Genomic DNA, 57,671 nt, shown 5'->3' with positions numbered 1-57,671 from the left:
AGCTCGTGGCCGAGCTCATTGGCCGGAAGGTCACTGGGTGGAGTATGCCTCGTGGCGAGAAGCCGCGGACTTACCCCCACCATGCTCCCCGTGGTCCAGTGATTATCCTGGCAGACGAATTTGCCGGATCAGATGGCGACATCATCACCCAAGTGTCCAAACTGAGGGGCATTGGCCCTGTCATCGGGGTACGGACATGGGGCGGCGTGGTGGGCATTGACAACCGCTTTGCGCTGGCCGACGGTACCGGGGTGACGCAGCCCCGCTACGCCACGTGGTTTGGCGGTGGGATCGGCTGGGATGTTGAAAACCGTGGGGTGGAGCCGGACATCGAAGTGCTCTTCCCGCCGCACGCCTATGCAGCAGGCAGCGATCCGCAACTCGAGTATGGCATTGGTGCCCTCAAGGAGATGATCCAGGAGCTACCTACTGACCGCCCGCCGTTGCGTGAAGGCTACCGCCAGGTGCGGCCAGCGCCGTTGCCCGCCCGTCCGCACGAGGACTAGCAGCGCTACGACATCCGCTTCGCTCTGTTGTAAGCAGACAATCAGCAAGGCCCCGCGGCTTTCCCTGAAGGGGAGGCCGCGGGGCCTTTGCTGATTGTCGCGTGAAGTTGTGGCCGACGCTATGAGGCGAGAGTCGCGTCCAGCGTGATGTCAATGCTGGCCAGCGCGCCGGAAACGGGGCAACCGGTCTTTGCTTCTTCGGAGATGCGACGGAAGTCCTCTTCGGAGATGCCCGGGATCCTGGCGCTCATCGTCAGGTGGCTGCCGGTGATTCCGGTGCCCGGGACGAAGGTTACGTCGGCTTTGGTCTGGATTTCCTCAGCGGTAAATCCTGCCTGCGCAAGGGTGTTGCTGAAAGCCATGGAGAAACATGCAGAGTGGGCTGCCGCGATCAGTTCCTCCGGGCTGGTCTTGCCACCGGACTGTTCGGTGCGTGCCTTCCAGGTGACATCGAACGTGCCCAGGCCTGAGCTATCCAGCGTCGTGTTTCCGGCGCCCTCGATCAGGTTGCCGTTCCAAACCGTGTGTGCGGTGCGTGTTGCTGCCATGTCCACTCCTTGGGGTCGTTTGTGTGTAGGCAACCAGCCATCGCCGGATGCCACCGGGATCAATCCTATGGACTTGCCGGCTGCGCTGCACTGTCATTCCGCTGTCAGTGGATTGTGACCCTTGGCCGGCCTTGGACAAAGCAGCCGACCCGCCCGGCGAGGGCGGATCGGCTACTTCGCCTGTGCGTTCAGTTCCAGATCGTTGCGATGGCGATGTTCACCAGAGCGAGTCCGCCAACGCCGTGAGCCAAGCCGGTGGAGACGGGTTCGCCGTTCTTGACCTTGCGGGAGCCGATCACGGCCAGAACGGCAACAGCCACACCGATGGCGAACTTGATGCCGAGCTTGAAGTAGTTGGGATCGGCATCCGGCATCAGTGGCAGGAGGCCCATCATGGCAATGCCCGTGAGCAGCTGCAGGAATGCGCCGTCCCGTTGGCGGGGGTGGACGGTGGGCGTCTTGATGGTGGCGATCCAGTAGCCCACAATCATGGCTGCGCCGACGATGTGCAAGAACACCAGGATGCTGAAGAGAATACTCATGGGCCCAGCTTATCCAGTTGTTTCTACGTCCCGTAGCAAAGCCACGCTTAGGTAGGCAAACAGCGCGGCGGACAAAACGGTGTGGGGACAACGAAGCGGGGCAGGCTACCGGGTTTCCCCGGAGCCTGCCCCGCCTGGTTGACCAGAGCGCCCTCCGTGAGGGGGTCTCTGCTAACGCTTGGGCTTAGAGACCAAGATCTGCTTCGAAGGCACCTTCCTCAAGGCGGGCCTTGAGGGTCTGGAGGAAGCGGCCGGCGTCCGCGCCGTCCACCAAACGGTGGTCGTACGTGAGGGACAGGTACATCATGGAGCGGATGGCAATCGAGTCGTCGCCGTTTTCGTCGGCCACCACCACCGCGCGCTTGACGATTGCTCCCGTACCCAGGATGCCTACCTGCGGCTGGTTGATGATCGGGGTGTCGAACAGGGCGCCAACAGAACCGATGTTGGTGATGCTGAACGTACCGCCGGACAGCTCATCCGGGCCGATCTTGCCATCGCGGGTGCGTCCTGCGACGTCGGCAATCTTACCGGCCAGGCCTGCGAGGTTAAGGTTGCCGGCGTCGGAGATGACCGGCACCAGCAGGCCCTTGTCGGTGTCTACCGCAATGGCCAGGTGTTCGGCGTTGTGGTAGGTGATTTCCTGCTTGGACTCGTCGTAGGCAGCGTTCAGCTTGGGGTGCTGCTTCAATGCTTCTGCCACAGCCTTGGCGATGAACGGGAGGAACGTCAACTTCACGCCGTTCTGGGCCTGGAACGAGTTCTTGGCCTTGAGGCGGAGCTTGGCGATCTTGGTCATGTCGACCTCGTGCACCTGGGTCAGCTGCGTGGAGACTTCCAGCGACTCGCGCATGCGGCGTGCGATGACCTGACGGATACGCGGAGCCTTTTCGGTGGTGCCGCGCAGGGAGGAGGCGACAACAGGTGCCGCAGCCTTGGCGGCAGGAGCTGCAGCAGGAGCCGCGGCCGGCGCTGCTGCGGCGGCTTGCTTGGCTTCGGCAGCGGCAAGGACATCCTGCTTGCGGATGCGGCCACCGACGCCGGTGCCGGACACGGATGCGATGTCCACGCCCTGCTGGTTTGCCAGCTTGCGCACCAGGGGAGTGACGTAGCCCGACTCGGAGGACGAGCCGGCTTCTGCCGGTGCAGCAGCGGGAGCCGGTGCGGCAGCAGGTGCCGGTGCGGCAGCAGGTGCCGGTGCGGCGGCGGGAGCCGGTGCGGCAGCAGCCGGAGCCGCAGCGGGAGCGGGTGCGGCAGCAGGTGCCGGAGCGGCAGCGGGAGCGGGTGCAGCAGCCGGAGCCGCGGGTGCCGGAGCCGCCGCGGGGGCGGCCGCGCCGGAGCCGATGACAGCCAGAACCGATCCAACTTCGGCGGTTTCGTCTTCGTTGACGCGGATTTCCTGCAGGGTGCCTGCAACCGGGGAAGGAATCTCCGTATCGACCTTGTCAGTGGAAACCTCAAGAAGCGGCTCATCCATCTCTACGGTGTCGCCAATAGCCTTGAGCCAGCGGGTGACGGTGCCTTCGGTAACACTCTCGCCCAAGGCGGGGAGGGTTACTTCGTGGCCTTCGCCACCGGAGGCGGCAGGTGCTTCAGCCTGGGTTTCCTCAGCAGCTGGAGCAGCGGGAGCTTGTTCGGCGGGAGCAGCCTGCTCGGCAGCAGCGGGTGCTTCCTGAGAGGCGGGTGCTTCCTCAGCAGCCGGTGCGGCGGAGCCGGAGCCGTCGCCGATGCGTACCAGGGGGGCGCCAACCTCTGCAGTCTCGTCTTCGGCGACGAGGATTTCTTCGATGACGCCTGCGATCGGAGAAGGGATTTCGGTGTCTACTTTGTCGGTGGAAACCTCGAGCAACGGCTCGTCGATCTCTACCCGGTCACCAACCTGCTTGAGCCAGCGGGTGACGGTTCCTTCGGTGACACTCTCACCGAGGGCGGGCAAGTTAACGGATTCAGACATGTCGTCCCCGTTCTCCTTATTGATCTTTTGTGCGGATGAATTCTGCTGGTCCGGACAGGGTGCATGCGGCAGATTCCGCCGCATGCACCCTGTCCGTTTGTCTTGGGTAAAGACTTAGCCGTGGAGCGGCTTGCCCGCGAGGGCGAGGTGGGCTTCGCCCAGGCTTTCGTTCTGGGTGGGGTGGGCGTGCACCAGCTGGGCCACGTCCTCGGGGTAGGCTTCCCAGTTCACGATGAGCTGGGCTTCACCGATCTGCTCACCCATGCGGGAGCCGATCATGTGGATGCCGACGACGGGGCCATCCTTTTGGCGAACGAGCTTGACGAGGCCACCGGTACCGAGGATGGAACTCTTGCCGTTGCCGGCGAGGTTGTATTCCTGGGTCTGCACTTGGTCGTCGCCGAACTTCTCCTTGGCGGCCTTTTCGGTGTAGCCGACCGTTGCGATTTCAGGCTCGCAGTAGGTGACCTTGGGGATGTTGATGTCTTCGACGATCGCGGGGTTCAGGCCGGCGATTTCCTCGGCAACGAAAATGCCCTGCTGGTAGCCACGGTGTGCGAGCTGGACGCCGGGTACGATGTCGCCGACTGCGTAGATGTTGCCTACGCCCGTGTGGAGGCGTTCGTTGGTAATGACAAAGCCGCGGTCGATGGTCAGACCTGCTTCTTCGTAACCAAGGTTGGCGGTGACGGGACCACGGCCGACTGCAACGAGCAGGAGTTCGGCTTCGAACGTCTGGCCGTCCACAAGGGTGACCTTGACGCCGTCGTCGTTCTGTTCCACGCCCTGGAAGAAGATGCCGGTGGTGAACTTGATGCCGCGCTTCTTGAAGGCGCGTTCCAGGTTCTTGACGATGGAGGCGTCCTCGTTGGGAACCAGGGAGGGCAGGCCTTCGATGATGGTGACGTCCACGCCGAAGGACTTCCAAACGGAAGCGAATTCGACGCCGATGACTCCGCCGCCCAGGACGATTGCACTCTTGGGAATGTAGTCCATGGTGAGGGCCTGGTCAGACGTAATGACCCTGCCGCCGATTTCCAGGCCCGGGAGGGAGCGCGAGTACGAACCGGTTGCCAGGACAATATTCTTGCCCGTGTACGAGGTGCCGTTCACGACGATGGTGTTGTTGCCCTGGAGCTTGCCTTCACCCTCGATGACGGTGATGCCCTTGGACTTGATGAGTCCCTGGAGGCCCTTGAACTTGCCGGCAATAATGCCGTCCTTGTACGCGTTGACGGCCGACATGTCGATGCCGTCGAGCGTGACGTTCACGCCGTACTTGGCGGAATCGCGTGCGTGATCGGCCAGTTCAGCCGAGTGCAGGAGTGCCTTGGTGGGGATACAGCCGTTGTGCAGGCAGGTTCCGCCGAGTTTTGCCTTTTCCACAAGGCCAACGGTGAACCCAAGCTGTACGGCCCGCAAAGCCGTGGCGTAGCCGCCGCTGCCGCCACCGAGTACCAGGATGTCGAATTCTTGCGCAGTTGCCTGATCGGCCACTAAAACGCTCCCTCGCGTGAATGATGACACGGGACTGCGTGCCATCGGGTCTTTGGAACTTGTTCTGCCGTGATTATGCCAGCACCTAAGTTCTCTTGCATTTGTGACTATCGAGTTCACCTTAGCGAACCACCTAACCATGCTCCACCCTCCACGGGCGTTTGTGGAGCGCTTGTGTCCAGACTCACGTTCACTTGTGACACAGCGCTACACGCCGCATAATTCCGGGGTTGTGCGGGCAGCACGGAACCATCCGCCCTACCCGCACTGCCCGTTTTAACCGCAGTGGAGTGGGTTGCTTACGCGGAGGCTGCCAGCAGATCCTCTGCGTAGGCCACCAAGGTGCGGACTGTGCATCCGGTTCCTTGCTTCGGTGTGTACCCGTAGGGGCTGCCGTTGTTGAACGATGGACCGGCAATGTCGACGTGGGCCCAGGGGATTTGCTGGCCGTCGCCGTTCTTGCCCACGAATTCACGCAGGAAGACGGCGGCTGTCATCATTCCGCCGTTACGCTCGCCGATGTTGGCAAGGTCGGCAACCTGGGAGTCCAAGCTGGGGCGCAGTTCCTCGGGCAGTGGCATCGGCCAGACAAGCTCGCCTGCCCTGTCAGCGGCGGACTTCAATGCTGCTGTCACCGAATCGGAACCCATCACTCCTGCCGTGCGCAATCCGAGCGCGATGAGCTGGGCACCTGTGAGTGTTGCGACGTCGATGATTGCGTCCGGCTTTTCCAAGCTCGCGGCCACCAGGCCATCGGCCATGACCAGACGGCCCTCGGCATCGGTGTTCAGGACTTCGACTGTCTTTCCGCCATAGACAGTAAGGACGTCAGCGGGCCGCTGGGCGGCGCCGGACGGCATGTTCTCTGCAATGCAAAGCCAAGCGGTCGCCTTGATGGGCAGGCCGAGCGAGGCGATGGCGAGGACTGTATTAAGAACGACGGCGGCGCCCGCCATATCGCTCTTCATGTCACCCATGCCGAGGGCGGGCTTAATGGAGATACCGCCGGTGTCGAAGGTAATGCCCTTGCCAACGAGCGCGATCTTCCGGGTGGCCTTCGCCGGAGCGTATTCGACCTTGACCAGGCGTGGCTGACGGGTTGAACCCTTGCCGACGCCGAGGATGCCGCCAAAGCCCTCCTTTTCCAGGCGCTTTTCGTCCCAGACCGTCACCTTTACGGGAAGACCCTTTGCGAGTTCCTTTGCAGATTCGGCGAATGACTCGGGGTACAAGTGGCTGGGCGGCTGGTTCACGAGCGTACGCGTTGCGTTGACGGCCCTGCCCAGTACTGTTGCCCGGTCAAGTGCAGGTTGGGCAGCTTTGGCGTCAACGCCGGTGAAGATCAGAACCTTGGCAACCGGGTCCTTGAGCCCGTCCTTGCTGGAACGGTGTTCGGTGTAGGAATAGGCGCCCATGGCGGCACCTTCGGCGACTGCGGCGACGTCGGTGACGGACGCCGTCGGGAACGCCAAGGTCACGGAGGGGACTCCGGCAAGTTGCCTGACCGCGGAACCGGCCGCCCGGCGCAGCGCTTCTTCAGGGATGGTGCCGTCCTCGGACAATTTGCCCACGCCTGCCAGGACCAGGATCCCTGAGCCGGTCTCCGGCAAACCCGGAAGGCGGTGCGCTTGGTCGGGGGCACCCGAGATTCCAAGGAGCTTCAGTGATCCCTCCACGGATTCGGCGGCCTTGGCACTCAACGGGTTCTCCAGCAGCACTGGTCCGTCCGAGCCCTGGGCAACTCCGATCACCAGTGCGTCGCTGGGTGACTTTTTCAGGTCCTTGGCGATCACGCCGAGGATGATGTCAGTAGTCTTGACCACGAGGATGTTTCCTCACTTCTCTCTGCATTGCATGGCGGGGCCGCATGTTTGGCGGGCCTGCCCCCGGTACGCGCCCGACGTCCTGTTCCGACGACGGCCTTGGTCTTCAGGTCCAGCGTCGCAAAAGGACGTCGGCCCGTTTCGATCGTAGTCTCTCGCAGGCTGCTGACAGCAATTAAATGAGAGCTGCGGCACACCAAGGGCAGGAATGCCGACTGGACGTGCAGCGTTGTACAAAGAGACACAGAGTCCCCACACCACATTCATGGAGTCAGCGACGCCATGAACAGTGGTGCGTGGGGGCACCGAACTTTGCCACTGCGAAAGGAACATGCCGTGTTTGAACGGATATCCGGCTCCCTCCTGGACCCCGAGGCGCTCTATGCGAGCAACATCGAGATTTTCCACAGCCCGGAACTCCGGGGGCTGAATATGGTCATGGGTTTCACGGGCTTTGCCGATGCCGGTCATGTGGTCAGGCAGATCAACGCGGAACTCCTGGACCAACTCGACGCTGAGGTCGTAGCCATGTTCGACGCCGACCAGCTCATCGACTACCGCTCGCGGCGTCCCCACATCAGCTTCGTCGAAGACCATTTGCAGGACTACCAGGCACCCAAGCTGGCGCTCTACAAGCTCACGGACGGCCTGGGCCAGCCGTTCCTGCTGCTCGCCGGCTTCGAACCCGACTTGCAGTGGGAGCGATTCTCCCGTGCCGTCGTAGGAATCGTGGAGAAGCTCGACGTCAACCTGGTGACGTGGATTCACTCCATTCCCATGCCCGTACCGCATACGCGGCCAGTGGGAGTGACCGTTCACGGCAACCGGCCCGAACTCATCGAAGGCATCTCGAGTTGGAAGCCAACGGTCGAAGTTCCCGCCGCCATTGGCCATATCCTTGAACTCCGGCTCACCGAGGCCGAACGCCATGTGGCTGGCTATGTCATTCATGTGCCCCACTATCTGGCCGAGGCCGAATATCCCCCAGCGGCGGTGGCAGGGCTGGAGTACCTCGGAGCGGCCACATCCCTGATGCTTCCTACCGACCGGCTCCGGGAAGCCGGCCGGGAAGTAGGCCGGCAGATTGCCGAACAGATCGAAGCCTCGGAGGAAGTGCAGGCAGTAGTCGCCAACCTGGAGGCCCGGTACGACGAGAAATCCGAGGGCATCGTCCGGCGTTCGTTGCTCGCCGATGAGAACGACGAACTGCCCAACGCCGAGGACATCGGAGCGGCAGTGGAGGCATACCTGGCGCGTAAAGACTCGCCTCAATAAATCTGCTTTGAACCCTTGGCGGGCATAATTGAGGAGTGACTGCTCCCCGCGCCTGGCTCATCTGGACGATCGGCGTCTTTGCCTACCTGGTGGCCGTAGCACAGCGAACCTCATTTGGTGTCGCGGGTTTGGAAGCAACAGAACGCTTCCATGCCAGTGCTTCGGCCATCTCCTTTTTCACCGTATTGCAGTTGCTCGTCTACGCCGCCTTACAAATTCCGGTGGGCGTCCTGGTGGACAGGTTTGGATCGCGGGTAATGATTGCCGGCGGTGCAGTCCTGATGGGACTGGGGCAGTTGCAGCTCGCCTTCGCCGATAGCATCCCTGGAGGGGTTTTGGGGCGTGTCCTGGTGGGGGCCGGTGACGCCATGACATTCATCTCCGTCATCCGGCTCGTTCCATTGTGGTTCAGCCCGGCCAGGGTCCCCGCGGTTACCCAGCTGACCGGGATGTGCGGGCAGTTGGGCCAGCTCTTCAGCGTGGTGCCTTTCGCTTTGCTTCTTCACTCTGCCGGCTGGACGCCCGCGTTCATGTCACTCGCGGCGATGTCCGTGCTGGCTGTCATCCTGGTCCTCGTGCTGTTGCGGGACCAGCCTCCCGGGCATCCGCCGCGGGAAACCGGGCAGGGCCTTCGGGCAACCGGAGTCTCCCTGTCACGCGCTTGGAAGCAGCCAGGCACCCGACTTGGCTTGTGGAGCCATTTCACCGTCCAGTTCAGTGGCAACCTCTTTGCGATGACATGGGGTTATCCGTTCCTCCTCTCTGCCCAGGGACTTGATGCGGGGACAGTCTCAGCTTTGATGGCCTTGTTCGTGGCAACCGCCATCGTCTCGGGGCCTGGATTTGGGCGGTTCGTCTCCAAACACCCAATGCGCCGCTCAGCCATGGTCCTGCTGATCACTGCGTCCACTGCGCTGGCTTGGGCAGCGGTGCTCGTCCTTCCTGGCCGGGCGCCACTGTGGCTCCTCGTGATCCTGGTGGTGGTGTTGGCAGTTGGCGGCCCGGGCTCCATGATTGGCTTCGACTTCGCGCGGACGTTCAATCCTTCCCACCGTATTGGTACCGCGACAGGGATCGTCAACGTGGGCGGGTTCATCGCTGCTTTGGTGGCGATCTATCTCATTGGCCTGGTCCTGGACGTCCTGAACGCGAGCGGATTCTCAGGCGGGGATTTGTACGGCCTTGATCCGTTCCGGGTAGCCCTCAGCGTCCAGTTTGTCCTGCTGGGCATCGGGACGGTCCTTATTATGCTGACCCGGCGGAAGGTGCGGTTGCAGATGGCCGAGCAGGGCGTCCACGTGCCTCCGTTGGCTGCAACCTTGGCACGGCAGCGCCGCGAAAGGATCGAGCGCCGGCGTTCGGCACGTGCACCGTCGGATGAACGGAACAAGGGATAACTGCAAGCACCATCCTCCGGGAAGGGCAGCTTCGGTGGTTTGCCCATATGGGGCCACCTTTATCCACATAAGCGTGATGGTCCCTGTTTTCAACCATTGGCGTTGCCCAAGCTTGAAGCATGACCACCAAAGAGACGCTGAGCATTCATCAACCAGAAGACATCCTGGGTTATATCCCGCATTTGTTGGGCTATTGGCCCGAGGACAGCCTTGTGGCCATCACGATGCAGGGGAAATTGCTTGGAGCCGCTCTCCGCGTCGACCTGCCTTCCCGGGCTTGGGGCCGCGCGCTTGCTGATTTTGCGGAGCATGTACGTCATTACTTGGCGGCGGACACCCTTGCCGACGGCGTGGTGCTTGCCCTTTACACCGACGACGGTTGGGACGACGGCATGGTAGTCACCACAACACTCCCACTGCTCGCTGAACTTCAAGAAACACTTGGCCACGCTGATTTGCCCATCCGGGATGCATGGTTGGTTGGTCCTGAGTATTGGCGCGGCGCGTTCTGCGCCGATCAGGAGTGCTGCCCGGCGCCGGGCCTGCCGATAGAACAAATCCGGAACAGCCGGCTCAGCGCGGAGATGGTCTATCGAGGCAGCACCATCGGAGCTTCTCCAAGGAGCAAGCAAAATCCACCCGTTCCTGGACGTCCTGGTACCCTCGATCCCGCAGTGTCGGAGGCCGAATCAGATTTTGCAAAGAGGATGCGAACGTCATGGCGCAGTGGAAGGTGCCTTGATGCCGTCCTGGAGGTGTGGCGGCAGGTGCTGGACGACGCCCGGATCCGTCCCGACAGTGAAACGGTAGATTTGCTAACCCCGCAACTCGCGGGTTTCCTCAGGTCGACCCTCTGTGTCCCTGGATGGCGGGACGCTGTCATGATCATGGCAGCTGCTGGAACCGGTTCCGCGAAGGCAGGGGCAGCAGCGTTCGGATTGTGCAGTAGCGATGACTCCGAGCCACTTCCCTTCGACGCCGGAGAACTGGCATTGCCGCCGAGTAATACCCATAAAGGGGCCGGGAAGGCCCTGGAAGCAAACGGGATGCTGAGCATCTTTGCCTACGCCGACGTCCTCCTAGGCACTGAACCAGCTATTCCTGACTGGGGGCAGCTTGATGCCCTGCAGCGCGTCCTGTCGTACCTGTGCGTCCAAGGAGAAATGGGGGAAGTTGCTGCTGCTGCATTGACCTTGCAAGGCTGGATTGCCTGGTGCAAGGGGAGTGGGTCCTCTGCACACGCCTGCCTTATGCGCGCCAATTCGGCCAGCCCCGGCTACAGGCTCGCCGAATTGCTGGACGAGATACTGGGACAGGGAAGCATCTGCGCCTGGGCAAGTCGTCCCGAGTCCGCATGGGGAACCTACAAAGGATCCCTTCGGTAGCCATTAGTAGCCATTACGCTTCATCAAGCGTGGGATTCGTAAAACCGTGAGACAATGGATGCCGAGACCCGGTTGGGTCCGCGTTTGAATGCCCGCAATGAGCCCGGAATCCGGGAACATTACGGTGTCGTTGGCAGTTGTACATAGTGACTCTGCAGACGGCGATCGCATTTGAAATTGATCGCGGACTTGACAGGGTCATAGTGGTGTTGCCCGCATGGTGATTCCACAGACCGCCGCTAGAAAGGTTTTCTGTGACCCCGTCTTCCGTCGAGAAGGAACCCGCCGCCCAGGCCGAACTGTCCGCTGAGGAAATCAAGGCGGCCACTTCGGCAAAGCGTGCGGCGACACGTGTTGCCACCAAGGCCTCAGAGGACACCTCTGACAAGCCGGCACCAAAGAAGCGTGGACCCAAGCCCGGCGCCAAGGCCGCGGCCGAAGCCGCGAACAAGTCTTCGGACTCCGAGGCCGACACCGAAGAAGTGGCTGTCGAGGACGAAGATTTCGATCCCGCAGCAGCTGAGGAAGTTGAAGTCGGAGACGACGATGTCGAGGACGGCGCCGTAACAGGCAAAGACAAGGCAGCGCCCTCCGGGTCCGGATTCGTCTACTCGGACGCCGATGACGACGACGCCCCTGTCCAGCAGGTCATGTCGGCCGGTGCTACGGCTGACCCCGTGAAGGACTACCTGAAGCAAATCGGTAAGGTCGCCCTGCTGAACGCTGAACAGGAAGTCGATCTGGCGCTTCGCATCGAAGCCGGCCTGTTTGCTGAAGAAAAGATCAACGCCGACGACGGTTCCATGGACCCGAAGCTCAAGCGTGAACTTGAATTCGTTATCCACGATGGCAAGCGGGCCAAGAACCACCTGCTCGAAGCCAACCTTCGCCTCGTTGTTTCCTTGGCCAAGCGCTACACCGGCCGTGGCATGCTCTTCCTGGACCTCATCCAGGAAGGCAACCTGGGCCTCATCCGCGCCGTGGAGAAGTTCGACTACACCAAGGGCTTCAAATTCTCCACGTATGCAACGTGGTGGATCCGCCAGGCCATTACCCGCGCCATGGCTGACCAGGCCCGCACCATCCGCATCCCGGTGCACATGGTGGAAGTCATCAACAAGCTCGCCCGTGTCCAGCGGCAGATGCTTCAGGACCTGGGCCGTGAACCCACGCCTGAAGAATTGGCGCTGGAACTGGACATGACGCCTGAGAAGGTCGTGGAGGTCCAGAAGTACGGCCGTGAACCGATTTCGCTCCACACGCCGCTGGGTGAAGATGGGGACTCCGAGTTCGGTGACCTCATCGAGGATTCTGAAGCTGTTGTTCCGGCTGATGCCGTGAGCTTTACGCTCCTCCAGGAGCAACTGCACTCGGTTCTGGACACGCTGTCCGAGCGCGAGGCCGGAGTCGTAGCAATGCGCTTTGGCTTGACCGATGGCCAGCCTAAGACTTTAGACGAAATCGGCAAGGTCTACGGCGTTACGCGTGAGCGCATCCGCCAGATCGAATCCAAGACCATGTCCAAGCTGCGGCACCCGTCCCGCTCGCAGGTTCTGCGGGACTACCTGGACTAAAAGGTCCACTGTCAAACCGTAACGGCCCGGTCGGAGTATCCGATCGGGCCGTTCCGTTTGGTGCATCCGTGCTTTTGCCGCGATCCCCGATTCAACAAACGGGATCCTGGCTTCAACTAAACAGGGCCCCTCCCGGATGGGAGGAGCCCTGTTCTTGCTCGAACTGATGTAGCAGGAGAGTGTCCAGCCTTACCGCCAGTCCTGTCTAATCGACCGGAACGGGTGCCTTCTCGTTGAGGCGCTCGGTCTCATCGTGCCAGTCGGAGGTCAGGGGCCGAAGCGTGGCCTCAACTGCGCGTGCGTGGTGGCCGCAAAACAGCAGCTCACCGCCGGAGGACTCGAGTACAACGCGGACATATGCTTGAGCCCCGCAACGATCGCATCGGTCAGCTGCGTTCAGTGTGCGGTCTGCAACTGCTGTTGTCATGTCGGCCTCCTTAGTAGTTCTGTACATCCATATAACCAGTATTCGGAGCAGAACCATGGCAAGGATGGATCACTTTCGCTGTCCGCGTATCACATGTGCGTAACGTAACGAAGTAGAATGCCGGTTTCCGGGAGTGGCAACCGGTGCCGATGGGGGACCGCGACTAGCCTAAGATGGGCAGTGTTTGCCTTGAGATATACCCCGAAGGAGCACACCGCGAGTGGCACCGAGTTCTGAATACAACGCCCGGCATCTATCTGTCCTGGAGGGCCTGGAAGCCGTTCGCAAGCGCCCGGGCATGTACATCGGTTCCACCGACTCCCGTGGCCTTATGCACTGCCTGTGGGAGATCATCGACAACGCTGTTGATGAGGCCCTTGCTGGCTTCGGGCATGACATCAAGGTCATCCTGCATGCAGACAATTCGGTCGAAATCCATGACGACGGCAGGGGCATCCCTGTAGACGTCGAACCGAAGACGGGACTTTCCGGCGTCGAGGTTGTCTTTACGAAGCTGCACGCAGGCGGCAAGTTCGGCGGCGGTTCTTACACGGCCTCCGGTGGCCTCCATGGCGTTGGCGCTTCCGTGGTCAACGCTTTGTCGAGCCGGCTGGATGTTCAGGTCGATCGTGGCAGCAAGACCTACCAGATGTCCTTCCGCCGTGGTGAGCCGGGACGTTTCATTGATGCCGGCGCCAAGCCCGGCCCCAACGCTCCCTTTGAGCCCTTCGTTGAAGACTCTGTATTGGACGTGGTTGGCAAGGCCAAACGCGGGGTCACGGGTACCAGGGTGCGGTACTGGGCCGACCGCCAGATCTTCACTCCCGATGCCAAGTTCTCTTACGATGACCTCGCCTCGCGTGCACGCCAGACGTCGTTCCTGGTCCCCGGGTTGAAGATCACTGTCCGCGACGAACGCAAGCTTGCGGGCACCCCTGGTGAGAACGGCGTGCACGAGGAAGTCTTCCACCACGACGGCGGCATTTCGGAATTTGTGGAGTTCCTCGCGGCCGACTCCGGAGTGACTGACGTGTGGCGTCTCCACGGTTCGGGGAAGTTCAAGGAAACGGTCCCTGTCCTTGACGAAAACGGGCACAGCAAGATCGCCGAAGTTGAACGCGATTGCGAAGTCGATATTGCCTTGCGTTGGGGGATCGGTTACGAGACCACGATGCGCAGCTTCGTCAACATCATCGCAACCCCCAAGGGTGGCACGCACCAGGCGGGCTTCGAGGCAGCCCTGCTGAAAACCTTCCGTAAGGCCGTGGAAACGAACGCCAGGAAGCTGAAGGCGGGCAACGACAAAATCGAGAAGGACGACGTCCTGGCCGGCCTCACCGCTGTTCTCACCGTCCGCTTGGCCGAGCCACAGTTTGAAGGCCAGACGAAGGAAATCCTTGGCACGTCCGCTGTTCGCGCCATCGTCGCCAAGGTGGTGGAGCAGGAAATTTCGAGCAGGTTGTCCTCTGCCAACCGCAATGACAAAGCACAGTCCGCGCTGTTGCTGGAAAAGATCGTTGCGGAGATGAAGTCGCGCATTTCGGCCAGGGTGCACAAGGAGACCCAGCGCCGAAAGAACGCACTGGAAACCTCCTCGATGCCCACCAAGCTTGCCGACTGCCGCACTGATGACGTGGCGCGATCCGAACTCTTCATCGTTGAGGGTGACTCCGCGCTCGGTACCGCCAAGCTTGCCCGGTCTTCGGATTTCCAGGCCCTGCTTCCTATTCGAGGCAAGATCCTTAATGTCCAGAAGGCTTCTGTAGGGGACATGCTCTCCAACGCAGAATGTGCTGCACTCATCCAGGTTGTCGGCGCAGGCTCAGGCCGGAGTTTCGACCTCGATGCAGCGCGGTACGGCAAGGTCATCCTGATGACAGATGCCGACGTCGACGGCGCGCACATCCGCACGCTGCTGCTGACGCTCTTCTTCCGCTACATGCGGCCCATGGTCGAGGCGGGCCGGGTGTTCGCCGCAGTTCCGCCCCTGCACCGCGTGGAGGTCATCAACCCGGGCCAGAAGGCCAACGAGATGATCTATACGTACTCCGAGGCAGAACTGCATGTTCTCCTGGCCAACCTGGCCAAGGAGGGCAAGCGCTACAAGGAGCCCATCCAGCGTTACAAGGGCCTGGGCGAAATGGACGCGCAACAGCTCGCCGAGACCACCATGGACCCGCGTCACCGGACCCTTCGGAAGGTGGGCATTGACAGCGCCCAGCGTGCGGAAGAGGTTTTCGATCTCCTCATGGGTTCTGACGTCGCGCCCCGCAAGGAATTCATCATCGCAGGGGCAGCGACTCTGGACCGGGAACGCATCGACGCCTAGGTTCAGACCCGCGGGTTCCGGCGCGTTTTCGCAACGGAGCCGGAAGCCGCGGAAGCTGGTGCCGCAAGGGCCGCTGCTCCTACGGCCAGAGCCAGGGCACCCATGCCCCAAGGGAGACCCGCCGCTACGGCAACCCCGCCCACCAACAAGGGACCGCCGGCGTCGCCAAGCTCCCGGCCAAGTTCGGCCGAACCCATGGTGCGGCCGAGGCGTTCAGCGGGAGTCGCATCCGCCAAGTGCGCGAAGGCCAGCGGGGTGGCAATGCCAATTCCCAGGCCGATAAGAACGGCAGCACAGTAGATCGGCACGGCGCGGTACATGGAAAGGGCACCGTCCATGGCCACTGCTCCGGGAAGAAGGCCCGCGATGAGTACGCCGAGGGCTATGGCGAGCAAACCGGCCACCATGCCTGACCGATCGGCGAGGACTCCCCGATCACGCAATCGTCCGATCCTTGGCTGAACCAGGGATGACGCCAAGGCCAATACCGTGACGACAGCGACACTGCCGGGGGTGCCGAGCCCCTCCCTTGCCGCCAACGCCGGGAGGAAGCCTACTGCTGCCCCCAAGGCGCCAGTCGAGGCCGCCAGGACCACGGTAGGTCCAAGGAATGATCGCTCGGTACTTTGCTTCCAGACATCAATGATGGTGTATCTGGGTCGGGGCAGGGGAGCCAGGCGCGGCACCGAGATGGCCGCCCAGAGGGCTACTGCCAAGCCCAATAAGGAGAGGATGAGGAAGAGCAGACTGAACCCGCCTGCGATGATCGCGACAGCGCCCAACAGGGGACCGATCGCATAGCCAAGACCCTTCCATGAACCGTAACGGCCAAAGTATCGTCCCGTGTGTTTGCCCGCCAGCCTGGCAACGCTGGCAGAAGATGCCGGTGAGAATGCCGAAGCAGCCATGCCTTGGCCAAGACGCGCTGCGGCCAGCATGACGGGTTCATCGGCCCGCAGTCCGATCAGGGACGCGGCGGAGAAGGCCAGGAGCCCTCCGATGATCACGGGTTTTGGCCCGATGCGGTCGCTGACGGCCCCAAAGACCGGCTTGAGGAAGACTTCCGCGATGTCGTACAGGGCCAACAGGACGCCCAGGCCAAGCAGGCTCAAACCGATGTCCGCGCTTTCGGCGCCAAGTCCGGCGGCCACGGCGTGGGCTCCAAAAGCGGTGGTGAAGCCAGCTGCATAGAGGGGCCATCGGCGGCTGGGGGAGATGTCTGCACTCGAGCGTGACTTATCGTCGTTCACGCCTCTCAATGTAACAGCTGCTACATTCAAGCTTGTGACTCATAGCGAAATGGGATGGTTGCTGATCCTTGTCCAAGTGCCATCGCAACCCTCCAAGCACCGTGTTGCCGTGTGGCGGGAGCTTCGGCGGACCGGGGCGGTTCCCTTGTCCCCCGGAACATGGCTGGTTCCGGCCCACCCCGCTTTTGACGCCGGGCTGGCCAAGGCCCGTTCCCTTGTTGCCAAAAGCGAGGGCAAGTGGACGTTGATAGATGCTTCGCCTCGTGATGGCGCCGACACCTTCCGGGCGGCATTCGAAACCGCCCGCGCTGAGGAGTGGGCGGAATTCATGGCGGATTGCGCAAAGTTTGAGCAGGAGATAGCCAAGGAGATTTCGCGGAAGAAGTTCACGTTCGCAGAGTTGGAGGAGGAAGAGCAGAGCCTGGAGCGCTTGCGACGTTGGTATCGCGGGTTGAAATCCAGGGATGTACTACGACTCCCACAAGCCAGTGAAGCTTCCGCGCGTCTGGCTCGCTGCGTGACCGCTTTGGAGGGGTACGCGTCGTTGGTCTATGATGCCACTCTTCCCTAAGGATGCAGCGCCATGCCCCTGCTCAACTTTCTTCCTTAACCTAGTAATCCCGGGACGAAAAGGAGTCCCGTGGGTACGGCGAGGAGCAAGGCTGAGGTGGCCAATACCAGGGCGCGAAGAGTCGTGGCGAGTGGAGGCTGCGGTGAGAGAAGGCGGCTGACGCGTGACGCCGTCGTGCGCGGTGAATCTGCCCCGCCGGTGGCGCTGATGCTGCCACCCTCGACGACGGCGCCCCCGCCGCTGAGTGCCTGAGGGCTGAATGCCTGGCCGCCCAGCCCTGGCGCTAAGGACCCGCTGGAGACTATGGCAATGGCTTTGATCAATGTGCCCTTGCTTTCGGTCCTGAGCGCGACGTCATCCGCCAGCATTTCGATCAGGGAGTTCACGGCTGTCTGGGCAAGCCGTGTGGTGGGGAACCAGGGGAGAGCCTGCCGCCATGCTGCGAACGCCCAGAGCAGGAGATCGTGACGCTGGGAAAGGTGGGCGTTTTCATGGATGAGCACAGCCCGCAACTCTGCAGGTTCCAAGGCAGCCATGAGGCCGTCGGACAAGACTGTCACCGAACGTGCGCCGCCGGGCAAGCAGTAAGCCACGGGGGAGTCGTGGTTGATCACTACCGTGCCCGGGCCGTCGTCCGAGGGTGATGCCAGAAGCGTGAGTAATTCGCGGTGCCGCCTGCGTTGGCGTTCAATCTTGTAGTAAGTCAAGAGCAGAGTGAACACCAAGTGCGCCGTTAAGAGTGCGGCCGCAGACAGGGCGAAGAGGTGCCAGAAGCCCAGCGCTGTGGTTGGCTCGTTGTTCAAAACCATGCCGGCCAGGCTCCTGAGCCCCGCGATGAGGTTATCGCCGATTGGTTCCAGTCCGTAGACCAGCATTGCGCCGATCATGGACAGGCCACCTGCGAGGGCGATTGCCTGCCAGAGGACCATTGCGGTGAATGGGGAGCGGGCAGGCCATTGCGCGCGAGAAAGCAAAACGGGTACCGGCCACGCCAGTATCAATGCCAGGACCGCCAGGAAGTATGAGGTCCAGAACATACTGGCTAATTGTAGCCGAGCAGTTTGCGCAGGGTAGCGGCTTCACTTTCGGAGACAGAGCCAATGAATCGGGCAAGGACCGCTTCGCGGTCGGGAGCCGAGCCAAGGACTTCGTGCATGAGTTCCGCGGTGTGGTCAGCGCGGCTCGAAACGGCCTGGTAGCGGTGTGGCCGGGTCCCGCGTTCGCGTTCCACCAGGCCCTTCTTCTCCAGCCTGGAGAGCACGGTAAGGACTGTGGTCACTGCCAGGTCTTTGCCCTGGTGTCCTGCTGTGCCGTCGCCGGCTTCGGAGTCCTGCGCGAGAAGATCACGCAGAGTGTTGGCAGTTGCAGCCTCTTGGCCCGCCCAGAGCAGGTCCATCACTGCCCGTTCCAGTTCCCCAAGACTCGCCATCAATACTTCCCTACCTTCCGCGTCCCGGTGGCAAAAGCCGCAACCCGGGAGCGATGATCCAACATTCCACCATAAATCTACCGCTTTTCAGCCCTTCATTCTACGTGAGGTAGAACTATCGGCGCGCCGCGGACGTCGATTCACCCTTGCGGGTGCGTAACGCCACTTGAAGAATGGGCATGTGGTCCGGCTATTTGTTCTACACTGTGTAGAAGAATAGTTTTCTACACAACGTAGAACTAAGTACACCGCACTTCGGGCCGCCGGACAAAGGACAGCCATGGACGCCTTGGAAATCGCACGCTGGCAATTCGGGATCACCACCGTCTACCACTTCATGATGGTGCCCCTTACTATCGGCCTTGGCCTGGTGGTGGCCGTCATTCAGACCCTGTGGTACCGCACGGGAAAGCCCGAGTATCTCCGAATGACCAAGTTCTGGGGCAAGCTCTTCCTCATCAACTTCATCATGGGTGTGGCAACCGGCATCGTCCAGGAATTCCAGTTCGGCATGGCCTGGAGCGAATACAGCCGGTTCGTTGGTGATGTCTTTGGCGCACCCCTGGCCCTCGAAGCCCTTCTCGCGTTCTTCGTCGAGTCCACCTTCCTTGGACTCTGGATCTTTGGCTGGAAGCAACTTAAACGCGGTGTCCACCTGGCATGCCTTTGGATTGCCGTGATCGGTTCCGTCTTCTCCGCCTACTTCATCATCGTGGCCAATTCATGGATGCAGCACCCTGTGGGCGTTGAGATGGTGGATGGCCGGCCTGTCATGACGGACGCCTGGGCGGTGTTTACCAACAACACTGCTCTCGTTGCCGTACCGCACACTCTTTTCGGTGCCCTTGGTGTTGCCGGTGCCTTCCTGCTGGGCATCGCCTGGTACCACTTGTGGCGCCGCCGCCATGACGGCATTGACGTGGTTGGTGCGGATGGCCGGCTGGTTGTCGGAGAAGCTGACATCCCGGGCCGCGACAAGGGCGACTACACCGTATGGATGCGTTCCCTCCGGATCGGCGCCGTGGTGGCGATGATCTCCTTCGCCGGCACCGCCCTCACGGGAGACCTGCAAGGCAAGCTCATGTTCGAGCAGCAGCCCATGAAAATGGCTGCCGCGGAGGCAGCATGCCACGACGGCACCGGCTTTTCCGTACTGAGCGTCGGCAACCTGGGTGCCAAGAACTGTGACGACATTGTGGCTGTCATCGAAGTGCCCGGGATCCTTTCCTTCCTCGCCAAGGGCGACTTCACCACCGAAGTGAAGGGTGTGAACAGCCTGCTTGGGGAGTACAAGGAGAAGTACGGCACGCACTTGCCGGACAACCCGCTGTATGGCGACCGGGCCGGTCAGGAAATCCAGTACGTGCCCGTCATGGAAGTCACCTACTGGGGCTTCCGGATGATGATCGGCTTCGGGGGCGTCGCCGCACTGGCAGCGCTGGTAGCCCTATGGGTTACCCGCAAGGGCGTCGTCCCTGGGTCAAAGTGGCTCATGCGCCTTGCCGTCTTCGGAATCCTGGCACCGTTCGGGGCCAACGCCGCCGGCTGGATCTTCACGGAAATGGGCCGGCAGCCCTTCGTCGTAGCCCCAAATCCTGACATGAACGGTATAGACCAGGTCTTCATGTTCACCGCCGCTGCCGTTTCACCCGGTGTCAGTGCCGGCGAGCTCATGACCTCCCTGGTTGTCCTCACCGCCATCTACGCCGTCCTGCTGGTGGTGGAAGTCAAGCTCCTGGTCAAGTACGTCCGTGGCGGCGTCGCCTCAGCCATGCCCGAACTCGCCCACGCCAAGGGCGAGCATCGCGTCAGGGATGAAGCAAGTGACAATGACGACGACGGCGCACCCGGCCCCGACAAAGCCGACGACGTCCTGGCGTTCGCGTACTAGAAACAGAGGAATAGACCATGGAATTGTTGCCAACCATCTGGTTCGTGGCCATCGCAGTACTGTGGACCGGCTATCTCTTCCTCGAGGGCTTTGATCTCGGGGTAGGCATGCTCATGAAGCTGTTTGCGCGCAACAACACGGACAGGCGCGTACTGCTCAATACCATCGGCCCCGTCTGGGACGGCAACGAGGTTTGGCTTCTCACTGCAGCCGGAGCCACCTTCGCAGCGTTCCCCCTCTGGTACGCGTCCTTGTTCTCGGCGCTCTATCTTCCGCTCCTCTGCGTCCTGGTGGCGTTGATCTTCCGGGCGGTCGCCTTCGAATACCGGGGCAAGGTGGACACTGAACGCTGGCGCACCACTTGGGATTGGGCAATCGCCGTTGGATCCTTTCTGGCCGCCTTCGGTATCGGAGCAGCCCTGGCGCTTACCACCACGGGGTTGCCGCTGGATGCCAACGGGGACCGCAGCGGTGGACCGTTCGCCTGGTTCAGCGGCTACGCACTTCTGGGCGGCTTCGGTGTTGTCGCCTTCGCCTTGGTTCACGCCTTGGCCTTCCTGGCGTTGAAGACCGACGGCGAGGTGCGGCTGCGTGCCCGCCGCTGGTTTGTGCGGCTCGTGCCGGTTGCCGTCCTGCCCATGCTCGCCTGGATGGTTGCGGTGCAGTTCCTGAGCGGCAAGGCCTGGACCTGGGCCATCGTGGTGGCTGGAGTCGTGTCCGTGGTTTTGGCCTGGCAGTGGGCCCGCAACGGATCCGAGGGCCGGGCGTTCGCCGCGATCGGAGCTTTCGTGGTGTGCGCCACGGCATCGATCTTCGGCGCCGCATTCCCGGTGGTCATCCCCTCAACCATGGATCCCGCGTTCAGCCTGACTATTTCCAATGCTTCCTCCTCGGACTACACGCTGGGCCTGATGAGCATCGTGGCTGCGGTGGGGCTTCCCTTGGTTATTGCCTACCAGGCCTGGACATACTGGGTGTTCCGGCGCCGTGTCAGCGCAGCCCACATTCCCGAAGCCCACGGTTTCCTTCCGGCCATCGCCGCCAAGGTGTTGGTTGCCAAGGAAAACACCAACCCTTCCAACCCGGGAGCCTAGCCGCGTCATGAAGCCCGTGTTCCCGTCCGGCCCGGCCACTCGATCCGCGCTCTACGGAATAGGCCTGCTCTCAGCCCTCAAGGCACTTTCGCTGGTACTCATGGCACAGGCGGTGGCCGGTGCACTGGCCGGTCTGGCCGGAAGTCCGTCCGATTGGACCGACGGGCTGGTGTGGGGGGCCGTCGGAGCGGTGCTACGGTCCCTGACCGTCTGGGGCCAGGGCGTTGCGTCGCGCCGTGCCGCGCTGGGGGTCAAAGAGGAACTGCGGTCGCAGCTTCTCAAGCGCTCGCTGGCGGAGGGCGGAACTACTGCCGTTGAGGGCACCAACGACGGCGGACTGGCGATCCTCGCCACGCGCGGCCTGGACGCACTGGATGACTACTACACCCAGTACCTGCCGGCCCTGGTGAACTGCGCCACCGTTCCACTGCTCATCGGCGCGCGGATACTGTTTGCTGACTGGGTGAGCGCCGTAGTCATTGTATTGACCGTTCCCTTGGTGCCGCTGTTCATGATCCTGATAGGCCGCCACACGGAAGACAGCGTCAGGGACGCCCAAACTACACTGCGCAGACTGTCCGGGCACATCCTTGAACTGGCCAAAGGCCTGCCTGTGCTGGTGGGTTTGGGACGGGCCAGCGAGCAACGTGCCGCACTCGAAGACATTTCCGAGCAGTACCGCAGCCGGACCATGGTCACGCTCCGCACGGCGTTCCTCTCGGCACTTGCCCTGGAACTCATAGCAACCATCTCAGTCGCTGTCGTAGCGGTCTTCATCGGCGTGCGGCTGGTTGCCGGAGACATGGCCCTGGAAGCCGGGCTTTTGGCACTGATCCTCGCTCCCGACTGCTACTTGCCCCTGCGTGAGCTCGGTACCGCCCACCATGCCAGTGATGACGGCAGGGCGGCCTTGGAAACTGCCAACACCGTGCTGAAGGCACCCACGCACCAGCGTCTTACTGATAACCAGCCACTTACCGACACCCAGACATCCCGCGCGGGGCTGGCTGACATTGTGGTCACAGGCCTCACCGTGACCTACACCGGACGGTCCACACCCGCCGTCGAGCGTTTGGACTTTACCGCCCCCGCAGGCTCGGTCACGGCGCTGGACGGAGACAGCGGCGCCGGAAAAAGCACAGTCCTGGGTGTCCTGGCAGGCCTTATCGGGACGGGCCCCGGCGCATCCGTGACCGGCACGCTAACCGGCGTGGCAACGGGCACCGTGGCCTGGGTACCGCAACACCCCGTGATGGTGGCCGACACCGTGCGGGAGGAAATGGAGCTGTACCTTGGCGGGCAGCACACTGCAGATACCGCACAGGCTGTGGCAAGCATCCTGCGGAGGGTCTCTGCTGACCACCTGGCCGCCAAGCACCCAGCCGAACTCAGCCCGGGGGAGTTGCGCCGCGTGGCACTTGCCCGCGGTCTGGCCCGCCTCGATTCCGGTGCTGCCGTGCTGCTTCTGGACGAGCCCACCGCGCATCTGGACCACTACTCAGCCAGCGTTGTCCGCTCTGCCATCACGTCCCTTCGGGGCTCTGCCACCGTAATCCTGGTAGCACACGACTCCGGCACCAGGGCGCTCGCCGACCACGTAGTCCGGGTGGAGCACTTAACCGCGGCGAAGCGGCCCACCGGCGTGCCGGAACGAAGTGCTCCTCATACCGCCGCCGTCGTTTCAACCACCGCGTATCAGTCCTCCCTGGCTGTCAAAGCCGGGGCGGACCCAGCCAGTCTGAAAGCACAGAACGGGGCCCTCCACACGGCCTTCAACCAGGGATGGCTTTCCAACCTCCAACGGCTCGCGCTGGTCCTCCGGCCGGTTCAGGCCAAGTTCGCCGCGGCGGGCCTGGTAGGAGTCCTCGCCGCACTTTTCGCAGTCGCCCTGTCCGGCCTGTCAGGGTGGCTCATCATCCGGGCCAGCGAACAGCCACCCATTCTCTACCTCCTCGGAGCGATCGTTGGTGTGCGTTTCTTCGGCATCGGCAGGGCCGTCCTTCGCTACTGCGAGCGGCTCCTGACCCACGACGCCGTCTTTGCTGCGATGACGCGACTGCGTGGGGCCCTCTGGGCCACCCTGAGCCGCCGTGCACTGTCACTTCGCCGGCTTTTGCAGGGCGGCAACGTCCTGGGCTCCATCGTGGACGACGTTGACACACTCAGGGACCTTCTCCCGAGGGTCGCCCTCCCTCCGTTGACTGCCGTGGGCGTGGGCGCTGCGGCCGTCGTCGCAACTGCCATGGTGTTGCCCGTTGCCGTACCCGCCGTTGCCTGCGCCGCCGTAGTTGGACTCATTGTTGCGCCGCTCCTTGCCGTACTTGCTGACCGGAACGCCGCCAGGGCAGAACAACAGCTGCGCTCGGTGGTGCTCCGCGGTGTTGCGGCGGCCCTCGATGCCCGCGCCGAACTAACCGCCAACGGTGTGGCCGGACGCATCCTGACCGCACTCAGGGACAAGGATCGTGCCGCTACTGTTTCGGCGCAGCGTTCTGCCTGGGCCGAAGGTCTCGGCCAAGCCGTCACCGTCCTCGCCTGCTCGCTCGCCGCCCTGTGGGCGGCACTCCTGGGCGCCGAATCCGTTCAAGATGGTTCCGCCGCTCCTGCCCTGGTTGCCGTGATTGTGCTCATGCAACTGGCCCTCGTGGAGCCTTTTGCGGCAACCGTTTCCGCCGTCCGCCAAGGCCCTGCGCTCGCAGACATCCTGGGGCGCGTGGCAGCTACCGGGGCGTTGTCCGCCCCCGCCGAGGCGGACAACGCAGATCACGACGCCGGTATGCACCCTTTGCCTGACCGCGATGGCAAGGCGGGGCTGGAGTTGAACGGAATTTCCGCTGCATGGCCAGGTGGCCCCACGGTATTCTCAGGAGTTACCGCTGAGGCCGGGCCAGGCCGATGGCTGGCAGTCACCGGCCCCTCGGGAGCCGGCAAATCGACGCTGCTTTCCGTCCTCCTTGGCTTCCTACCTGTGAAGGAAGGCAGGGCACTGCTCACAGGGACAGCGGCGTGGTGCCCGCAGGAAGCCCACCTCTTCGACTCCACCATCCGGGGTAATCTCCTTCTGGCGAGGCCCGCGGGGAACAAGCCCAACGAACAGGAAATGCGCGAGGCCTTGCAGGACGTGGGGCTTGATGTGTTGGTGGACACTTTACCGGAGGGGCTCGACACGCGCATTGGATCAGGCGGGGCTTTCCTCAGCGGTGGTGAGCGGCAGCGCCTCGCCATGGCAAGGACACTCCTGACCGGCGCGCGCGTGCTGTTGCTGGATGAGCCTACGGCGCACCTTGACGCTGCAGCTGCACGCGAAATGATGGCCACCCTTCGCCGGGGTTTGCGGAACGTCACGGTGGTGTTGGTGACGCACAACCCTGAGGACATCGATCCAGCCGATGCCAGGCTCGAGCTCCCCAGTGCGGCTGAGCTGGTGAGAGTGCCTACTCCCCAGTAGCCTGTTGGCATGCCTTCTGAGGTTCCACCCCTTATTCAGCCCGATGCCAGCCAAACGGGCCTGCAGTGGCGGCCTGCCACAACTGCGGACCTGGACAACTGGGCGGAACTGATCGCCCGGACTGCCGCCGTCGAGCATCCTGTCTGGTTCGAAAAGCGTGGCGACCTTGTCCACGTCCTGGAGTCCACCAAGAATGATCCCAGGACCAACACGCTTCTGGGATTCGATGCGGATGGCGTTGCCCGCGCGTACGGGAGAATCACGAAAAACCCCGAAGGGGACAAGGCCACAGGCATGGGATGCGTAGACCCGCACTGGCAACGCCGCGGCGTCGGTTCGGCTGTCCTCACTTGGCAGGAAGCACAGACCCGGAGACGGTTTCACGCTGACAATGCAGCAGGGAACAGTTCTGCGCCGCCCCGCCTCCGCATCCAAACGGAAGAACAGCACCCGCACCAGGCGGCGGTGCTCCGGGCCAGGGGCTATGACATTGTGCGCTGGTTCAATGAAATGCATCGGCCGTTGTCAGGGCCTGCTTCCCAGCCTGCTCCAGCAGCACGGCTTGAGCCCGGATTGGAACTATGCACGTTTGACCGATCCCTGCACGAGGCCGTTCGCCTGGCCCACAATGATGCCTTCAGGGACCACTGGGGAAGCGAGCCACGCGACGAAGAAACCTGGCGGTTCACCGTTGAGGAACCCACAGCACGGCCTGATTGGAGCGCCGTGGTGATTGACGCTTCCACGCGCGAGGTAGCTGGATACCAGCTGGCCAGCTACGATCCGGCTTCAGCGGTTGACCGGGGTTTCAAGGAGGGCTATACCGAACTGCTTGGTGTCCGGCGTGCGTTCCGTGGCCGGGGAATAGCGCAGACACTGCTGGCAGACGCCCTGCGGCGATTCACCGCCGCCGGGATGGACATTGCATCGCTGGACGTCGATTCTGCCAATTCCACCGGTGCCCTGGCACTCTACCTTGGCATGGGATACAGCCCAGTGAACCGGAGCATGACGTGGGAGAAGCTGCTATAGCCCGGCGCCGTTAGCCGTCCACATCGTGGAGGTGATGGACAACATCGTGCAGGAAGTATTGCGAGAACGTGAGCACTGTGAACTCGGAACCGTTGCTTCGCCGTCCTGTTCGCTGCCATTCATCCTGCACAACACGTGCGAAGGACTCGGCGATCTGCTCCCCTTCCGCGATCAGCTCGTCAGAGACAGTGCGGGGATCCGAACGTCCGTATTCGCCGTCCATGGCCGCTTGGTCCTGGTCCCAGTTGGCAAATTCGGCGTTGTCATCGCTGAGCATCAGGTTCAGCCTCTTGTCGAAGAGGCTAAAGACATCGCGAACGTGGCAGGCATATTCCAGGGGAGACCACGTGTGGTCATTCGGGCGTACCGCGACGTCCTCGCGGCGCAGGACGGCGCGCCACCTTGGAAGCATGTTGAGCACAGTCCCCGGGACCGTGGACGGCGTCACTGTGGAGGCGTCAAAGCCGCATTCGGGGCAGGGCTTTGACAGCACCCACGTCCAGTCTTTTTCGTCAGGGATGATCGGCATGCCGCCAGTCTAAAGGGTCACCGCCGGCAATCTCAGGCATGGGGTAAAACCAACATCTGTTTGCCCCTGACTTCGTTGCCGCCCAGGAGTAAAGTTCGCTCCGGGGAGAGAGTCGGAAAGAGAAAAACATGCTCAAGGATCAGCAAGTGGGTGCCGTTCTTCCGGCATCGGATATTGCCCGGGCCCGCGCGTATTACAGCGAGAAACTCGGACTCGAACCAGAAAATCCAGACGCCGACGACAACCTCCAGTACAGGTGCGGGGACGGGACCGGCTTCTTCATTTACCAAACATCCAATGCAGGTACGGCCAAGAACACCCAGATGGGCTGGATGGTCAGTGATCTCGCGGCCACGATGGCGGAACTTCGCGAGAAGGGCGTCGAGTTCGAAGACTACGACTTCCCGGGGCTCAAGACTGAAAACGGCATCGCGACAATGCCGGACGGAAGCGCAGCAGCCTGGTTCCTGGACACCGAGGGAAACATACTGAGCATCAACCAGAACGCCTAGCCCAGCCGGAAATGGCCTGACAGGGGCCAAGGCAACAGCAGGGCCGGCGGTCTGGAACCGCCGGCCCTGCTGTATTTCCTTGCAGGATTACTACTCGGTTGCCGCAGCCGTTTCCTCCCAGGCCATGCTCGGACCGATCGCCTCCACTGGCTGTGACAGCGGCACCCCTGAGCCGTCCCTGCGGCCATGCTCGTGGGGCAGTGCCCTGGCCACACCGGCGGCCGATGACGCCTTTGCTGGTCCGTGTCCGGCCCACGCAAGGAGCAGGGTGTCTTCGCCCTTGAGGAAGCGGTGTACACGGACACCGCCGGTGGCGCGTCCCTTCGATGGATATTCGTCGAAAGCAGTCACCTTCGCGGTCCCCGGCGCCGTGCCCGGCAGCGCGCCATTGGTTCCTGCAATAGTGACAACGACGGCGGCGGGATCGTCCGCGCGCACGGTGCCAAAGTGGATGACTTCGTCGCCGTCAGCGAGTTTGATGCCGGCCATGCCACCAGCGGTCCGGCCTTGCGGACGCACGTTTGACGCACTGAACCGCAGCAACTGGGCTTGTTTGGTGACGAAGACGAGTTCGACGTCGTCCTCCTGCGCGGGCTCCACGGCTAGAACGGTGTCCTTGTCCTTGAGCGAGATGATTTCCCAGTCCTCACGGTTCAGCGGGTACTCCGGCTGAACACGCTTCACTACGCCCTGCACAGTTCCAACGGCAAGGATGGCATCCAACGGAACGAACGCAACCAACGTCTCGCCCTTGAGAAGAGTGATGAAATCCTTGGCCGGCACTCCACCGGCCAGGTTTGGAAGGCCTCCGACAGGGGGCAGGGCGGGCATGTCCATGACCTGTAGGCGCAACATCCGGCCCAGGGAAGTGACGGCGCCAATCTCACCACGAGCCGTGGTCTTCACTACTGAACGGAAGACGTCGTGCTTCGCCCGGGGACCAGCCTCGGCCAGCGGTTCCTGGTTGGTTGTCCGTGCGATCTGTCCGGACACGCTGAGGAGGGCCCAGCAGGGGTCGTCCGGGATTTCGAGGGGGAGGGCTGCGGCCTTGCCCTTGGGCCCAGGTACCGCAGCCGCAAGGGCCGCGGCGACCGTGGGTGAGACTGCCTCGGACTCCAGGAGCACGGTGCGTCGGGGAGTACCGTACTTCGTGGCGATTTCGGCCAGCTCACCGGAAACGAGGTCGCGGAGCAGCTCGTCGGAGGCAAGGATGGCCTCCAGGGCTTCGATCTCGCGGCGCAGCTCGTCCTGCTCCTTCTCCAATTCAAGGCGGGAGTACTTGGTCAGCTGCCGTAGGCGCAGTTCCAGGATGTAGTTCGCCTGGATCTCGGTGAGGTCGTAGATGGACATCAGCCGTTCACGGGCTGCGGAAGCTTCATCAGAGGAGCGAATTATCTGGATGACTTCGTCGATATCGACGATCGCGATCAGCAGGCCCTCCACCAAGTGCAGGCGGTCCTTCTTCTTGCCCAAGCGGAAAGCCGTCCGCCGCCGGACCACGTTCAGACGGTGGTCCACGTAAACCTGCAGGAGCTGCAGCAGGCCAAGTGTTTGCGGCTGGCCGTCAACCAACGTGACGTTGTTGATGCCGAAGGAATCTTCCATGGGCGAATAGCGGTACAGCTGCTGAAGCACGGCGTTGGGGTTGAAGCCGTTCTTCAGCTCGATGACCAGGCGCAGGCCATGGTTGCGGTCCGTGAGGTCCACGACATCGCTGATGCCGGTCAACTTCTTGGCGTTGACGGCGTCCTTGATCTTTTCGATGACCTTTTCCGGGCCAACCATGTAAGGCAGCTCGGTCACCACCAGGCCGGTCCGGCGGGCAGACAGCTGTTCCACTTCCACCTTGGCGCGCGTCTTGAAGGAACCGCGGCCCGTGGCGTAAGCATCGCGGATGCCGTCCAGGCCCACGATGCGGCCACCCGTGGGAAGGTCCGGACCCGGGACGAACTTCATGATGTCATCCAGCGTCGCGTCCGGATTCGCGATCAGATGGCGTGCGGCCGCGATGACCTCAACGAGGTTGTGCGGAGCCATGTTCGTTGCCATGCCGACGGCAATGCCCGTAGTGCCGTTGACCAACAGGTTGGGAAACGCTGCCGGAAGGACCTCAGGCTGGGTCAACTGGTTGTCGTAATTGGGGACGAAATCCACGACGTCTTCGTCGAGGTGGTCCGTCATGCTCAGCGCAGCCGCTGCCAAGCGCGCCTCGGTGTAACGCGGGGCGGCAGGACCGTCGTCGAGCGATCCAAAGTTGCCGTGGCCATCGATCAACGGCAGGCGCAGGGAAAAGTCCTGGGCCATGCGGACCATGGCGTCATAGATCGCGGCATCGCCATGCGGGTGGAGTTTTCCCATGACTTCGCCCACGACGCGCGCACTCTTGACGTGGCCCCGGTCCGGGCGCAGGCCCATGTCCGCCATCATGTAGAGGATGCGGCGCTGAACCGGTTTCAGGCCATCACGTGCGTCAGGAAGGGCTCGCGAATAGATCACCGAGTAGGCATACTCCAGGAAGGAGCCCTCCATCTCGGAAGTGACGTCGATGTCGACGATGTTCTCGGTGAAATCGCCGAGAGGCTCGCCTTTGCGTGCGGGAGTTTGGCTGCGGGCCATGGGGTCGGTGGATCCTTAAAGATGTACTGCGGATGTTTTAGCTAGGCTAAGCCTATGGTGGATCAGCCCGACGTCGGCATTTATCCGGAATATTGGGAGGCCGATGTCGTCCTGCGCGACGGCGGGACAGCCCACCTCCGTCCCATCCGCCCCCAGGACGCAGACGCCCTGCAGGCCTTCCATGCCGGTCAATCGCAGGCTTCCATCTACATGCGGTTTTTCTCCTTCAAGCCCAAACTGTCCGGAAAAGAAGTGCGGCGCTTCACTGAAGTGGACCACGTGAACCGGGTGGCATTCGTCATCACGATCGGTGGCGAAATCATGGGAGTGGGCCGCTACGACCGGCTGGAGGACCCCGACGAAGCCGAGGTGGCCTTCAACATCTCGGACGCCCATCAAGGCCGCGGCATCGGCTCGATCCTCCTGGAGCACCTCGCGGCAGCCGCCCGCGAGAAAGGTATTCGTCGATTCATCGCTGAGGTCCTGCCCGAAAACCGCAAGATGCTCATGGTGTTCGCCGATGCCGGCTATGACCTCAAGCGCGGGTTTGACGACGGCGTGGTGAGCGTCGAGTTCAATATCGACCCCACCGAGAAATCGCGGGCGGTGATGGAGTCCCGCGAGCATCGTGCAGAGGCCCGCAGCGTGCGCGACCTGCTGGCGCCGTCGTCGGTGGCTGTCATTGGGGCCAGCCGCAAGTGGGGGACAGTAGGCTACCAACTTCTGGAACACATTATTGAGGGTGGCTTTGAGGGCCCGGTCTATGCGGTCAACCCCGAGGCCTTCGAGCTCGCCGGCATGATCTCCTTTGCCCGCTTATCGGAGATCCCCGGGCCCGTGCAGCTGGCGATTATCGCGGTTCCCTACGAGGAAGTGCCCAAGGTAGTGGACGACTGCGCTGCAGCGGGCGTCAAGGGCATAGTGGTGGCAACCGCCGGATTCGCCGACGACGGCGAGAGGGGCCTTGCGCGCCAACATGAGTTGGTGCGGCGCGCCCGGGCCAATGGCATGCGGGTGATTGGGCCCGAGTCCCTGGGGATACTGAACACTCATCCGGCTGTATCGCTCAACGCCTCCATGGCTCCGAGCATGCCGCCCCGCGGGGGCCTGGGCCTCTTCAGCCAGTCAGCGGCCGTGGGTGTTGCCGTCTACGCGGCGGCCAGGCGGCGCCGGTTGGGCCTGTCCACATTTCTCTCCGCCGGGAACCGCGCGGATGTCTCGGGCAACGACGCCATGCAGTACTGGGAGGACGACGCCGATACCTCGGCAGTAGGGCTCTACCTTGAGTCGATCGGGAATCCCCGTAAGTTCTCCCGGCTGGCCCGCAGGTTGTCCCGGAGCAAACCGGTGATCGTCGCAAAATCCGACGTCACCGGCCTCCGCCTTCCGCCCGGACATGAAGTCCGGACCACGCAAGCACCTGCCGCCGCAGTGGACGCAATGATGCGGCAGGCAGGCGTCATCAGGGTGGGAACCATCGAGCAATTGATGGATATCGCCCAGATCGTCTCCTCCCAGGCATTGCCTGCCGGCCCCGGTGTGGCTGTCTACTCCAATTCCGTCGCCTTGGCGAAAGTCGTCGCTGACAGTGCCGGACCCCTTGGGCTCGATGTCAACCGGATGGTAACGGACGTGGACCTCGACGCCGGTATGTCACTCGCCCTCCCAGCGCTCCGGGAGAGCCTGCGGGCAAGCCTCGCGGACGAATCTGTCAACGCCATCGTGGCCGCACTCCTGCCTGCACGGGGACTCACTGTAGAAGCGCTGGCCGGTGTCCTGGCCGAGTGTGCGGCGGAAGCCGGCAAGCCGGTGGTGGCAGTGTTCACAGGCATTCTGGACCCCTCCATCCCCGTGGAAGGAATGGTCGGCAGCTCCGATGGTCCGTTACTGCCCTGCTATTCCAATGCGGGTGCCGCAGTAGGCGCCCTGGCCGCGATCGTTCGCTACGCCCAATGGCTGGATCGCGACCAAGGTCTTTTCGTCGAGCCCGGTGGCTGCGACGTCGAAGGGACCCAGGAAACCCTGGCCAGGATGCTGACCGGCGTGACGGGCGAGAAACTCCGCAAGCTCGACGCCGGTGCTGCCGCAGAATTACTCGCTCGCTACGGTATCGCCGTGGTGCCGACAATCGGCTTCGGGACACCGGAGGAAGCTGTTGAAGCAGCCGAACGCGTGGGCTGGCCAGTGGTTCTGAAGACCACTGATCCCGCCCTGAGGCACCGCCTGGACCTGGGCGGCGTCCGGCTGGACATTCAAGATGCAGAGTCCTTGCTGCAGAACATCGCCCAGATGAGGCGGGCACTGGAACCTTACGGTTCGCCGTCGCTTGAAGTTCAGGCAATGGCCCCGGTAGGCCAGGCGTGCACCTTCCGTGCCATGGAGGATCCCCTGCTGGGTCCAGTGGTGTCTTTCGGCTTGGCAGGGGATGCAGTGAATCTGCTGGACGATTGGGCACACAGGGTCCCACCGTTGTCCGCGGCAGACCTGCGCGACCTCATCCGCTCACCGCGGGCTTCCAGGAAACTGTTCGGCTACCAGGGCCTTCCCGCCGTGGATGTGCCTGCCCTTGAGGACATTGCCGCCAGGCTGGCCAAACTCAAGGATGACCACCCCGGAATTGCCCTGGTGGAATTCAACCCCGTGCTCGCCGGCCCCTCCGGTGCAACGATTCTGGGTGCCGATGTGTGGATAGGTAACGCCGCACGGCGCACCGACAGCGCTCGCAGGGCAATGCGTGGTTAAGCGCTCCCTGCACGCCAGCGACCGGCCCAGTGGCGGAGCCGGCAGTTAGGAAGTCCCCAGTGGATCTGTGAAAATGGGGGAATGAGCACCCAGTCTCCGACGCCTCAGTCCCGTCCGTCCAATGCCGGGCACCACAGCGCCCATAACCACAGCTTGCAGGGACAGAGCCTGGACCAAGCGCTGCAACAGGCTGGTTTCTACCCCAGGCTGGTGGCCGACGTCGTGGATGACGCCTTGGATGGCCGCGATTGCTTGTCACACCTGGTGCACCTTGAGACGCACTTCGATCGCGCCGAGGTTCGCCGTCACATCACAGTGCTGGTACTCACCGAAGACATGCTGGTGATCACCCACGTTGACGATCAGCAGCTGGATGAAGCCGGGGAACAGATCGTCGCCCAGATTTCCACGGAATCCGTACCCGTGGCGCAGATCCGTTCTGTGGTCCTTAGCTACATGTATTCCCAGCCACAGGACTACAAGCCGTCGGATCCCGTTCGGGAAATGACAGTGTCCATTGCCTGGTCCGGTGGGCAGCGCCTGGATATGGGTCCGGCAAGCTGCGGTGATCCGCAGTGCGAAGCGGACCACGGCTACAGCGGAACCATCGCGCAGGAGGACATCGTCCTGCGCATCAGTGCCGAAGCGGACGGCCTTCAAGCGGTCCAGGATGCCAAGGTCTTCGCGCGCGCCCTTCGTGCCGTGAACACGGCAAATCCCACACCCGTCCCACACGCCGGCATCCCCGCGCCGCGGCCACGTTCGGGGGTCTTCAGCAACCGCTTGAGCCGCGGACACCAGCGTTGAGGGTGACTGCACAGGAGCACACGCAGCCAATGTCCGGTACGGCGCCGGCCTCCGAGCTCCCTTCGCCCCCGCTTTTTGGGAGCAGATCGATCGCCGAAGTCTTCACCAGTGCTGCCGCGAGCATGGGCATTCCCGGATTTGCCAACCAGCTTCACCTGCCTGCCGCGCAGCGTGTCTGTGTAGTCCTCGCCGATGGCCTGGGCCGCAGCCTGCTCAAGCAAAAGGCTTCGCACACACCGTTCCTGCGTTCCATCCTGTCCGGCGGACAGGGCAGCGTCCCCAACTGGATTGATTCCGCTTTTCCCAGCACCACCGCGGCTTCCCTGGCCAGCCTGGGTACAGGGCTTCCCGCCGGGCAGCACGGCATGGTGGGCTACGACGTCCTGGATCCTTCCCAGGACAAAGTAGTGAACCTGCTTGGCAACTGGGACGCCCACGTGGACCCTGCGCTTTGGCAGCCGCACGCTACCGTGTTCGAACGCATAGGGGCCGAAGTCGACGTTGTCACGGTGAGCCTCCCGCAGTTCGGGAATTCCCCGATGACGCAGGCAGCCCTCCGGGGCAGCCGTTTCGTGGGCGGCACAAGCCTGCATGCGCGCACAGCCGCCGCAGCAGAGGCAATGTCCAGTGGTGGCCGCTCCCTGATGTACTTCTACGTCAACGAGTTGGACAAAGCCGGTCACCGCTACGGCTGCCAGTCCGACCGCTGGGAACACCAGCTTGAAGAGCTCGACTCCACCGTCAAGAGACTGTCCGCGACGCTGCCCCCGGGGACCACTATCGTGCTGACCGGGGATCACGGAATGCTTGACGTTCCCGAGTCCCAGCGCATTGACTACTCAGCTGATTCTTCACTCGTTGCCGGGGTCCGCCACACTGCAGGCGAGCCCCGCATGGTTCATCTTTACCTTGAGCCGGGCCTCCCGGATACGCAGCGCGAGTCACTCATCTCTGCCTGGCGGGCAAGGTTTGGCGAACGCATCTGGGCTTTTACCCGTGAGCAGGCGATAGGCGCCGGGTTGTTCGGTGACGTCCAGCCGGCGGTGGCGCCGCGCATCGGCGATGTCATGATTGCCGCCCGGGATACCCTTGCCCTTTACGACACCCGCAGGGTCCGTCCGGCGTCGTTGGAAGTAATCGGCCAACATGGTTCCTTGACGAAGGCGGAACGTGAAGTGCCATTCCTTTGCTTCCCGGCAGCCGGTAAAAAGGGCAAACGTGGCTGAACTCGTCTTCTTCTCGGGCACCATGGATTGCGGTAAGTCCACACTGGCTTTGCAAATGGACTACAACCACCGCGCGCGGGGCAGGGGCGGGGTACGTTTCAGCTGCAACGACCGCGCAGGTGATTCGACGATTTCCAGCAGGTTGGGCCTGAGGACAGACGCCGTTGAAGTCCATGCGGACACGGACTTCTGGGACGAAGTGGTTGTACGCCGGACCAGTGGGCTCCGTGTGGACTATCTGATCTGCGATGAAGCGCAGTTTTATTCCGCTTCCCAAGTGGAGCAGTTGGCGCGCCTGGTGGATGAGATGGAGGTGGACGTCTTCGCGTTCGGGATCACCTCGGACTTTCGAACCACCTTGTTTCCCGGCTCCCAACGTCTGATCGAACTCGCCGACAAAGTACAGGTGCTGCAGGTCGAGGCACTGTGCTGGTGCGGGCGCCGGGCAACTCAAAATGCCCGAACGGTGGACGGCATCATGGTGGTGGAAGGGGACCAGGTCATGGTTGGCGATGTCGCTCCCCAGACTGCAGGCGACGTCCCGGGCGTGAGCGATCAAGTTCAGACAGGGGAAGCTGTTGGCCACGAACCCGTGGTTGGCTATGAGACCTTGTGCCGACGCCATTACATGCGCCGCGTGACAGCCCACGGGGCCAACCTGATGGCCGGGGGAGACCAGACTCTTCCGTTCGACGTCGATGCCTGCCTGTGGCCCGGAGCCGGCTCCGGCACTGGCTCCGGCTTGACGCCGCGCTAGGGGATAGACGCCGCGCTAGGGCTAGTCGCCGCGGGCGCCGAAGACGATCTCGTCCCAACTGGGGATGCTTGACCGTTTTGGACGGGAGGGCTGGCGCTCTACGGGTGCCTCAGCATCCTTGTGCGTGTTATGGTCCCCGGCTTCGAGGGGTGCCCTGTCCTGTACGGCTGTCTCTGCGCGCGAGGCAGCACGATCAGTCTGTGTTTGCGGGGATGTGGCCCCGCCAAGCAGTTCGTCCAGCCCTGCCCGTGGCGTCTGGTTTGTCCCGGAATCACTTCGATCCGCGTCCTTGGGCTCAGGAGCACTGGCCACCCCCGGCTTGCGGTCGGTTAAGGAAGTCACGGGCCGCAATGGGCTGGCAACAACGGTTATTTCGCGCGTCTCCGTGCTGACGCCGTCGTGGAGTTTCAGTGAGTCGTCGTCGTTTGAGTCATGGTTCCGGGGCGCGAGGCTCAGCCGGGACAGCATGGACGGACGTCCGTCCTTCCGCGCAGGCTCAGCCACAGGAGAAACCTCCGGTTCTGTTTGATCCCCGGCAGGTTCCTCGGCCGGCTGCTGATCTTCGCCGCCAGAACGCGGGTGGGCTGCCGGAACGTTGCTGAGCAGGACGGCCAAGGCGTCATCGCCGTCTTCGTCCACGCCCAGGCGCTGCCCGCGGCGTGAGCGGAGCATTTCCAAGAGGCTGTCGGATTCCTTTGCTGACGCGCGCGCCGCGGTTTCGGCGTCGGTCTCGAAATCGAAAGGACGATCCGAGACGGCGGCAAGCCGGCGTGCAGGAACGGGGCCGTCCAGCGGCTCCAGTTCACTGAGCTGCTGAGCCCAGCGGTTGGCGTTCTGCAGGGATTTACGCTGCGGACTGAACGTCCACATCGCCGGTGGCTCCTCGCCAATGCTTCCGTGCGTACCGGGGACCGCTTCAAAGCGCGCGACGACGGTCCAGGAACCATCCGAACGGCGCCACGAGTCCCATTCAACCGTTGAAGAATCGATGCCGTGCGCGGACAGACGGTGGGCCACCATTTCGCCGAGCGTCGCTGGATTGTCGCCAAAGGCGGAGCGATAGATGTCCTGGCCTGGGGCCGGGGAAGCTACTTCAATCCTTCTGGCCTGCTGCGCAACGTACTCACGCTCGGCCAGGACAGGACCTTCGTAACGTTGCACGTTGGCAAGGGGCAGCCCGGACAACTCCGCTACTTCGGCCGCCGTGGCTCCACTGCGGATTCTGGACTGAATATCCCTGGGGGACATGGCAATCGGGGTGTTTGACGCCCGCGCAGCCACCTGGGCGGGGGTCCTGCTCGTCGCGGCACGAAGTGCCTCGTCGATCGGAAGCTGGAACATCGCACCGCCGGGTCCGCTCAGGAGCAGATGCCCGCCGTCGTCGTGGACGCCTACCAGCCGTAGATCCTGCATAACACCCTCCACCACATGGCATAACTGACATTCGAAACTCTGCCACCCCCATTGCCCTTTTCCTACTAGGACAAAGGGCGTGCCGTGATATTCCGGCGAAAGTGGCAGATTATCGGGCGGATCCTTTCCCGCAATCCGAGCGCAATGTGCCGCCTCTGGACAATCGCTGGACAGGGGAGGACAATCTGGCCGATATCGGGCACAAATCCGGGGCGTCCGGCGTTACACCCTTAGACCGGCGGCGGGCAGGAAATCCGTCAGGCCGGAGTCCTACCCGGAGCAAGTACGACAGGATGAAGAAGGACCATGGCCACGGATTACGATGCCCCTCGAAAGACCGAGGAAGACGTCAGCGAGGACTCGATTGAGGAACTCAAGACGCGCCAGTCGGGGAAGCAATCCTCTGCGGTGGATGTCGATGAGACCGATCTTGCCGATGGCTTCGAGCTCCCGGGAGCGGACCTCTCCGGAGAAGAGCTCCTGATTCAGGTCATGCCACCACAGCCTGACGAATTCACGTGCTACAACTGCTTCCTTGTGAAGCACCGCTCCCAGATTGCCACTGAGAGGGACGGACACCTGTACTGCACCGAATGCGAGAGCTAGCAGGACCAGTGCGCCCAGCGTCGTGCTAATGCCCACCCAGCGCAGCGACGAGTTCGTCCGGGCGGCGCGAAGACACCAGCCAGTAGGGTGTCCGATCGGCGGGGTCAGTGATGTCGATTTTCACTACGGCATCGATCCACCCGCGGAAGCACATGTAAGCGAGGCCATTGAGGCGGGTTCCACGTTCGGCGGTGGCCTCGTCTTTTTTGAAGGCCTCGGCGGTACCGACGAATTTGCGGTCGATAGTGGCGCGTCCCACCCTAAGGCTGTCCCGCGTAACGGTGATGGTGGGTGTCGAAACCACCAACAGGGTGGTCATGACGGCCAGAAGCACCAGGGCGGCGATGATGCCTGCGGCGGCACTGATGGGTGCGAACATCAGGATTCCAGCGCTCGAGAGGCCCACGACGACAACCCAGATCCAGATGGTCGGCCATAATTTCTCGGTGAACAGCACCTCGGAAGCGGAGGGACTATTCCGGGCAGGCATGGGGGCGGACTGGTCAGACGTAGGCATGGGTCCAGCTTATCGGCCCTTGGGCCGGCTATCTGCCCGGAGTGCCCGCATGGAAGTGCCCCACGTAGAATGGTCCACTGTGAGCAACGAGACCGCAGTATTCAGTAATGACACCACCGCAGCGTATGGCGCGCCCACTTTGGACGTTCAGCTGAAAATGCTCGACGCCGGGCTGGAAGCACCGTCCTACGCGCACCCGGGCGATGCCGGTGCGGACCTGCGTGCCCGCGAGGACGTGAAACTGGCCCCGGGTGAACGGAAATTGGTTCCTACGGGCGTTTCGATTGCCCTCCCGGACGGCTTCGTGGCACTGATCCACCCGCGGTCCGGCCTCGCGACCAAACATGGCCTCACCGTTGTCAATGCACCCGGGACTGTGGACGCAGGCTACCGCGGCGAAATCGCGGTCACCTTGTTGAACACTGACCAAAACCACGCCATTGAGCTCAAGCGCGGCGATAGAATTGCCCAAATGGTGATTCAGCGCGTCGAGTACGCGCGCTTCGTGATGGTTGATGATCTATCCGACTCCGCCCGCGGTACGGGCGGCTTTGGTTCCACTGGCGGATTCAACGCACCGGTGGCCTGATAACCCACGGGGTTGCGGTTTACTTGGGGATAGACCACTACTAAGGAGACAACCCAATGCTTTTTGGGCGCGGCAAAAAGTCCAAGGCCGAGCGGCTGGAAACCGCTGGCACCGTCGAGGAAAACGATGCGGCTGAGGCAACAGCCCCTGCAACCGGCGCGTCCGGTACCAAGGGTGATTTCCGGCTTGGCAAAGGTCCTTGGGACATCGATGAGATCGAGGACCGCGATGGATATGTGGACCTCGGCGCACTGCTGATTGCACCCGCTGACGGACTCCAGCTGCGGCTGGAAGTGGAAGAAGCTACTCAGCGCGTGGTGGCCGTGACCATGGACCTGGCCGGCTCAAGCCTTCAGCTCCAAGCGTTCGCTGCTCCGCGTTCGGAGGGCCTGTGGGACGAGATCCGCGAGCAGATCGGCCAATCCGTAGCCAGCCAGGGTGGCGAGACAGAAGAAGTATCTGGAACGTTTGGCACAGAGCTCGTCGCCAAGCTCCCCGCCGAAGCTACCGACGGCAGCCGGGGTTTCCGCGCCGCCCGCTTCATGGGCGTGGACGGTCCCCGCTGGTTCCTGCGTGGTGTCCTCGGCGGCGAAGCCGCCCTGGACCGGGACGCCGCGGCAGCCCTCGAGGAGCTCTTCCGGCGCGTAGTTGTTGTCCGCGGCGACAATCCGATGCCGCCGCGCGAACTGTTGCAGCTGCGTCTGCCCAAGGACGCTTCTACCCAAGCCCCAGCCCAGGCTCCCGCTGGAGCTCCAGATCCCGGTGCACAGCAAGGTGGTCCCGCCCTGCACCAGCCGGAGCGGGGACCGGAGATCACCCAGATTGGCTGATACGCCCGGCTCGCCAGGATCCGCCGGGCAGCAGTCCCAGCAATACGGCGTCCGTGATCTCCCTGCCCGCGGCAGGGCCACCTGCACTGGATTCATCGAATCCGTCACGTACCAGCCGCCAAGTGAGCAACCCTTCTTTTCAGCAGTGGTGGTGGACGCGTTGGAGCACAGTTTCCAGCCGTCGGTTGGTGGCGGGGGAGTGAAAAGGCAGGATGCACGGTTGCGCGTGATCTGGTTGGGCAGGAACCGTGTACCTGGGATTGAAGCAGGAGTGGAGCTGCGCTTGAACGGCATGGTGACGCAACTGGACGGCCTGCCTGCGATGTTCAATCCACGCTACGAAATACTTTCCCGTCAGGAGCACCTATGACCGTGGCCAATGGATCAGAGCCGAAGGATTCCGCACAGCCTACGCCAGCCGAGAGTGAGACCTCGGCCACCGGGTCAGCCAAGACCCCGGCAGCCGAAACCCCGGGGGTCGCGGATTTGGCTGCGGGCTATGCAGAAAAGGCAGGGCTTCAGCGCAACAGTGCCGGCCATGTAGACATGTTGAAGTCTGCAGGGGGAGTGCAAGGCATCGCGGAGAGCATCCTGCCGGGCCTCGTTTTCCTCGTGGCCTTCACCATAAGCCGCGACTTGACGGTTTCCCTGGTCGCGGCGTTGGCGACGGCAGCAACCTTCACTGTTGTCCGCCTGATCCAACGACGCCCGTTGACGCAGGCACTTGCCGGTGTTGTCGGCGTCGGGATTTCTGCCTGGTTGGCCAACACCACAGGGAAGGCTGAGGATTTCTACGTTCTCGGCTTCTTCACCAACATTGCCTATATCGCGGGTATGGTGCTTTCCGTCGTCCTCAAATGGCCCCTTGCCGGGTTGCTGTTCGGATTCGTCCGCAACGAGGGTCTCGAATGGCGCAAGGATCCGGAACGCCTGCGGGCGTACCAGCTTGGCACCTGGATTGTTGTGGCGGTGCTTGCGCTGCGGCTGGTGGTGCAGGTGCCGCTGTACTTCCTGGGTGAGCCAGGCTTGACGGCGTTGGCCACTACCCGGCTCCTCATGGGTGCGCCGCTCTACATCCTCGGCCTTTGGGTGGCCTGGCTTGTTACCAAGCCCGCACCTCAACCGTCGAAGCCGTCGTCCTCCGCCTGATCCGCAACGTCGCCAGCGCCGTCGCGTGGTCCTTGGCCTGCCATCGACGCCGGTGACAACAGGGCCCGCAGGCCGTCCTCTGCCTGGATGGTGGTGACGAAGAACAGTTCGTCACCACCATCGAGGACATCATCCCGGCTTGGCGTGATGGGTGCCTGATCACGCAGGATGGCCACCAAGGTGGCGTCTTCCGGCCACTCAATGGCGCCCACTGTGCCCCCAATGACGTGGGAGTCGTGGGGAACGGTAAATTCCACGATCGAGGCGACGCCGGTCTGCAAAGTCAACAGCCGGACGATATCGCCAATTTCCACGGCCTCCTCAACCAGGGCAGTCATGAGCTGGGGAGTATTGACGGCGACGTCCACACCCCAGGAGTCATTGAACATCCAATCGTTCTTGGGGTTGTTGACGCGTCCGACAGTGCGACCTACGGCGAATTCCGTCTTGGCCAGCAGGGACACCACGAGGTTCACTTTGTCATCACCCGTAGCGGAAACCACGACGTCGGCATCCTCAAGTTTGGCGTCCTGCAGCGTGCTGAGTTCGCAGGCGTCGCCCACCAGCCAGCGCGCACCCCGAAGGCCGCTGCGGCCAATAACTTCAGGCTTGAGGTCGATGAGCAGGATTTGATGGTTGTGGGCCAGGAGCTCACGGGCAATGGACGAGCCGACGCTGCCTGCGCCAACGATGACAACTTTCACTAAGACTCCTTGGCCGGTGCTTTGGCGAGGACGCGGCTGATCTCCGAGGTCCTGTCCAGGCTCAACATTGCGTGGACGGTATCGCCTTCCTGGTAGGCCGTGCCCGGAAGGGGCAGGAGGCCTTCACCAAAACGCGTCAGGAACGCGACACGGATTCCCGCGGCAGCTTCAATGGACGTCACGCTATGGCCAATCCATCCCTCGTGCAGGTCCACCTCCGCCAGGACGAGCCGTCCGGATGGCTCCCGGTAATCGCCGGCGAGATGCTGTTCGGGAAGGATGCGCCTGAGGACCTGGTCCGCGCTCCAGCGCACGGCGGCCACGGTGGGAATGCCGAGGCGCTGGTAAATTTCGGCGCGTCCGGGATCGTAGATGCGGGCCACGACGTGTGCGACATGGAAAGTCTCACGTGCTACCCGGGTGGCCAGGATATTGGAATTGTCACCACTGGAAACTGCGGCGAAGGCGTAAGCCTCTTCCACTCCGGCCTGCTTGAGCGTGTCCCTGTCGAAACCTACGCCGGTGACCTTGCGGCCGGTAAAGGTGTTGCGAAGCCGACGGAAAGCCCGCTCGTCCTGGTCGATGATGGCCACCGAATGGCCGGCGTCTTCCAAAGTGTGTGCCAGGGTTGCGCCAACACGGCCGCAACCCATGATCACGAAGTGAGCCACCGTGTCTCCTTATGTGTGTTTACCGTGCCGCTGCGTATGACTTTACCGGTGCGATGGACGTAAGGCGGAGACCGCCGTCATGACATCGCTGGGGATTCAGAGTAGTTTTGCGAAAGTGTTGACAATACTGAATGCTGCGAAGCGTGTGTTGGTGGGCCGGCCAGTCCGGAATGACCGCCTATCCCACACCCTCTTGCCCAAACGCATCGCTTTGCCGATCTTCGCCTCGGACGCCCTGTCTTCAGTGGCATATGCGCCGGATGAAATCCTGCTGACCCTGGCTTTGGCCGGTGTCAGCGCCGTGGCGTTCTCCCCCTTCGTCGGCTTGGCCGTGATGGTGGTGTTGCTCACAGTGGTCGCCTCCTATCGACAGAACGTGCACGCCTACCCATCGGGCGGAGGCGACTATGAGATCGCCAACGTCAACCTGGGCAAATATGCCGGGCTCACTGTCGCTGCGGCCCTTCTGGTGGACTACGTCCTGACCGTTGCGGTGTCGATGTCCTCCGCCGCCGCCTATCTCACCACGGCGATCCCTTCGTTGCACGGCCAACAGGCGATGATCGCGACTGTGGGCGTGATCATTCTCGCCTTGGTCAACCTGCGGGGAATCAAGGAGGCCGGCACGGTCTTCGCCGTTCCCACGTACATTTTCATGGCGTCCATCATGGGCATGACCCTCGTGGGTATCTTCCAGGCGCTGACGGGACAACTGGGGCAGGCGGCGTCCGCAAACTTCACCATCGTGCCCGAGGCCGGCTTCGATGAAGGCCTCGTTGGCCTTGCCGGTGCGTTCCTGTTGCTGCGTGCCTTTTCCTCGGGTGCTGCTGCCTTGACGGGTGTGGAGGCCATCAGTAACGGCGTGCCCAACTTCCAAAAGCCCAAGAGCAAGAACGCTGCCACAACTTTGCTGTTACTTGGCGCGATCGCGGCAGCCATGCTTGCCGGGATCCTTTACCTGGCCAACGCCACGAAGGTCCACATTGTTCTGGATCCCGCCAAGGAATTCCTTCTTGACGGCAAGCCGTTGCCCGAGGGCTATATCCAGAATCCGGCCATCAGCCAGATCGCGGACACCATTTTTGGGGCCGGTTCCATTCCGTTCTACATAGTGGTGGCTGCCACCGGCGTCATTCTTGTGTTCGCTTCCAACACCGCGTTCAATGGCTTCCCGGTGCTTGGGTCCATCCTGGCCCAGGACGGCTACCTGCCCCGCCAGCTCCGCACCCGCGGCGACAGGTTGGCCTTCAGCAATGGCGTGCTGGCCTTGGCTGCCGGGGCGCTGGTCCTCATCCTTTCGTTCAACGCCGATGTCACCAAGCTCATCCAGCTGTATATCGTGGGTGTCTTCATTTCCTTCACCGCCAGCCAGCTCGGCATGGTCCGGCACTGGGGCCGTGAATTGAAACTGGCGCGGGACAAAGCGGTCCGCCGCAGGATCATCAAGTCCAGGACCATCAACATGGTGGGCTTCGGCATGACCGCACTGGTCTTGGTCATTGTCCTCATCACGAAGTTTGAGCAGGGTGCTTGGATTGCACTACTGGCAATGTTCGTGCTGTTCCTCATCATGTGGAGTATCCGGGCGCACTATGACAATGTTGCCAAGGAGTTGGCTGTCGACGAGGATTCATCGCCCCGCGCGCTACCTACCCGTGTCCACGCTGTCCTGCTTGTTTCGCACGTCCGCAAGCCTGTACTGCGGGCATTGGCTTACGCACGGGCGTCCCGGCCGTCGCGACTGGATGCGATTACCGTGGATATCAACTCCGAAGAGACAGAACATACGGTTCGGGATTGGGAGAAGCTGGAAATTCCAGTACCGCTCACCGTACTGGCCAGCCCCTACCGTGAGACCGTGACTCCCATCATGGAGTACATCAAGAACATGAGACGAGACTCACCCCGGGACTTGATCGTGGTGTACATCCCTGAGTACGTCGTGGGCAAATGGTGGGAGCAGCTGGTCCACAACCAGACGGCACTCAGAATCAAGACGCGGCTCCACTTTGAACCTGGAGTCATGGTTGCCAGCGTTCCGTGGCAGCTCAAGTCCTCCGAAGAAGCAAAGGCACTGCAGGATACCCAATGACCTCCCACAGCATTTCCCCCCTTACTGACAACAGCGGGGGCCAAGGTACGCCCGGCACCGAACTGACCGTTGACGTTGGCCCGATCGCGCACGGCGGGCATTTCGTCGCACGCCATGAGGGCCGCGTCATCTTTGTACGCCACGGCATTCCGGGGGAGAAGGTCCGAATCCGGTTGACCGACTCCGGCGACTCGTCGCGCTTCTGGCGTGCCGACGTCGTGGAGGTCCTGGAAGCCTCGCCGGACCGCGTGCAGCACTTCTGGAAGCCGGCCGATTCGTTGACGGCCTGGCAGCACGGGAATCCACCCGTGGGCGGTGCCGAGCTCGGCCACATTTCCCTGCAGCGGCAGCGTGCCCTGAAGGCTGAAGTGTTGTCCGAACAGCTCAAGAGACTCGCCGGCCTGGACCTCGCGGTCGAGGTTGAGGGCGTAGGTGCCAACGACGACGGCGGACTCGGCTGGCGTACGCGCGCCAGCTTTGCTGTGACCTCCAAGGGGCGGCTGGGTATGCATGCCCACCGTTCCGACGTCGTAGTGCCCATCCGGGAGATGCCGTTGGCGCTTCCCGGCATCAACGACCTCAAGTTGTGGGACCTCGATCTCAGCGGGATAGCACGCGTAGAAGTGGCGGCGCCGGCGAATGGCTCCAGGCCGCTGGTGTTGCTGGCGCCGGAGGAAACGACCAGTCCCAAGCGGCTGCACAGCATCCTTTCGCAATTGCCGCACGAAGTTTCCGTAGCCAGCTTCGATCCCGGCAAGGGCCAGGTGTTGCAGCTTCGGGGACGGACTTGGGTACAGGAATCTGCGGCAGGGCATGAATACCGTGTGACAGGCGAAGGCTTCTGGCAGATTCATAAAGATGCGCCGGACACCCTGGTGGATGCGGTGACCGGCTACCTCGCAGGTGGAGGGTATCTCCAACCCGGTGCTGCGGTGGCGGACCTCTACGCCGGTGCCGGCCTCTTTACTGCACCCCTGGCTGATGCGGTAGGCGTTACGGGTTCGGTATTGTCCGTTGAAGGATCGCCTGGCACCAGCCGTGATGCGCGCAAGAACCTGCACGGAGAATCCCATGTCGAGATCGTGCAGGGACGAGTGGAGCGGGTATTGCACCAGCGTCCCCGAAACTTCGATTCCCTGGTGCTGGACCCGCCGCGCGTGGGGGCTGGAAAAGCCGTGGTAAACCAACTCATGGCCTCACATCCCCGGGCAATCGCCTATGTGTCCTGTGATCCGGCTTCCTTTGCACGTGATCTGGGTTACTTCCAGCAAGGCGGTTGGCGCCTGGAGTCGCTGAGGGCATTCGATCTGTACCCCCACACGCATCACTTGGAGACCGTCAGCCTCATCGTTCCCGCCGGTTAGGCCGTGTATCGCCCGCCACGCCACCGGATGGCGGGCGATGCGTGGGGTGCGGCATTTCGTGGAGCCGCCCTGCGGCGGTGCTTGAACGTGATCGATGCCACTACGATGGGCATAGTAGTCCCACATAGCAGCCCCACTCCGCATGGTTCCGCGCGGGGACAGGGGTTGACCAACTGAGAGTGCCGCCCGGCTAAGTAAGGTGCGCCTAACTGGCTAGCGGCCAACCACGCGACAAAGATGAAACTGTTGCGAGAGGAGTCCTGCCATGAGCACTGTGGACAGCTTCGGTTCCAAAGGCGTACTGAATGTAGCCGGCACCGATTATGAAATTTTCCGGTTGAACTCCGTAGAGGGCGCAGACAGCCTTCCGTTCAGCCTCAAGGTATTGCTTGAAAACCTCCTGCGGACTGAGGATGGCGCCAATATAACGGCTGACCACGTCCGCGCCCTGGCCGGTTGGGACCCCAATGCGGAGCCCGACACGGAAATCCAGTTCACCCCTGCCCGGGTCATCATGCAGGACTTCACCGGCGTACCCTGCGTTGTAGACCTCGCCACCATGCGCGAGGCCGTGAAAGAACTTGGCGGCGACCCCAAGCGTGTTAACCCCCTGGCACCCGCCGAAATGGTCATCGACCACTCCGTCCAGATCGACGCCTTCGGTAACTCCGGCGCACTGGAGCGCAACATGGAGATCGAGTACCAGCGCAATGGTGAGCGCTACCAATTCCTGCGGTGGGGCCAGACGGCCTTTGATGACTTCAAGGTTGTTCCCCCGGGAACCGGCATTGTCCACCAGGTCAACATCGAGTACCTGGCCCGCACCGTCATGACCCGTGAGATCGACGGCGTGCTTCGTGCCTACCCGGACACCTGCGTTGGAACCGACTCCCACACCACCATGGTCAACGGCCTGGGCATCCTGGGTTGGGGCGTCGGCGGCATCGAAGCCGAAGCTGCCATGCTTGGCCAGCCCGTCTCCATGCTGATTCCCCGCGTGGTGGGCTTCAAGCTCAGCGGCAGCATCCCGGCCGGCGCCACCGCAACGGACGTTGTGCTGACCATCACCGAAATGCTGCGCAAGCACGGCGTGGTGGGCAAGTTCGTCGAATTCTACGGCGAAGGCGTTGCCGCTGTGCCGCTGGCGAACCGCGCAACCATCGGAAACATGAGCCCGGAGTTCGGTTCCACGGCTGCCATGTTCCCGATTGACGATGTCACCTTGGAATACCTGCGCCTGACCGGCCGGTCCGAAGAGAATGTCGCCCTTGTGGAGGCATACACCAAGGAACAGGGCCTCTGGCACGATCCTTCCCGCGAGCTGCGCTTCTCCGAGTTCCTCGAGCTGGACCTGTCCACCGTTGTTCCGTCCATCTCCGGTCCGAAGCGTCCGCAGGACCGCATCGAGCTGACGGATGCCAAGGAGCAGTTCCGTAAGGACATCCACAACTACGTTGCAATCGAAGACGGCAGTGTGGACGAGTCATTGGATGAATCGTTCCCGGCTTCCGATTCACCGTCGTTCACGCACGCCGACTCGCACACCACGGAGACGGCACGCGTTGCGTCCGCCGCCAATGGTGCGCATGGCCGCCCGTCCTCCCCGGTGCACGTGAAGACCGCCGACGGCCGCGAGTTTGAGTTGGACCACGGTGCAGTCTCGATCGCCTCGATCACTTCCTGCACCAACACCTCCAACCCGTCTGTCATGTTGGCTGCAGCCCTGCTTGCACGCAACGCTGTTGACAAGGGCCTGACGTCCAAGCCGTGGGTCAAGACTTCCGTCGCCCCGGGCTCGAAGGTTGTCACGGACTACTACGAGAAGTCCGGCCTGACCCCGTACCTGGAGAAGCTTGGCTTCTACATCGTGGGCTACGGCTGCGCAACGTGCATCGGCAACTCCGGCCCTCTGGAGCCGGAGATCTCCGAAGCCATCCAGGCCAACGACCTCTCCGTGACGGCTGTCCTCTCGGGCAACCGCAACTTCGAAGGCCGGATCAACCCGGACGTCAAGATGAACTACCTGGCTTCTCCGCCGTTGGTCATCGCTTACGCCCTGGCTGGTTCCATGGACTTCGATTTCGACACCGATGCCCTGGGCACGGACTCCGAGGGCAATGAAGTCTTCCTGAAGGACATCTGGCCCAACCCCATCGAGGTGCAGGAAGTCATTGACTCCTCCATCGACAAGGCTATGTTCGCCAAGGGCTACGAGGGCGTCTTCGACGGCGACGAGCGCTGGAAGGCACTGGACACTCCTGCAGGCGACACCTTCGCCTGGGCTGAGGACTCCACGTATGTCCGCAAGCCCCCATACTTCGAGGGCATGAAGGCACAGCCGGACCCCGTCCAGGACATCCAGGGCGCCCGTGTGTTGCTGAAGTTGGGCGATTCCGTCACCACGGACCACATCTCCCCGGCTGGTTCCTTCAAGTCGGACACACCGGCAGGGCAGTACCTCCTGGCCAATGGCGTGGAGCGCAAGGACTTCAACTCCTACGGCTCGCGCCGTGGCAACCACGAAGTCATGATCCGCGGTACGTTCGCCAACATCCGCATCAAGAACCAGCTCCTGGACGGCGTCGAGGGTGGCTTTACCCGCGACTTCAGCCAGGAAGGTGCACCGCAGGCCTACGTCTACGATGCCGCCCAGAACTACCAGGCCGCGGGAACGCCGCTGGTTGTCCTGGCAGGCAAGGAATACGGTTCCGGATCCTCCCGTGACTGGGCAGCCAAGGGTACTGCGCTCCTGGGTGTCAAGGCCGTCGTCGCCGAGAGCTACGAGCGCATCCACCGCTCCAACCTCATCGGCATGGGCGTTCTTCCCCTGCAGTTCCCCGCTGGCGAGTCTGCAGCAACGCTGGGACTTACCGGTACGGAGACCTTCTCGGTTGAAGGCGTCACAGGGCTGAACAACGGCATTACGCCCAAGACGCTCAAGGTGACGGCAACGGCCGAGGACGGTACGTCCAAGTCCTTCGACGCCGTCCTGCGCATCGATACCCCGGGTGAAGCGGACTACTACCGCAACGGTGGCATCCTGCAGTACGTCCTTCGTCAGATCTCCGCAGCATAACGAACCAGCTGGTTTCCAGCTGATTCTCCAAACCAGGCAGCCCCGGCTGGTCGCCCGACCAGCCGGGGCTGTTGGCGTTCCCGGGGGCCTGCAGCCGTTCCTCATGCAGGCGCGAAAACGCCGGCCCGGGCACGCGCTAAAGTTAACAAGCACGTCATTCACCCTAAGGAGGGCCGTTGGGACTCTTGGAAACCATCAAGGATCCACAGGACCTGGCCAAACTGTCCGGCCAAGAGCTGGAACAGCTGGCCGGCGAGATCAGGAACTTCCTGATTACCAACGTAGCCGCTACGGGTGGACACCTGGGTCCCAACCTCGGCGTCGTCGAGCTCACGCTTGCTGTGCATCGCATCTTCGAGTCTCCCCGGGACAGCATAGTCTTTGACACCGGGCACCAGTCCTATGTCCACAAGCTCCTCACGGGCAGGCAGGACTTCAGTACGCTCCGGCAGCAGGGTGGACTCTCCGGTTACCCCGACCGCGCCGAATCCGAGCATGACATCGTCGAAAGCTCCCACGCTTCCTCGTCTTTGTCCTGGGCAGACGGCATTTCCCGCGCCCGGCAGTTGACCGGCGAAGGCGACCGGTTCGTCGTCGCGGTTGTAGGGGACGGTGCCCTCACTGGTGGCATGACCTGGGAAGCCATCAATAATATTGCCGCTGATAAGCGGCGCCGCGTGGTGATTGTGGTCAACGACAACGGCCGCTCCTATGCACCGACTGTGGGCGGTTTTGCCGACTACCTGGCATCCCTGCGCCCCACCATCGACACTCTGCGGACGACGCCGGCCTATGAGCGGATGCTTGACTGGTGGAAGAAGAAGCTCCAGAACGGTGGTCCCGTAGGTCAGTTCACCTACAAGAGCCTGCACGCCATGAAGAAGGGCATCAAGGACTGGTGGGCGCCCCAGGGAATGTTTGAAGATCTGGGCATGAAGTACATCGGTCCGGTGGACGGACACAACCTCCAGGCCATGGAGCACGCCCTCACTACGGCCAAGGCCTACGGTGGCCCGGTAATTGTGCATGCGATGACCGAAAAAGGCCACGGATATGCTCCCGCCCTTGCCAACGAGGCCGATCAATTCCACGCTGTTGGAATCATTGATCCAGAGACAGGTGAGCCGACCGAAAGGCCCGGCGCCAGGTCCTGGACCTCTGTCTTCGCCGAGGAAATCGCCGACATCGCTGATGAGCGTCCTGACATTGTCGGTATCACAGGGGCAATGCTGATACCCGTCGGTCTGCACAAGTTCGCGGAGCGCCATCCTGAACGCGTTATCGACGTCGGTATCGCCGAACAGCATGCACTCACGTCTGCTGCGGGGATGGCCTACGGTGGCCTGCACCCAGTGGTGGCGGTTTATGCAACCTTCCTGAACCGTGCCTTCGATCAGCTCCTGATGGATGTCGCACTCCACAAGGCAGGGGTCACCATTGTCCTGGACCGTGCAGGCGTTACAGGGCCGGACGGCCCCAGCCATCACGGCATGTGGGACATGGCGATGGTCCAGATTGTCCCGGGACTCCATTTGGCCGCCCCGCGCGACGCCACCCGGCTCAAGGAGGAACTGCGCGAGGCGGTCGCCATCAATGACGCCCCCACAGTGGTGCGGTTCTCCAAGGGCAGCGTTGGCTCTGAAGTGGAGGCTATTGAGCGGCTCCACGACGGCGTGGATATCCTGGCACGGCGTCCCGAGGGTTCCACCGAAAACGACGTCCTCATCATCAGCGTTGGCGCCATGTCCGAGCTCGCCCTGGATGTCGCCGGTCGTCTTGGCGCCCAAGGAATCAGTTCAACGGTGGTTGATCCCCGTTGGCTCCTGCCCGTCCGCAGATCAATCATCGCCCTTGCCGCCAGGCACCGCCTGGTCATCTGCATCGAAGACGGCGTTCGGGCCGGCGGCGTGGGTTCGCGCATCCGCCAGGAAATGCGCGCAGCCGGCGTTGATACGGCTTTGAACGAGGTGGGCTTGCCTGTTGAATTCCTGGTGCACGGATCCAGGAGCCAGGTCCTGGAGCGCGTCGGACTGACGGCCCAGAAGATAGCCCACGACGTCGTAGCCCAGGTCCTGGGTACAAAGGTCCCCTTTGCCCGGCCCCTGCCAGGCCAGGAACACCCCACCACCGGCAGTCTGCCCAAGCTGTGAGTCCCGATCGCGAACCGGGCTCCCTGCAGCCCGGTGACCTCGTGGTGGCGAGAAACAGGAAATGGAACGGCAAGGCACACTGGGTTGTGCCTGGCCGCTACCTGGGTGAGGACATCCACGGGTGGTGGATTTTCCAGGGAGCGGGGGAGTTCTGTTCGCGTCCCGGTGCTGCCTTCTACACAGCCTCCGATGCCGTCCTGCTGGTACCGCGGACCGGCGAATTCGTAGCCACTTTCTATGACGACACGTACCCGGGTGACTTCCGGATCTACGTAGACCTGGCAACCGGTCATGGATGGAACACCATCAGGCCGGGCGGTACTGAGTTCCACATGATCGATATGGACCTGGACGTCATCCGCTCCACCCTTCACGGTGTGTTCGTCGATGACGAGGACGAGTTTGAGGACCACAGGGCAGGCATGGGATATCCCGCGGAAACCGTGGAAACCATGCGTGCGGAGTGCGCAGCCCTTCGTGAAGCAGTGGACGCCATGAAGGCTCCATTCGACGTCGAGGGCACCAGCAACACCAGTGCAGAGTGGTTCAGGAAAGGACGACTATGAGCGGCATTATCCGCGCATACAAACGCGACGATGAGGGAGTACTTCGCTTCCGTGAAGCCTGGTACGACGACGACGACCACCAGTTCGTGATCAATCACGGCGTGGTGGGCCACCAAAGCAAGACGGATGAAACAGACGTCGACGACGACTCTTCCGTAGACGGTTTGATGGCGGCTTTCGCTGCCCAGTGCGAAGAGGACGGATTCGCCGAGATCCCCGAGTCCGAGCAGTTTTGGGTGGTGGCACAGTTCGCTCTGAAGACCAAGGACGGCACCGAACGTGACCGTCATTTTGAGCGCAAGGCAAAGGCCGCGCTCACGGGTGAACTGGCGTGGCGAGGACTGGGAATCGTGGACCGCACGGAGATCGGAAATTCGCGCCTGAATGTCTTTTGCTTTTGCCCGGATGTCAACAAGGCCGTCAATGCCATCAAGATCTGCGTTCGCAATGAGGATCTGGATTTCACGAAGCTCTCCATCGCAGCGGCTCCGCACAGCGACCCCACCGCATTCCGCCTGAAGCACTCGCCCAAGCAAGGTGTGGGCTTTACCCTCTAAGTAGGACCTAACGCACTCAGGAGGGATGTTCCATGTCGTCCAAGAGCAATTGGCCCGGACATACGCCGCTACCCAAGGGCCTTGCGGCGCCGGCAAAACGCGCCCTGGCCCACGAAGGCATCGAGACTTTGGAACAGCTGGCCGAGTTTGGCGAACAGAAGGCCTCCAAGCTCCACGGCATGGGACCGGTAGCCATAGCCCAGCTCGAGGAGGCAATGGAGGAATCCGGCATCACTTTCGGCTCGCGTTAACATCGGCCATAGTCCCCGGAAGAGCGTTATAGGCTGGGATCCATGACTGAATATCGACGCCTTGGCCACTCCGGACTGACCGTCTCAGCTGTAGGCCTGGGTTGTAACAACCTGGGGCGCGCCAACACTCCCACGGAGTCGCAGGAAGGCACGGATGCCGTTGTCCACGCCGCGATCGATGCCGGGGTGACGTTCTTCGACGTCGCAGATGTTTACGGCCGGGAGCCTGGCCTCAGCGAGACCATGCTTGGCAAAGCCCTGAAGGGGCATCGCGACGACGTCGTTATCGGTACCAAGTTTGGTATGGATATGCACGGAACCAATGGCAATGACTTTGGCGCGCGCGGGTCCCGGCGCTACATTCTCAAGGCGGTGGAAGCCTCACTGCGCAGGCTGGGCACGGAGTGGATCGACCTCTACCAGTTCCATACCCCCGATCCACAGACGCCCCTTGAGGAAACCCTTGCAGCGTTGGATGTCCTGGTCACCAGCGGCAAGGTCCGCTACATCGGACACTCGAACTTCGCAGGGTGGCAGATCGCCGAAGCCGAGTACGTTGGGCGGCAGTCCGGAGGGGTTCGCTTCATTTCAACCCAGAACCACTACAACCTGCTGGACCGCCGCGCGGAGCTCGAAGTACTTCCTGCGGCAGGCGCCTTCTCCCTTGGCGTACTTCCTTACTTCCCCCTGGCCAACGGCCTGCTCACCGGCAAGTACTCCGCAGGTCACGCCCCCGAGGGCTCCCGCCTGAGCCACACACGGACCAATCTGGTGCATGATGCCGACTGGCAGCAGCTGGGCCGCTTTGGCCAGTTCGCCAAGGAACGGGGCATCACCGAACTCCAGCTGGCATTCTCGTGGTTGGCAGCCCAACCCGGCGTCAGCAGTGTCATCGCTGGAGCGACGCGTCCGGAGCAGATTCGTGAGAACGCGGAAGCAGTGTGCTGGGTCCCAAGCCAGGCGGAGCGCGAGGAACTGGACGAGATCTTCCCGCGTGCTCCCAAGGTGGCACTCTTCTAGACTGCAAAGGATCATTAATGGGGAAGGACAGTGGCGCGGGCATTCGCTCCGGCCACTGCCCTTCTTACTTGCCGCTTTAGGCCGGGGCGGACGCGACGCCCGGTGCCAGGAAACGCTTGCCATTGACGCGTTCAGAGGCGCCAACACGGTCCAGGTATGGAGTGATGCCACCCAGGAACATGGGCCAGCCCGCTCCCATGATGACGCAGAGGTCGATGTCCTCAGGCCCGGCAACCACACCTTCTTCCAGCATCAATCCGATTTCCTCGGCCAGTGCATCCTGGGTTCGGCGCAGTACTTCCTCTCGTGTGGCGGGAGTGTTGCCGAAGGACATGATGGCCAGGGTCTCAGCCGGGATGACTGGCTTTCCATCCAGACCTGGGACCCAGAGGGACTTTACGCCGTTGTCGATGAGCTTCTGCAGGTTCTGTGAAACGGGGAAACGGTCACCGAAGGCATTATGGAGGGACTCCTGCACATGCTGTGCCACCGGCAGCCCCACCATGGCGCTCAAGGTGAAGGGAGTCATCGGCAGGCCCATGGGCCGCAAAGCGGTGTCTGCAACCTCGGCGGGGGTGCCTTCGTCGAAGGCGGCGATAACTTCGCCCATGAGGCGGAGCAGGATGCGGTTCACGACGAACGCCGGCGCGTCCTTAACCAGGACGGCGGTCTTCTTCAGGCCCTTGGCGAGTTCAAAAGCCGTAGCAAGTACGGCGTCGTCAGTCTTTGGCGCCCTGACGATCTCCAGGAGAGGCATGACGGCAACAGGGTTGAAGAAATGGAAGCCCACCAGCCGCTCCGGGTGCCGGAGGTCCTCGGCCATGGCCGTAACAGACAGCGAGGACGTGTTGGTGGCGAGGATGCACTCGGGGGAGACGATCGCTTCCACTTCCGCGAAGACCTGCTTCTTGATGTGCAGTTCTTCAAACACGGCCTCGATGACGAAGTCGGCATCAGCGAAGACTTCCTTGGATACCGAACCGGTGACGAGCGCCTTGGTCCGGTTGGCGGCGTCGGCCTTGATTCGCTTCTTTGCCAGCAATTTGTCGACTTCTGCATGGACGTACGCAACGCCCTTGTCCACCCTGGCCTGATCGATGTCTGTCATCACGACAGGTACCTTGAGTTGGCGGGCGAAAAGTAGCGCCAACTGGCTTGCCATGAGCCCCGCACCTACCACGCCCACCTTGGTGACCGGGCGGGCCAGCTTACGGTCCGGTGCGCCTGCAGGCCGCTTGGAGCGCTTCTGGACGAGGTCCAGGAAGGCGTACACGGTGGAGCGGAACTCATCCGTCTGCATCAGGCCGGCAAGGGTTTCACATTCCAGTTCAGCCGATTCGCCCTGGCTCATGGTGCGGTTTGCTTCCATGATGTCCAGCACCTTGGCAGGCGCGGGAGAGGCATTGGAGGTCTTCGCCTCCACAAACGCACGGCCCGCCGCGACCGCTGCAGCCCAGCGGCGGGCGACGCCCTCGTCCGAGGGGTCGACAGCGTTCTTCCGCGCTGGTGTTTCTTTGCCGGCAATGACACGGGCAGCCCATGCCAGGGACTGCTCCACGAAGTCGGCCGGCTCGAAGATGGCATCGGCAATACCGAGCTCAAACGCCTCCGGGCCGGTGAGTGTGCGGTTGTTGCCGAGCGGGTTCTCAATCATTACCTTGACGGCGTTTTCGGGTCCGATCAGGCGGGGGAGAATGTACACGCCGCCCCAGCCCGGAACAAGGCCAATAAACGCCTCAGGCAGTGCGAGGGCACCTGCGCCGGTGGAGACGGTCCGGTAGGTGGATTGCAGGGCGATCTCCAGTCCGCCGCCAAGTGCCAATCCATTGATGAAGGCGAAGCTGGGCACCCCGAGATTGGCCAGGGCGGAATATACATCGTGTCCAAGCTGGGCCATCCACAAGCCATGCTCGCGTTCCTTGAGGGTCTTCACGGCGGACAAGTCTGCGCCAGCCACCAGGAAGTATGGTTTGCCGGTCACGCCCACCCCGACGATTTCGCCCTTGGCGGCACGATCCTTGAGCCCTTCGAGGACTTCGCCCAATTCCACCAGGGTGTTTGGACCCAGAGTGGTGGGTTTGGAGTGGTCCAGTCCGTTGTCCAGGGTGATCAAGGCAAAGGTGCCTGCACCGCCTGGAAGCTGGATGTCCTGGACGTAGGAATGCGTCACGATCTCGGCGGGGAAGAGGGAGGCGAGCTTCTGGAATTCTGTGGCGCTCATGCGGCGGCTCCTTCTGTGGTGGTCTGGCCTGAAGTCTGGACGGAGGATTCGAAGTCAGGGGATTCGAAGTCAGCGTGGTTCGGGTTTTCCCAGATCACTGTGGCACCCATGCCCAGGCCGATGCACATGGTGGTGATGCCATAACGGACCGACGGGTCTTCCTGGAACTGACGGGCCAGTTGGTTCATCAGCCGAACTCCCGAGGAAGCGAGCGGATGTCCGACGGCGATCGCCCCGCCGTAGCGGTTGACCCGGGGGTCGTCATCAGCGATGCCGAAGTGGTCAAGGAAGCTCAGGACCTGCACGGCGAAGGCCTCGTTGATCTCGAACAATCCGATGTCTTCGATGGCGAGGCCCGCGTTCTTGAGGGCCTTTTCCGTGGCTGGCACGGGACCGATTCCCATGACTTCAGGTTCCACTCCCGCGAAGGCATAGGAAACCAAGCGCATCTTCACCGGCAGGCCCAATTCCGCCGCAGCTTCTGCCGAAGCGAGTACCGCAGCAGTGGCGCCGTCGTTCAAGCCTGCTGCGTTGCCCGCCGTAACCCGCCCATGGGCCCGGAACGGGGTACGCAGTTCGGCGAGATCCTCCACCGTGGTTCCTGGACGGGGCGGCTCATCCTGGGTGTGAAGTGCCCAGCCCTGCCCTGGCTTCATGGTGGCCACCGGGACGAGGTCCTCCTGGATCTGCTGGCGGGAATACGCTTCGGCGAGTTTCGCCTGCGATGCGGCCGCGTAGGCGTCCGTTCGGTCCTTGGTGATGCCCGGGAAGCGGTCGTGCAAATTCTCGGCCGTGTTGCCCATATTCAGCGCTGCTGGATCCACGAGCCGCTCGGACATGAACCGCGGATTGGGATCAGCGCCTGAGCCCATGGGGTGGTTGCCCATGTGCTCCACGCCGCCGGCAATGACGACGTCGTAGGCGCCGAAGCCGATGCCGCTCGCCGTCGTCGTTACTGCTGTCATTGCCCCGGCGCACATGCGGTCGATTGCGAAGCCGGGCACCGTGCGGGGAAGGCCTGCCAGGAGGGCAGCCGTCCTGCCAATGGTGAGACCTTGATCGCCTGTCTGGGTTGTCGCGGCGATGGCTACCTCGTCAATGCGGTCAGCAGGCAACGACGGATTGCGGCGCATCAGTTCCCGGATGCATTTCACGACGAGGTCATCAGCCCGCGTACCCGCATAGATGCCTTTCTCGCCGGCTTTACCGAAGGGTGTCCGTACACCATCCACGAACACGACGTCGCGGACGCTCCTCTGAGCACTGCGTGATGGACTCATGTGTTAACTCCTCGTTGAGACATGGTGCCGGATTCCGTAGAAAGGATCTCCGGTTGGCATTGATGTAATGTTACTCGCCAGTAACTTAGGGTGCAAGGTGCTGAGGGTGCAAGGTGGTTCGGATGCAAGGTGGCTCGGATGCAAGGTGGTTCGGATGCAGGGTGCTGTGGATGCCGGACGTGTCCCGGGACGCAAAAGGCCCGCCACCTCGAACCGTAGTTCGCGTGACGGGCCTGTGAGCAGGGTAGTGATTCAGTCAGAATCCTTGGATTGCTGTGTTTCCCTCGACTTGGACTCCTTGCCGGGGAGTGGCTTCGGGTTCAGGCATGCCTCGGTCAAGATGGGTGCGGCGAAGGATATTTGCCATTCCCGCGCACCCAGGGTGCGTAGCTCATCGGCTATCGATTCCAGCGAAACGTCGGACGGCGGCCGCCACGCAACGCGCCGGAGGTAGTCCGGGGTGAGCAGGTTCTCGATAGGAAGCTTGAGCTCGTCAGCCTTTTCCTGGAGCGCGGGGCGGGCTGTGGCAAGACGTGCCGCAGCTGCCGGATCCCTGTCCACCCATACGCGCGGCGGGGGCGGGGCGTTGGTCGCCAGGTGCAGGGGAGGCAAGTCTGTGAGCGTGCGGGCTATCGTTATGCAGCGCAGCCATCTCGGGGCTTCGCGCTGGGCTGACCTGCCGTGGAAGCCCTTGGTGGCCAGAAGCTGGGGAACGGTGGTGGGAAGCGCCTTGGCTGCAGCGACAAGAGCGGAATCCGGGATGAGCCGCCCGGGAGCGACATCACGCTTGCGGGCAAGCTGATCACGCTCCTGCCACAGTTCCCGAACGGCGGCCAGCTGGCGGCGGTCACGGATCTGGTGCAGCCCTGATGTCTTCCGCCATGGATCTACCCGGGGCGGTGCAATACCCGCAGCAAGGATCCCCGCGAATTCCTCCTCGGCGAATCCGAGCTTGCCGTCGGCCTCCAGAAGTTCGACGAGCTCCTCGCGCAGTTCAGCCAGGACTTCGACGTCGAGTGCTGCGTAGCGCAGCCAAGGTTCCGGCAACGGCCGGGTGGACCAGTCTGCGGCGGAATGTTCTTTGGCGAGACCGAACCCCAGGAGCTGTTCGATGACGGCAGCGAGCCCCACACGAGGGAGTCCGGCGAGACGGGCCGCGAGTTCGGTATCGAAGAGTTTGTCCGGCCACATGCCCAGCTCCGAAAGGCATGGAAGGTCCTGGGTGGCAGCGTGCAGGATCCATTCGACACCCCGCAGAGCGTCATTGACGATGTCCAGGTTGTCAAAGGGTTCGGGGTCAATCAACCAGGTGCCGGCTCCTTCGCGCCGGATTTGTACCAGGAAGGCGCGCTGGCCGTAGCGGAATCCGGAAGCGCGTTCGGCATCGACGCCGGCGGGACCGGTTCCGGCCGCAATGGCCGCGGCACATCGCTCCAGGCCTGCCAGGGTATCGA

General features: G+C 62.5%; 47 protein-coding genes (2 of these 47 cut by a window edge). 29 read left to right on the top strand and 18 right to left on the bottom strand.

The features are described 5' to 3' along the window. Positions 1-506, top strand: partial view of a S41 family peptidase gene (locus tag ABIE18_RS19805; RefSeq protein WP_499724264.1) — the 3' end only. Its footprint begins 3,004 nt before the window's first position; the window shows 506 of its 3,510 coding nt (coding positions 3,005-3,510); the start codon falls outside the window, past its left edge; it ends in the stop codon at positions 504-506. Positions 507-625: 119 nt separating this feature from the next. Here ABIE18_RS19805 and ABIE18_RS19800 read toward each other — a convergent pair whose 3' ends face one another. The 5 genes from ABIE18_RS19800 to ABIE18_RS19780 all read right to left on the bottom strand — a co-directional run bounded on the left by ABIE18_RS19800 (position 626) and on the right by ABIE18_RS19780 (position 6,870). Next, positions 626-1,054 carry an OsmC family protein gene (locus ABIE18_RS19800; RefSeq protein WP_499724263.1) on the bottom strand — a complete coding sequence of 143 codons (429 nt, stop codon included), beginning with the start codon at positions 1,052-1,054 and terminating at the stop codon, positions 626-628. Between the two features lie 188 nt (positions 1,055-1,242). Further along, on the bottom strand, positions 1,243-1,596 hold the full coding sequence (locus ABIE18_RS19795) for a hypothetical protein (protein ID WP_499724262.1): 354 nt from the start codon (positions 1,594-1,596) through the stop codon (positions 1,243-1,245). 184 nt (positions 1,597-1,780) lie between these two features. Next, the gene (sucB, locus tag ABIE18_RS19790; RefSeq protein WP_499724261.1) at positions 1,781-3,550 is read right to left on the bottom strand and encodes a 2-oxoglutarate dehydrogenase, E2 component, dihydrolipoamide succinyltransferase; all 1,770 of its coding nucleotides are present in this window, start codon (positions 3,548-3,550) and stop codon (positions 1,781-1,783) included. Positions 3,551-3,664: 114 nt separating this feature from the next. After that, positions 3,665-5,047, bottom strand: coding sequence for a dihydrolipoyl dehydrogenase (gene lpdA, locus ABIE18_RS19785; protein ID WP_499724260.1), 1,383 nt, complete (start codon positions 5,045-5,047; stop codon positions 3,665-3,667). A 299-nt stretch (positions 5,048-5,346) separates the two neighbouring features. Further along, positions 5,347-6,870 carry a leucyl aminopeptidase gene (locus tag ABIE18_RS19780; protein WP_499724259.1) on the bottom strand — a complete coding sequence of 508 codons (1,524 nt, stop codon included), beginning with the start codon at positions 6,868-6,870 and terminating at the stop codon, positions 5,347-5,349. 336 nt (positions 6,871-7,206) lie between these two features. Here ABIE18_RS19780 and ABIE18_RS19775 point away from each other — a divergent pair, with 336 nt between their 5' ends. The 4 genes from ABIE18_RS19775 (at position 7,207) to ABIE18_RS19760 (ending at position 12,501) form a co-directional block, all read left to right on the top strand. Beyond that, complete coding sequence (locus ABIE18_RS19775) at positions 7,207-8,145, top strand: proteasome assembly chaperone family protein (RefSeq protein WP_216923036.1); 939 nt, start codon at positions 7,207-7,209, stop codon at positions 8,143-8,145. A 35-nt stretch (positions 8,146-8,180) separates the two neighbouring features. After that, positions 8,181-9,542, top strand: coding sequence for an MFS transporter (locus ABIE18_RS19770; RefSeq protein ID WP_499724258.1), 1,362 nt, complete (start codon positions 8,181-8,183; stop codon positions 9,540-9,542). A 119-nt stretch (positions 9,543-9,661) separates the two neighbouring features. Further along, complete coding sequence (locus ABIE18_RS19765; RefSeq protein ID WP_499724257.1) at positions 9,662-10,927, top strand: DUF4192 domain-containing protein; 1,266 nt, start codon at positions 9,662-9,664, stop codon at positions 10,925-10,927. A gap of 254 nt (positions 10,928-11,181) precedes the next feature. Next, a complete protein-coding gene (locus ABIE18_RS19760) occupies positions 11,182-12,501 on the top strand; it encodes an RNA polymerase sigma factor (protein ID WP_499724256.1) in 1,320 nt (439 codons plus the stop codon). Between the two features lie 205 nt (positions 12,502-12,706). On the opposite strand, the gene ABIE18_RS19755 is transcribed toward ABIE18_RS19760, so the two are convergent. Then, on the bottom strand, positions 12,707-12,928 hold the full coding sequence (locus ABIE18_RS19755; protein WP_021473125.1) for a DUF7455 domain-containing protein: 222 nt from the start codon (positions 12,926-12,928) through the stop codon (positions 12,707-12,709). A gap of 220 nt (positions 12,929-13,148) precedes the next feature. Here ABIE18_RS19755 and ABIE18_RS19750 point away from each other — a divergent pair, with 220 nt between their 5' ends. Beyond that, on the top strand, positions 13,149-15,257 hold the full coding sequence (locus ABIE18_RS19750) for a DNA gyrase/topoisomerase IV subunit B (protein WP_499724255.1): 2,109 nt from the start codon (positions 13,149-13,151) through the stop codon (positions 15,255-15,257). A 2-nt stretch (positions 15,258-15,259) separates the two neighbouring features. Here the strand turns inward: ABIE18_RS19750 and ABIE18_RS19745 are convergent, their stop codons facing one another. Continuing rightward, the gene (locus ABIE18_RS19745; protein ID WP_499724254.1) at positions 15,260-16,507 is read right to left on the bottom strand and encodes an MFS transporter; all 1,248 of its coding nucleotides are present in this window, start codon (positions 16,505-16,507) and stop codon (positions 15,260-15,262) included. A 34-nt stretch (positions 16,508-16,541) separates the two neighbouring features. Here ABIE18_RS19745 and ABIE18_RS19740 point away from each other — a divergent pair, with 34 nt between their 5' ends. Then, positions 16,542-17,078: a Chromate resistance protein ChrB gene (locus ABIE18_RS19740; RefSeq protein WP_499724253.1), complete on the top strand. Its 537-nt coding sequence runs from the start codon at positions 16,542-16,544 to the stop codon at positions 17,076-17,078. Between the two features lie 35 nt (positions 17,079-17,113). Here the strand turns inward: ABIE18_RS19740 and ABIE18_RS19735 are convergent, their stop codons facing one another. Together ABIE18_RS19735 and ABIE18_RS19730 are read right to left on the bottom strand one after the other, a co-directional pair. Then, positions 17,114-18,115 carry a M56 family metallopeptidase gene (locus tag ABIE18_RS19735; RefSeq protein WP_499724252.1) on the bottom strand — a complete coding sequence of 334 codons (1,002 nt, stop codon included), beginning with the start codon at positions 18,113-18,115 and terminating at the stop codon, positions 17,114-17,116. A 5-nt stretch (positions 18,116-18,120) separates the two neighbouring features. Continuing rightward, complete coding sequence (locus tag ABIE18_RS19730; RefSeq protein WP_189016115.1) at positions 18,121-18,507, bottom strand: BlaI/MecI/CopY family transcriptional regulator; 387 nt, start codon at positions 18,505-18,507, stop codon at positions 18,121-18,123. A 280-nt stretch (positions 18,508-18,787) separates the two neighbouring features. Between ABIE18_RS19730 and ABIE18_RS19725 the strand changes: the two genes are divergently transcribed. From ABIE18_RS19725 to ABIE18_RS19710, 4 genes are read left to right on the top strand one after another with little or no spacing between them, the layout of a single operon-like run. Then, positions 18,788-20,398, top strand: a complete 1,611-nt coding sequence (locus tag ABIE18_RS19725) for a cytochrome ubiquinol oxidase subunit I (protein WP_499724251.1) — start codon at positions 18,788-18,790, stop codon at positions 20,396-20,398. 17 nt (positions 20,399-20,415) lie between these two features. Continuing rightward, on the top strand, positions 20,416-21,492 hold the full coding sequence (gene cydB, locus ABIE18_RS19720) for a cytochrome d ubiquinol oxidase subunit II (RefSeq protein WP_499724250.1): 1,077 nt from the start codon (positions 20,416-20,418) through the stop codon (positions 21,490-21,492). Positions 21,493-21,499: 7 nt separating this feature from the next. Then, the gene (gene cydD, locus ABIE18_RS19715) at positions 21,500-24,940 is read left to right on the top strand and encodes a thiol reductant ABC exporter subunit CydD (RefSeq protein WP_499724249.1); all 3,441 of its coding nucleotides are present in this window, start codon (positions 21,500-21,502) and stop codon (positions 24,938-24,940) included. 9 nt (positions 24,941-24,949) lie between these two features. Beyond that, positions 24,950-25,972: a GNAT family N-acetyltransferase gene (locus tag ABIE18_RS19710; protein ID WP_499724248.1), complete on the top strand. Its 1,023-nt coding sequence runs from the start codon at positions 24,950-24,952 to the stop codon at positions 25,970-25,972. 10 nt (positions 25,973-25,982) lie between these two features. On the opposite strand, the gene ABIE18_RS19705 is transcribed toward ABIE18_RS19710, so the two are convergent. After that, on the bottom strand, positions 25,983-26,501 hold the full coding sequence (locus ABIE18_RS19705; RefSeq protein WP_499724247.1) for a DinB family protein: 519 nt from the start codon (positions 26,499-26,501) through the stop codon (positions 25,983-25,985). Between the two features lie 128 nt (positions 26,502-26,629). On the opposite strand from ABIE18_RS19705, the gene ABIE18_RS19700 reads away from it, so the two are divergent. Beyond that, the gene (locus tag ABIE18_RS19700) at positions 26,630-27,013 is read left to right on the top strand and encodes a VOC family protein (RefSeq protein ID WP_499724246.1); all 384 of its coding nucleotides are present in this window, start codon (positions 26,630-26,632) and stop codon (positions 27,011-27,013) included. 90 nt (positions 27,014-27,103) lie between these two features. On the opposite strand, the gene ABIE18_RS19695 is transcribed toward ABIE18_RS19700, so the two are convergent. Continuing rightward, a complete protein-coding gene (locus ABIE18_RS19695) occupies positions 27,104-29,629 on the bottom strand; it encodes a DNA gyrase/topoisomerase IV subunit A (RefSeq protein ID WP_499724245.1) in 2,526 nt (841 codons plus the stop codon). A gap of 54 nt (positions 29,630-29,683) precedes the next feature. On the opposite strand from ABIE18_RS19695, the gene ABIE18_RS19690 reads away from it, so the two are divergent. The 4 genes from ABIE18_RS19690 (at position 29,684) to ABIE18_RS19675 (ending at position 35,161) form a co-directional block, all read left to right on the top strand. Continuing rightward, positions 29,684-32,371, top strand: a complete 2,688-nt coding sequence (locus ABIE18_RS19690; protein WP_499724244.1) for a bifunctional acetate--CoA ligase family protein/GNAT family N-acetyltransferase — start codon at positions 29,684-29,686, stop codon at positions 32,369-32,371. Between the two features lie 81 nt (positions 32,372-32,452). Beyond that, on the top strand, positions 32,453-33,178 hold the full coding sequence (locus ABIE18_RS19685) for a DUF5998 family protein (protein WP_477516235.1): 726 nt from the start codon (positions 32,453-32,455) through the stop codon (positions 33,176-33,178). Next, positions 33,175-34,404 (top strand): alkaline phosphatase family protein, encoded by a 1,230-nt coding sequence (locus tag ABIE18_RS19680; protein ID WP_499724243.1) that lies wholly within the window; start codon positions 33,175-33,177, stop codon positions 34,402-34,404. The genes ABIE18_RS19685 and ABIE18_RS19680 overlap by 4 nt, the downstream gene beginning before the upstream one ends. Next, positions 34,397-35,161 carry a thymidine kinase gene (locus ABIE18_RS19675; protein ID WP_477516237.1) on the top strand — a complete coding sequence of 255 codons (765 nt, stop codon included), beginning with the start codon at positions 34,397-34,399 and terminating at the stop codon, positions 35,159-35,161. The genes ABIE18_RS19680 and ABIE18_RS19675 overlap by 8 nt, the downstream gene beginning before the upstream one ends. A gap of 21 nt (positions 35,162-35,182) precedes the next feature. Here ABIE18_RS19675 and sepH read toward each other — a convergent pair whose 3' ends face one another. Continuing rightward, entirely contained in the window at positions 35,183-36,574 is a 1,392-nt protein-coding gene (gene sepH, locus ABIE18_RS19670) for a septation protein SepH (protein WP_499724242.1), read from the bottom strand. Between the two features lie 306 nt (positions 36,575-36,880). On the opposite strand from sepH, the gene ABIE18_RS19665 reads away from it, so the two are divergent. Continuing rightward, the gene (locus ABIE18_RS19665; RefSeq protein WP_216923072.1) at positions 36,881-37,180 is read left to right on the top strand and encodes a DUF4193 domain-containing protein; all 300 of its coding nucleotides are present in this window, start codon (positions 36,881-36,883) and stop codon (positions 37,178-37,180) included. A 25-nt stretch (positions 37,181-37,205) separates the two neighbouring features. Here the strand turns inward: ABIE18_RS19665 and ABIE18_RS19660 are convergent, their stop codons facing one another. Next, on the bottom strand, positions 37,206-37,697 hold the full coding sequence (locus ABIE18_RS19660; protein ID WP_499724241.1) for a DUF3093 domain-containing protein: 492 nt from the start codon (positions 37,695-37,697) through the stop codon (positions 37,206-37,208). Positions 37,698-37,776: 79 nt separating this feature from the next. Between ABIE18_RS19660 and dut the strand changes: the two genes are divergently transcribed. The 4 genes from dut to ABIE18_RS19640 are packed head-to-tail and all read left to right on the top strand — an operon-like array spanning position 37,777 to position 40,265. Then, on the top strand, positions 37,777-38,286 hold the full coding sequence (gene dut / locus ABIE18_RS19655) for a dUTP diphosphatase (RefSeq protein WP_499724240.1): 510 nt from the start codon (positions 37,777-37,779) through the stop codon (positions 38,284-38,286). 56 nt (positions 38,287-38,342) lie between these two features. After that, positions 38,343-39,116: a DUF3710 domain-containing protein gene (locus ABIE18_RS19650; protein WP_499724239.1), complete on the top strand. Its 774-nt coding sequence runs from the start codon at positions 38,343-38,345 to the stop codon at positions 39,114-39,116. Further along, positions 39,109-39,486, top strand: a complete 378-nt coding sequence (locus ABIE18_RS19645) for a hypothetical protein (RefSeq protein WP_499724238.1) — start codon at positions 39,109-39,111, stop codon at positions 39,484-39,486. Before ABIE18_RS19650 ends, ABIE18_RS19645 begins: the two co-directional genes overlap by 8 nt. Continuing rightward, positions 39,483-40,265 carry a DUF3159 domain-containing protein gene (locus ABIE18_RS19640; protein WP_499724237.1) on the top strand — a complete coding sequence of 261 codons (783 nt, stop codon included), beginning with the start codon at positions 39,483-39,485 and terminating at the stop codon, positions 40,263-40,265. Before ABIE18_RS19645 ends, ABIE18_RS19640 begins: the two co-directional genes overlap by 4 nt. On the opposite strand, the gene ABIE18_RS19635 is transcribed toward ABIE18_RS19640, so the two are convergent. Both ABIE18_RS19635 and ABIE18_RS19630 read right to left on the bottom strand, forming a co-directional pair. After that, positions 40,235-40,969, bottom strand: coding sequence for a potassium channel family protein (locus ABIE18_RS19635; protein ID WP_499724236.1), 735 nt, complete (start codon positions 40,967-40,969; stop codon positions 40,235-40,237). The two genes, ABIE18_RS19640 and ABIE18_RS19635, sit on opposite strands and share 31 nt — an antisense overlap. After that, on the bottom strand, positions 40,969-41,640 hold the full coding sequence (locus ABIE18_RS19630; protein ID WP_499724235.1) for a potassium channel family protein: 672 nt from the start codon (positions 41,638-41,640) through the stop codon (positions 40,969-40,971). The genes ABIE18_RS19635 and ABIE18_RS19630 overlap by 1 nt, the downstream gene beginning before the upstream one ends. A gap of 115 nt (positions 41,641-41,755) precedes the next feature. Between ABIE18_RS19630 and ABIE18_RS19625 the strand changes: the two genes are divergently transcribed. The 8 genes from ABIE18_RS19625 (at position 41,756) to ABIE18_RS19590 (ending at position 52,716) form a co-directional block, all read left to right on the top strand. Then, a complete protein-coding gene (locus ABIE18_RS19625; RefSeq protein ID WP_499724234.1) occupies positions 41,756-43,732 on the top strand; it encodes an APC family permease in 1,977 nt (658 codons plus the stop codon). After that, entirely contained in the window at positions 43,729-45,096 is a 1,368-nt protein-coding gene (locus ABIE18_RS19620; RefSeq protein WP_499724233.1) for a class I SAM-dependent RNA methyltransferase, read from the top strand. Before ABIE18_RS19625 ends, ABIE18_RS19620 begins: the two co-directional genes overlap by 4 nt. 265 nt (positions 45,097-45,361) lie before the next feature. After that, positions 45,362-48,172, top strand: coding sequence for an aconitate hydratase (locus ABIE18_RS19615; RefSeq protein ID WP_499724232.1), 2,811 nt, complete (start codon positions 45,362-45,364; stop codon positions 48,170-48,172). A 176-nt stretch (positions 48,173-48,348) separates the two neighbouring features. Further along, on the top strand, positions 48,349-50,322 hold the full coding sequence (dxs, locus tag ABIE18_RS19610; RefSeq protein ID WP_499724231.1) for a 1-deoxy-D-xylulose-5-phosphate synthase: 1,974 nt from the start codon (positions 48,349-48,351) through the stop codon (positions 50,320-50,322). Beyond that, the gene (locus ABIE18_RS19605; RefSeq protein WP_499724230.1) at positions 50,319-50,888 is read left to right on the top strand and encodes a DUF402 domain-containing protein; all 570 of its coding nucleotides are present in this window, start codon (positions 50,319-50,321) and stop codon (positions 50,886-50,888) included. The genes dxs and ABIE18_RS19605 overlap by 4 nt, the downstream gene beginning before the upstream one ends. Continuing rightward, entirely contained in the window at positions 50,885-51,445 is a 561-nt protein-coding gene (locus tag ABIE18_RS19600; RefSeq protein ID WP_499724229.1) for a hypothetical protein, read from the top strand. The genes ABIE18_RS19605 and ABIE18_RS19600 overlap by 4 nt, the downstream gene beginning before the upstream one ends. A 32-nt stretch (positions 51,446-51,477) precedes the next feature. After that, positions 51,478-51,696, top strand: coding sequence for a helix-hairpin-helix domain-containing protein (locus ABIE18_RS19595; protein ID WP_442006515.1), 219 nt, complete (start codon positions 51,478-51,480; stop codon positions 51,694-51,696). A gap of 42 nt (positions 51,697-51,738) precedes the next feature. Next, positions 51,739-52,716: an aldo/keto reductase gene (locus ABIE18_RS19590; protein WP_499724228.1), complete on the top strand. Its 978-nt coding sequence runs from the start codon at positions 51,739-51,741 to the stop codon at positions 52,714-52,716. Positions 52,717-52,792: 76 nt separating this feature from the next. Here the strand turns inward: ABIE18_RS19590 and ABIE18_RS19585 are convergent, their stop codons facing one another. The 3 genes from ABIE18_RS19585 to ABIE18_RS19575 all read right to left on the bottom strand — a co-directional run. After that, positions 52,793-54,937, bottom strand: a complete 2,145-nt coding sequence (locus ABIE18_RS19585) for a 3-hydroxyacyl-CoA dehydrogenase NAD-binding domain-containing protein (protein WP_499724227.1) — start codon at positions 54,935-54,937, stop codon at positions 52,793-52,795. Further along, entirely contained in the window at positions 54,934-56,217 is a 1,284-nt protein-coding gene (locus ABIE18_RS19580) for a thiolase family protein (RefSeq protein WP_499724226.1), read from the bottom strand. Before ABIE18_RS19580 ends, ABIE18_RS19585 begins: the two co-directional genes overlap by 4 nt. Before the next feature lie 252 nt (positions 56,218-56,469). Beyond that, on the bottom strand, positions 56,470-57,671 hold the 3' portion of the coding sequence (locus ABIE18_RS19575) for an HRDC domain-containing protein (protein ID WP_499724225.1). 142 nt of this gene lie beyond the right edge of the window; 1,202 of the gene's 1,344 nt are visible here — the last part of the coding sequence; its start codon lies off the right edge, out of view — the gene reads right to left on this strand; it ends in the stop codon at positions 56,470-56,472.

Origin of the sequence: Arthrobacter sp. 2762, assembly GCF_040548745.1 — a bacterium.
Classification (GTDB): domain Bacteria; phylum Actinomycetota; class Actinomycetes; order Actinomycetales; family Micrococcaceae; genus Arthrobacter.
This window is presented reverse-complemented; position numbering and strand designations above follow the sequence as displayed.

Excerpts from the sequence above, each read along its gene's own strand:
- ABIE18_RS19800 (WP_499724263.1), bottom strand. The coding sequence starts at position 1,054 with ATGGCAGCAACACGCACCGCACACACGGTTTGGAACGGCAACCTGATC.
- ABIE18_RS19795 (WP_499724262.1), bottom strand. The coding sequence starts at position 1,596 with ATGAGTATTCTCTTCAGCATCCTGGTGTTCTTGCACATCGTCGGCGCA.
- sucB (WP_499724261.1), bottom strand. The coding sequence starts at position 3,550 with ATGTCTGAATCCGTTAACTTGCCCGCCCTCGGTGAGAGTGTCACCGAA.
- ABIE18_RS19765 (WP_499724257.1), top strand. The coding sequence starts at position 9,662 with ATGACCACCAAAGAGACGCTGAGCATTCATCAACCAGAAGACATCCTG.
- ABIE18_RS19755 (WP_021473125.1), bottom strand. The coding sequence starts at position 12,928 with ATGACAACAGCAGTTGCAGACCGCACACTGAACGCAGCTGACCGATGC.
- ABIE18_RS19735 (WP_499724252.1), bottom strand. The coding sequence starts at position 18,115 with ATGTTCTGGACCTCATACTTCCTGGCGGTCCTGGCATTGATACTGGCG.
- ABIE18_RS19730 (WP_189016115.1), bottom strand. The coding sequence starts at position 18,507 with ATGGCGAGTCTTGGGGAACTGGAACGGGCAGTGATGGACCTGCTCTGG.
- ABIE18_RS19725 (WP_499724251.1), top strand. The coding sequence starts at position 18,788 with ATGGACGCCTTGGAAATCGCACGCTGGCAATTCGGGATCACCACCGTC.
- cydB (WP_499724250.1), top strand. The coding sequence starts at position 20,416 with ATGGAATTGTTGCCAACCATCTGGTTCGTGGCCATCGCAGTACTGTGG.
- cydD (WP_499724249.1), top strand. The coding sequence starts at position 21,500 with ATGAAGCCCGTGTTCCCGTCCGGCCCGGCCACTCGATCCGCGCTCTAC.
- ABIE18_RS19710 (WP_499724248.1), top strand. The coding sequence starts at position 24,950 with ATGCCTTCTGAGGTTCCACCCCTTATTCAGCCCGATGCCAGCCAAACG.
- ABIE18_RS19705 (WP_499724247.1), bottom strand. The coding sequence starts at position 26,501 with ATGCCGATCATCCCTGACGAAAAAGACTGGACGTGGGTGCTGTCAAAG.
- ABIE18_RS19700 (WP_499724246.1), top strand. The coding sequence starts at position 26,630 with ATGCTCAAGGATCAGCAAGTGGGTGCCGTTCTTCCGGCATCGGATATT.
- ABIE18_RS19695 (WP_499724245.1), bottom strand. The coding sequence starts at position 29,629 with ATGGCCCGCAGCCAAACTCCCGCACGCAAAGGCGAGCCTCTCGGCGAT.
- ABIE18_RS19690 (WP_499724244.1), top strand. The coding sequence starts at position 29,684 with ATGGTGGATCAGCCCGACGTCGGCATTTATCCGGAATATTGGGAGGCC.
- ABIE18_RS19685 (WP_477516235.1), top strand. The coding sequence starts at position 32,453 with ATGAGCACCCAGTCTCCGACGCCTCAGTCCCGTCCGTCCAATGCCGGG.
- sepH (WP_499724242.1), bottom strand. The coding sequence starts at position 36,574 with ATGCAGGATCTACGGCTGGTAGGCGTCCACGACGACGGCGGGCATCTG.
- ABIE18_RS19665 (WP_216923072.1), top strand. The coding sequence starts at position 36,881 with ATGGCCACGGATTACGATGCCCCTCGAAAGACCGAGGAAGACGTCAGC.
- ABIE18_RS19660 (WP_499724241.1), bottom strand. The coding sequence starts at position 37,697 with ATGCCTACGTCTGACCAGTCCGCCCCCATGCCTGCCCGGAATAGTCCC.
- ABIE18_RS19650 (WP_499724239.1), top strand. The coding sequence starts at position 38,343 with ATGCTTTTTGGGCGCGGCAAAAAGTCCAAGGCCGAGCGGCTGGAAACC.
- ABIE18_RS19640 (WP_499724237.1), top strand. The coding sequence starts at position 39,483 with ATGACCGTGGCCAATGGATCAGAGCCGAAGGATTCCGCACAGCCTACG.
- ABIE18_RS19620 (WP_499724233.1), top strand. The coding sequence starts at position 43,729 with ATGACCTCCCACAGCATTTCCCCCCTTACTGACAACAGCGGGGGCCAA.
- ABIE18_RS19615 (WP_499724232.1), top strand. The coding sequence starts at position 45,362 with ATGAGCACTGTGGACAGCTTCGGTTCCAAAGGCGTACTGAATGTAGCC.
- ABIE18_RS19600 (WP_499724229.1), top strand. The coding sequence starts at position 50,885 with ATGAGCGGCATTATCCGCGCATACAAACGCGACGATGAGGGAGTACTT.
- ABIE18_RS19595 (WP_442006515.1), top strand. The coding sequence starts at position 51,478 with ATGTCGTCCAAGAGCAATTGGCCCGGACATACGCCGCTACCCAAGGGC.
- ABIE18_RS19590 (WP_499724228.1), top strand. The coding sequence starts at position 51,739 with ATGACTGAATATCGACGCCTTGGCCACTCCGGACTGACCGTCTCAGCT.
- ABIE18_RS19585 (WP_499724227.1), bottom strand. The coding sequence starts at position 54,937 with ATGAGCGCCACAGAATTCCAGAAGCTCGCCTCCCTCTTCCCCGCCGAG.
- ABIE18_RS19580 (WP_499724226.1), bottom strand. The coding sequence starts at position 56,217 with ATGAGTCCATCACGCAGTGCTCAGAGGAGCGTCCGCGACGTCGTGTTC.